Source organism: Parasedimentitalea denitrificans (genome assembly GCF_011813015.1).
Classification (GTDB): Bacteria; Pseudomonadota; Alphaproteobacteria; order Rhodobacterales; family Rhodobacteraceae; genus Parasedimentitalea; species Parasedimentitalea denitrificans.
In genome coordinates, this window is record NZ_QHLQ01000002.1 from 228412 (window position 1) to 284583 (window position 56172).

The 56172-nt window shown below is 56.3% G+C and carries 57 protein-coding genes (2 of these 57 cut by a window edge); 23 read left to right on the forward strand and 34 right to left on the reverse strand.

Annotated elements, in window-relative coordinates; genetic code table 11:
* A protein-coding gene (locus DL239_RS03700; RefSeq protein ID WP_369410532.1) for a pyridoxal phosphate-dependent decarboxylase family protein crosses the window boundary here: on the reverse strand, nucleotides 1-718 show its start. Its footprint begins 719 nt before the window's first position; the window shows 718 of its 1437 coding nt (coding positions 1-718); its start codon is at nucleotides 716-718; its stop codon lies off the left edge, out of view.
* Between the two features lie 201 nt (nucleotides 719-919).
* Here DL239_RS03700 and parE point away from each other — a divergent pair, with 201 nt between their 5' ends.
* Together parE and DL239_RS03710 are read left to right on the forward strand one after the other, a co-directional pair.
* Complete coding sequence (gene parE / locus DL239_RS03705; RefSeq protein WP_167682427.1) at nucleotides 920-2878, forward strand: DNA topoisomerase IV subunit B; 1959 nt, start codon at nucleotides 920-922, stop codon at nucleotides 2876-2878.
* 11 nt (nucleotides 2879-2889) lie between these two features.
* Nucleotides 2890-3699: a trypsin-like peptidase domain-containing protein gene (locus DL239_RS03710; RefSeq protein WP_167682429.1), complete on the forward strand. Its 810-nt coding sequence runs from the start codon at nucleotides 2890-2892 to the stop codon at nucleotides 3697-3699.
* A gap of 540 nt (nucleotides 3700-4239) precedes the next feature.
* On the opposite strand, the gene DL239_RS03715 is transcribed toward DL239_RS03710, so the two are convergent.
* Nucleotides 4240-4752: a hypothetical protein gene (locus DL239_RS03715; RefSeq protein ID WP_167682431.1), complete on the reverse strand. Its 513-nt coding sequence runs from the start codon at nucleotides 4750-4752 to the stop codon at nucleotides 4240-4242.
* Nucleotides 4753-5262: 510 nt separating this feature from the next.
* Between DL239_RS03715 and DL239_RS03720 the strand changes: the two genes are divergently transcribed.
* From DL239_RS03720 to DL239_RS03730, 3 genes are all read left to right on the forward strand, one after another.
* Nucleotides 5263-5943 carry a hypothetical protein gene (locus DL239_RS03720; RefSeq protein ID WP_167682433.1) on the forward strand — a complete coding sequence of 227 codons (681 nt, stop codon included), beginning with the start codon at nucleotides 5263-5265 and terminating at the stop codon, nucleotides 5941-5943.
* A 98-nt stretch (nucleotides 5944-6041) separates the two neighbouring features.
* Nucleotides 6042-6476: a DMT family transporter gene (locus tag DL239_RS03725; RefSeq protein ID WP_167682435.1), complete on the forward strand. Its 435-nt coding sequence runs from the start codon at nucleotides 6042-6044 to the stop codon at nucleotides 6474-6476.
* A gap of 125 nt (nucleotides 6477-6601) precedes the next feature.
* Nucleotides 6602-7465 carry a cobaltochelatase CobT-related protein gene (locus tag DL239_RS03730; RefSeq protein WP_167682437.1) on the forward strand — a complete coding sequence of 288 codons (864 nt, stop codon included), beginning with the start codon at nucleotides 6602-6604 and terminating at the stop codon, nucleotides 7463-7465.
* A gap of 127 nt (nucleotides 7466-7592) precedes the next feature.
* Here the strand turns inward: DL239_RS03730 and DL239_RS03735 are convergent, their stop codons facing one another.
* The 3 genes from DL239_RS03735 to DL239_RS03745 form a co-directional block, all read right to left on the reverse strand.
* Nucleotides 7593-8276, reverse strand: a complete 684-nt coding sequence (locus DL239_RS03735) for an ABC transporter ATP-binding protein (protein ID WP_167682439.1) — start codon at nucleotides 8274-8276, stop codon at nucleotides 7593-7595.
* A complete protein-coding gene (locus DL239_RS03740; RefSeq protein WP_167682441.1) occupies nucleotides 8269-9555 on the reverse strand; it encodes an ABC transporter permease in 1287 nt (428 codons plus the stop codon). The genes DL239_RS03735 and DL239_RS03740 overlap by 8 nt, the downstream gene beginning before the upstream one ends.
* Nucleotides 9556-9761: 206 nt before the next feature.
* Nucleotides 9762-10142: a nuclear transport factor 2 family protein gene (locus DL239_RS03745; RefSeq protein WP_167682443.1), complete on the reverse strand. Its 381-nt coding sequence runs from the start codon at nucleotides 10140-10142 to the stop codon at nucleotides 9762-9764.
* Nucleotides 10143-10207: 65 nt separating this feature from the next.
* Here DL239_RS03745 and ftrA point away from each other — a divergent pair, with 65 nt between their 5' ends.
* Both ftrA and DL239_RS03755 read left to right on the forward strand, forming a co-directional pair.
* Entirely contained in the window at nucleotides 10208-11212 is a 1005-nt protein-coding gene (gene ftrA, locus DL239_RS03750) for a transcriptional regulator FtrA (RefSeq protein ID WP_167682445.1), read from the forward strand.
* Nucleotides 11213-11487: 275 nt separating this feature from the next.
* Nucleotides 11488-12666: an MFS transporter gene (locus DL239_RS03755; protein WP_167682447.1), complete on the forward strand. Its 1179-nt coding sequence runs from the start codon at nucleotides 11488-11490 to the stop codon at nucleotides 12664-12666.
* Between the two features lie 63 nt (nucleotides 12667-12729).
* On the opposite strand, the gene proS is transcribed toward DL239_RS03755, so the two are convergent.
* The 3 genes from proS to DL239_RS03770 all read right to left on the reverse strand — a co-directional run bounded on the left by proS (nucleotide 12730) and on the right by DL239_RS03770 (nucleotide 15042).
* Nucleotides 12730-14085 (reverse strand): proline--tRNA ligase, encoded by a 1356-nt coding sequence (proS, locus tag DL239_RS03760; protein ID WP_167682449.1) that lies wholly within the window; start codon nucleotides 14083-14085, stop codon nucleotides 12730-12732.
* An 85-nt stretch (nucleotides 14086-14170) separates the two neighbouring features.
* Nucleotides 14171-14470: a nitric oxide reductase F protein gene (locus DL239_RS03765; RefSeq protein WP_167682451.1), complete on the reverse strand. Its 300-nt coding sequence runs from the start codon at nucleotides 14468-14470 to the stop codon at nucleotides 14171-14173.
* A gap of 5 nt (nucleotides 14471-14475) precedes the next feature.
* Nucleotides 14476-15042 (reverse strand): cytochrome c oxidase subunit 3, encoded by a 567-nt coding sequence (locus tag DL239_RS03770; protein ID WP_167682453.1) that lies wholly within the window; start codon nucleotides 15040-15042, stop codon nucleotides 14476-14478.
* A 313-nt stretch (nucleotides 15043-15355) separates the two neighbouring features.
* Here DL239_RS03770 and DL239_RS03775 point away from each other — a divergent pair, with 313 nt between their 5' ends.
* From DL239_RS03775 to DL239_RS03790, 4 genes are all read left to right on the forward strand, one after another.
* The gene (locus DL239_RS03775; protein WP_167682455.1) at nucleotides 15356-16720 is read left to right on the forward strand and encodes an FAD-dependent oxidoreductase; all 1365 of its coding nucleotides are present in this window, start codon (nucleotides 15356-15358) and stop codon (nucleotides 16718-16720) included.
* A 159-nt stretch (nucleotides 16721-16879) separates the two neighbouring features.
* On the forward strand, nucleotides 16880-17947 hold the full coding sequence (locus DL239_RS03780) for an AI-2E family transporter (protein ID WP_167682457.1): 1068 nt from the start codon (nucleotides 16880-16882) through the stop codon (nucleotides 17945-17947).
* A 1-nt stretch (nucleotide 17948) separates the two neighbouring features.
* Nucleotides 17949-18656: a P-loop NTPase family protein gene (locus DL239_RS03785; protein WP_167682459.1), complete on the forward strand. Its 708-nt coding sequence runs from the start codon at nucleotides 17949-17951 to the stop codon at nucleotides 18654-18656.
* Nucleotides 18657-18713: 57 nt separating this feature from the next.
* The gene (locus DL239_RS03790; protein ID WP_167682461.1) at nucleotides 18714-20258 is read left to right on the forward strand and encodes a Ppx/GppA family phosphatase; all 1545 of its coding nucleotides are present in this window, start codon (nucleotides 18714-18716) and stop codon (nucleotides 20256-20258) included.
* 2 nt (nucleotides 20259-20260) lie between these two features.
* Here the strand turns inward: DL239_RS03790 and DL239_RS03795 are convergent, their stop codons facing one another.
* From DL239_RS03795 to DL239_RS03815, 5 genes are read right to left on the reverse strand one after another with little or no spacing between them, the layout of a single operon-like run.
* Entirely contained in the window at nucleotides 20261-20623 is a 363-nt protein-coding gene (locus DL239_RS03795; protein ID WP_167682463.1) for a hypothetical protein, read from the reverse strand.
* Between the two features lie 31 nt (nucleotides 20624-20654).
* Nucleotides 20655-21650: an endonuclease/exonuclease/phosphatase family protein gene (locus DL239_RS03800; RefSeq protein ID WP_167682465.1), complete on the reverse strand. Its 996-nt coding sequence runs from the start codon at nucleotides 21648-21650 to the stop codon at nucleotides 20655-20657.
* A complete protein-coding gene (locus DL239_RS03805) occupies nucleotides 21631-22329 on the reverse strand; it encodes a molecular chaperone DjiA (RefSeq protein ID WP_167682467.1) in 699 nt (232 codons plus the stop codon). The genes DL239_RS03800 and DL239_RS03805 overlap by 20 nt, the downstream gene beginning before the upstream one ends.
* A gap of 9 nt (nucleotides 22330-22338) precedes the next feature.
* Nucleotides 22339-22863 (reverse strand): GNAT family N-acetyltransferase, encoded by a 525-nt coding sequence (locus tag DL239_RS03810; RefSeq protein ID WP_167682469.1) that lies wholly within the window; start codon nucleotides 22861-22863, stop codon nucleotides 22339-22341.
* Nucleotides 22860-23462 (reverse strand): VOC family protein, encoded by a 603-nt coding sequence (locus tag DL239_RS03815; protein ID WP_167682471.1) that lies wholly within the window; start codon nucleotides 23460-23462, stop codon nucleotides 22860-22862. Before DL239_RS03815 ends, DL239_RS03810 begins: the two co-directional genes overlap by 4 nt.
* 178 nt (nucleotides 23463-23640) lie before the next feature.
* Between DL239_RS03815 and DL239_RS03820 the strand changes: the two genes are divergently transcribed.
* Nucleotides 23641-24024 (forward strand): cupin domain-containing protein, encoded by a 384-nt coding sequence (locus DL239_RS03820; protein WP_167682473.1) that lies wholly within the window; start codon nucleotides 23641-23643, stop codon nucleotides 24022-24024.
* A gap of 42 nt (nucleotides 24025-24066) precedes the next feature.
* Entirely contained in the window at nucleotides 24067-24528 is a 462-nt protein-coding gene (locus tag DL239_RS03825; protein WP_167682474.1) for a GNAT family N-acetyltransferase, read from the forward strand.
* Between the two features lie 14 nt (nucleotides 24529-24542).
* Here DL239_RS03825 and DL239_RS03830 read toward each other — a convergent pair whose 3' ends face one another.
* Nucleotides 24543-25031: an MAPEG family protein gene (locus DL239_RS03830; RefSeq protein WP_167682477.1), complete on the reverse strand. Its 489-nt coding sequence runs from the start codon at nucleotides 25029-25031 to the stop codon at nucleotides 24543-24545.
* Nucleotides 25032-25130: 99 nt separating this feature from the next.
* On the opposite strand from DL239_RS03830, the gene DL239_RS03835 reads away from it, so the two are divergent.
* Nucleotides 25131-25280: a hypothetical protein gene (locus DL239_RS03835; protein ID WP_167682479.1), complete on the forward strand. Its 150-nt coding sequence runs from the start codon at nucleotides 25131-25133 to the stop codon at nucleotides 25278-25280.
* Between the two features lie 10 nt (nucleotides 25281-25290).
* Here the strand turns inward: DL239_RS03835 and scpA are convergent, their stop codons facing one another.
* Complete coding sequence (gene scpA, locus DL239_RS03840) at nucleotides 25291-27420, reverse strand: methylmalonyl-CoA mutase (RefSeq protein WP_167682481.1); 2130 nt, start codon at nucleotides 27418-27420, stop codon at nucleotides 25291-25293.
* On the reverse strand, nucleotides 27383-28318 hold the full coding sequence (locus DL239_RS03845) for a hypothetical protein (RefSeq protein ID WP_167682483.1): 936 nt from the start codon (nucleotides 28316-28318) through the stop codon (nucleotides 27383-27385). Before DL239_RS03845 ends, scpA begins: the two co-directional genes overlap by 38 nt.
* A gap of 180 nt (nucleotides 28319-28498) precedes the next feature.
* Between DL239_RS03845 and DL239_RS03850 the strand changes: the two genes are divergently transcribed.
* Complete coding sequence (locus tag DL239_RS03850; protein ID WP_167682485.1) at nucleotides 28499-28942, forward strand: DUF4174 domain-containing protein; 444 nt, start codon at nucleotides 28499-28501, stop codon at nucleotides 28940-28942.
* Nucleotides 28943-28946: 4 nt separating this feature from the next.
* Here DL239_RS03850 and DL239_RS03855 read toward each other — a convergent pair whose 3' ends face one another.
* The 6 genes from DL239_RS03855 to DL239_RS03880 form a co-directional block, all read right to left on the reverse strand.
* A complete protein-coding gene (locus DL239_RS03855) occupies nucleotides 28947-29468 on the reverse strand; it encodes a hypothetical protein (protein ID WP_167682487.1) in 522 nt (173 codons plus the stop codon).
* A 410-nt stretch (nucleotides 29469-29878) separates the two neighbouring features.
* Nucleotides 29879-31879, reverse strand: coding sequence for an acetyl-CoA carboxylase biotin carboxylase subunit (locus DL239_RS03865; RefSeq protein WP_167682491.1), 2001 nt, complete (start codon nucleotides 31877-31879; stop codon nucleotides 29879-29881).
* A 162-nt stretch (nucleotides 31880-32041) separates the two neighbouring features.
* On the reverse strand, nucleotides 32042-32389 hold the full coding sequence (locus DL239_RS03870; RefSeq protein ID WP_167682493.1) for a hypothetical protein: 348 nt from the start codon (nucleotides 32387-32389) through the stop codon (nucleotides 32042-32044).
* A gap of 69 nt (nucleotides 32390-32458) precedes the next feature.
* Nucleotides 32459-32593, reverse strand: a complete 135-nt coding sequence (locus DL239_RS21785; protein ID WP_255456222.1) for a hypothetical protein — start codon at nucleotides 32591-32593, stop codon at nucleotides 32459-32461.
* Between the two features lie 214 nt (nucleotides 32594-32807).
* Nucleotides 32808-33287: a DUF6497 family protein gene (locus tag DL239_RS03875; RefSeq protein ID WP_167682494.1), complete on the reverse strand. Its 480-nt coding sequence runs from the start codon at nucleotides 33285-33287 to the stop codon at nucleotides 32808-32810.
* A 99-nt stretch (nucleotides 33288-33386) separates the two neighbouring features.
* Nucleotides 33387-34919, reverse strand: coding sequence for an acyl-CoA carboxylase subunit beta (locus tag DL239_RS03880; protein ID WP_167682496.1), 1533 nt, complete (start codon nucleotides 34917-34919; stop codon nucleotides 33387-33389).
* Nucleotides 34920-35107: 188 nt separating this feature from the next.
* Between DL239_RS03880 and DL239_RS03885 the strand changes: the two genes are divergently transcribed.
* Both DL239_RS03885 and DL239_RS03890 read left to right on the forward strand, forming a co-directional pair.
* On the forward strand, nucleotides 35108-36322 hold the full coding sequence (locus DL239_RS03885; RefSeq protein WP_167682498.1) for a multidrug effflux MFS transporter: 1215 nt from the start codon (nucleotides 35108-35110) through the stop codon (nucleotides 36320-36322).
* Nucleotides 36323-36412: 90 nt separating this feature from the next.
* Nucleotides 36413-37801: a helix-turn-helix domain-containing protein gene (locus tag DL239_RS03890; protein ID WP_167682500.1), complete on the forward strand. Its 1389-nt coding sequence runs from the start codon at nucleotides 36413-36415 to the stop codon at nucleotides 37799-37801.
* Between the two features lie 77 nt (nucleotides 37802-37878).
* Here the strand turns inward: DL239_RS03890 and DL239_RS03895 are convergent, their stop codons facing one another.
* From DL239_RS03895 to betB, 3 genes are all read right to left on the reverse strand, one after another.
* On the reverse strand, nucleotides 37879-38118 hold the full coding sequence (locus DL239_RS03895) for an HP1242/YdcH family protein (RefSeq protein WP_167682502.1): 240 nt from the start codon (nucleotides 38116-38118) through the stop codon (nucleotides 37879-37881).
* Nucleotides 38119-38269: 151 nt separating this feature from the next.
* Nucleotides 38270-39925 (reverse strand): choline dehydrogenase, encoded by a 1656-nt coding sequence (gene betA / locus DL239_RS03900; protein ID WP_167682504.1) that lies wholly within the window; start codon nucleotides 39923-39925, stop codon nucleotides 38270-38272.
* 114 nt (nucleotides 39926-40039) lie between these two features.
* Nucleotides 40040-41497 carry a betaine-aldehyde dehydrogenase gene (betB, locus tag DL239_RS03905; RefSeq protein WP_167682506.1) on the reverse strand — a complete coding sequence of 486 codons (1458 nt, stop codon included), beginning with the start codon at nucleotides 41495-41497 and terminating at the stop codon, nucleotides 40040-40042.
* A 237-nt stretch (nucleotides 41498-41734) separates the two neighbouring features.
* On the opposite strand from betB, the gene betI reads away from it, so the two are divergent.
* Nucleotides 41735-42310, forward strand: a complete 576-nt coding sequence (betI, locus tag DL239_RS03910; RefSeq protein ID WP_167682508.1) for a choline-binding transcriptional repressor BetI — start codon at nucleotides 41735-41737, stop codon at nucleotides 42308-42310.
* A gap of 10 nt (nucleotides 42311-42320) precedes the next feature.
* On the opposite strand, the gene DL239_RS03915 is transcribed toward betI, so the two are convergent.
* From DL239_RS03915 to DL239_RS03925, 3 genes are all read right to left on the reverse strand, one after another.
* Nucleotides 42321-43226 (reverse strand): DMT family transporter, encoded by a 906-nt coding sequence (locus tag DL239_RS03915; protein WP_240931703.1) that lies wholly within the window; start codon nucleotides 43224-43226, stop codon nucleotides 42321-42323.
* Nucleotides 43227-43323: 97 nt separating this feature from the next.
* Nucleotides 43324-44256 carry a pirin family protein gene (locus DL239_RS03920; protein WP_167682510.1) on the reverse strand — a complete coding sequence of 311 codons (933 nt, stop codon included), beginning with the start codon at nucleotides 44254-44256 and terminating at the stop codon, nucleotides 43324-43326.
* 84 nt (nucleotides 44257-44340) lie between these two features.
* Complete coding sequence (locus DL239_RS03925; protein WP_167682512.1) at nucleotides 44341-44946, reverse strand: LysE/ArgO family amino acid transporter; 606 nt, start codon at nucleotides 44944-44946, stop codon at nucleotides 44341-44343.
* Between the two features lie 139 nt (nucleotides 44947-45085).
* Here DL239_RS03925 and DL239_RS03930 point away from each other — a divergent pair, with 139 nt between their 5' ends.
* Genes DL239_RS03930 through DL239_RS21610 form a run of 3 tightly spaced genes read left to right on the forward strand, consistent with a single transcriptional unit; the run spans nucleotide 45086 to nucleotide 47297 of the window.
* Nucleotides 45086-45970 (forward strand): LysR family transcriptional regulator ArgP, encoded by an 885-nt coding sequence (locus DL239_RS03930; protein WP_167682514.1) that lies wholly within the window; start codon nucleotides 45086-45088, stop codon nucleotides 45968-45970.
* Between the two features lie 51 nt (nucleotides 45971-46021).
* On the forward strand, nucleotides 46022-46867 hold the full coding sequence (locus DL239_RS03935; protein WP_167682516.1) for a COG3904 family protein: 846 nt from the start codon (nucleotides 46022-46024) through the stop codon (nucleotides 46865-46867).
* A gap of 52 nt (nucleotides 46868-46919) precedes the next feature.
* Nucleotides 46920-47297, forward strand: coding sequence for a hypothetical protein (locus DL239_RS21610; protein WP_240931704.1), 378 nt, complete (start codon nucleotides 46920-46922; stop codon nucleotides 47295-47297).
* A 78-nt stretch (nucleotides 47298-47375) separates the two neighbouring features.
* On the opposite strand, the gene DL239_RS03945 is transcribed toward DL239_RS21610, so the two are convergent.
* On the reverse strand, nucleotides 47376-48116 hold the full coding sequence (locus DL239_RS03945) for a YebC/PmpR family DNA-binding transcriptional regulator (protein ID WP_167682518.1): 741 nt from the start codon (nucleotides 48114-48116) through the stop codon (nucleotides 47376-47378).
* A 120-nt stretch (nucleotides 48117-48236) separates the two neighbouring features.
* On the opposite strand from DL239_RS03945, the gene DL239_RS03950 reads away from it, so the two are divergent.
* Nucleotides 48237-50009: an SLC13 family permease gene (locus tag DL239_RS03950; protein WP_167682520.1), complete on the forward strand. Its 1773-nt coding sequence runs from the start codon at nucleotides 48237-48239 to the stop codon at nucleotides 50007-50009.
* Between the two features lie 57 nt (nucleotides 50010-50066).
* On the opposite strand, the gene DL239_RS03955 is transcribed toward DL239_RS03950, so the two are convergent.
* The 5 genes from DL239_RS03955 to mgtE all read right to left on the reverse strand — a co-directional run bounded on the left by DL239_RS03955 (nucleotide 50067) and on the right by mgtE (nucleotide 55837).
* Nucleotides 50067-50825, reverse strand: a complete 759-nt coding sequence (locus DL239_RS03955) for a YbaY family lipoprotein (protein WP_167682522.1) — start codon at nucleotides 50823-50825, stop codon at nucleotides 50067-50069.
* A gap of 104 nt (nucleotides 50826-50929) precedes the next feature.
* Complete coding sequence (locus DL239_RS03960; protein WP_167682524.1) at nucleotides 50930-52711, reverse strand: SLC13 family permease; 1782 nt, start codon at nucleotides 52709-52711, stop codon at nucleotides 50930-50932.
* Nucleotides 52712-52796: 85 nt separating this feature from the next.
* Nucleotides 52797-53609, reverse strand: coding sequence for a TIGR00282 family metallophosphoesterase (locus DL239_RS03965; protein WP_167682526.1), 813 nt, complete (start codon nucleotides 53607-53609; stop codon nucleotides 52797-52799).
* A gap of 279 nt (nucleotides 53610-53888) precedes the next feature.
* The gene (locus tag DL239_RS03970) at nucleotides 53889-54452 is read right to left on the reverse strand and encodes a 5-formyltetrahydrofolate cyclo-ligase (protein ID WP_167682528.1); all 564 of its coding nucleotides are present in this window, start codon (nucleotides 54450-54452) and stop codon (nucleotides 53889-53891) included.
* Entirely contained in the window at nucleotides 54449-55837 is a 1389-nt protein-coding gene (gene mgtE, locus DL239_RS03975; protein ID WP_167682530.1) for a magnesium transporter, read from the reverse strand. The genes DL239_RS03970 and mgtE overlap by 4 nt, the downstream gene beginning before the upstream one ends.
* 133 nt (nucleotides 55838-55970) lie before the next feature.
* On the opposite strand from mgtE, the gene guaD reads away from it, so the two are divergent.
* Nucleotides 55971-56172 carry the 5' portion of a guanine deaminase gene (gene guaD, locus DL239_RS03980; protein WP_167682532.1) on the forward strand. 1085 nt of this gene lie beyond the right edge of the window, so the window shows 202 of its 1287 coding nt (coding positions 1-202); it begins with the start codon at nucleotides 55971-55973; its stop codon lies off the right edge, out of view.

Consider the following 56172-nt stretch of genomic DNA (forward strand, 5'->3'; position numbering starts at 1 on the left):
AGCCTGCCATGCCAACCAACAAGAACGGCTTTGCTCCCGCGGCCCGGTCCTGCGCAACCTGCTGCCGCAACGCCGCCAGATCCATCTGGCCATCAACCAACGGCACAAGTCGCAGGTTCTCGAACCCAATCCCCATCAACTCCAGGGCTTTACGGGTGGCATTGTGTATGCCTTCCCCAGCATAAGCCGTCAGCTGTGCCGACCCTTGCCCGAACTTGCGCACCTCAGGCATCACCCGCACACGTGCCGCCTGAAAGGCAATCACCGTCGCTTGAGAGGTCCCCGCCACCAATACGCCACTGCTCCCTTCGGGCATCCCCATCTTTTCACGGGTCCAGTCAATGACCGCGCGTTCCATGTAGTTGGCGCCGTGATCGCGCCCACCAGTGTTGGCGTTGATCACGGCCCCTGCCATGCCTGCTATCAGATCCGAAGCCAGCCCAGTGCCCTGCACCCAGCCCCAAAACCGCGGGTGTATATTGCCGCCATGATAGGGTAGCACCTCATTTGTGATCCGGTTGACCATTTCTGCGGCACCCTGCCCCGTGGCCTGAATAACATAGCCGTCCTTCACCGCCTCAGGCACCTCTTGCCACGGCCGCTCCGCCACCTGTTGAAGTTGGTCAATCGAAGCCTCCAGCATCCGCCGCGCATCTTCCCGGAATTCCACCCAGTTTACGGGGTCCAGTCCACCAATCTCGGGGGTCTTCTCTGCCACGGTTGCCTCCTGTTTTTGCCTATGCCACGATCTACAGGCACACTTGCAGCCTGCCACAGTCGGCCTCCCGATATCCACCCTCCGCAAACGCGCATAATTTCAAGCCGTTGGTTATCCACAGCTATACGCCTCCCCCTTCCCCAACACCGCCACACCTGCCATACTGTCCCCAACCACCACTACCAAAGAGCAGCCCCCCACATGGCCAATGACCTCCTCTCCGACACCGAAACGGAAACCTATGACGCGACTTCGATCGAGGTTCTAGAGGGGCTAGAGCCAGTTCGCCAACGCCCCGGCATGTACATTGGCGGCACGGACGAACGTGCGCTGCATCACTTGGTGGCAGAAATCCTCGACAACTCGATGGACGAAGCGGTCGCAGGCCACGCCAACCGGATCGAGGTCACTCTGCACGCTGACTACTCGGTGACCATCACTGATAACGGCCGGGGCATTCCTATCGACCCGCACCCCAAGTTCCCCGACAAATCCGCGCTCGAGGTGATTCTCTGTACCTTGCACTCAGGCGGCAAGTTCTCGGGCAAAGCCTACCAGACCTCGGGCGGTCTGCACGGTGTGGGGTCCTCGGTAGTGAACGCGCTCTCGGACAACATGGTGGTGCAGGTTGCCAAGAACAAAGAACTGTTTGAACAACGGTTCTCGCGCGGCATCCCACAAGGCTCCGTTGAAAAAGTCGGCGCGGCCCCCAACCGGCGCGGCACCTCAATCTCGTTCCACGCGGACGAGCAGATCTTTGGCCACCACCGCTTCAAACCCAAGCGTCTGTTCACTCTGGTGCGCTCCAAGGCCTATCTCTACTCCGGTGTTGAAATCCGCTGGAAAACCGAAATCGACGATGGCGAAACAGCGGCCAACGCCACCTTCCACTTCCCCGGCGGGTTAAAGGACTACCTGACCGAGGTTCTGGGCAAGTCATCTGTCTATGCCGACGCGCCATTTGCCGGCAAGGTTGAGTTCCGCGAGAAATTCGGCGAGGCAGGCTATGTGGAATGGGCGATCAACTGGACCCCATCACGCGACGGTTTCACCCAGTCCTACTGTAACACCGTCCCCACACCCGAAGGCGGCACCCACGTGGCTGGCTTCTGGTCCGCCATCCTAAAAGGCATCAAGGCCTACGGCGAGTTGGTCGGCAACAAGAAAGCCACCAGCATCAACCGTGACGACCTGATGGCAGGCGGCTGCGCACTGGTGTCCTGCTTTATCGCTGACCCGGCTTTTGTCGGCCAGACCAAGGACCGGCTATCGTCGGAATCCGCCTCCAAAATGGTGGAAAACTCGGTCCGCGACCACTTTGACAACTGGCTGGCCGCCGACACCAAATCGGCCGGCGCTATCCTCGACTTCCTTGTTCTACGGGCCGAAGAACGCCTGCGCCGCCGTCAGGAAAAAGAAACCCAGCGCAAGACAGCCACCAAGAAACTGCGCCTGCCCGGCAAGCTGACCGACTGTACTGCGAAAAACCGCTCTGGCACGGAATTGTTCATCGTGGAGGGCGACTCGGCTGGCGGCTCTGGCAAGGGCGCGCGCAACCGGGTCAATCAGGCACTACTGCCGCTAAAGGGTAAGATCCTCAACGTGTTGGGGGCGGCCTCGAACAAGATCGGCACCAACGCCGAAATCCGAGACCTATGCGAGGCGCTGGGCGTCGGCCTAGGCACCAAGTTCAACCGCGACGATCTGCGTTATGACAAGATCATCATCATGACCGATGCGGACGTCGACGGCGCCCATATCGCCAGCCTACTGATGACCTTTTTCTTCACCCAGATGCGGCCACTGATTGACGGCGGCCACCTCTATCTGGCCTGCCCACCGCTGTTCCGCCTGACCCAGGGTGCGAAACGTGTCTATTGCCTCGACGAAGAAGAGCGCGATGAGTGGCTAGAGAAAGGTCTGGGCGGCAAGGGAAAAATCGACATCTCCCGTTTCAAGGGGCTTGGCGAAATGGACGCCAAGGACCTGAAAGAAACCACCATGGACCCCAAAACCCGCAAACTGATCCGCATCACGATTGATGAGGACGAGCCGGGTGAAACGGATGAACTGGTTGAGCAGTTGATGGGCAAAAAGCCCGAGCTGCGGTTCCAGTATATTCAGGAGAATGCTCGGTTTGTGGAGGAGTTGGATGTTTAAGGAGTTAAGAAATGAATGATATGAATTTACCCCAACTCTCTATTTCACAACAAATTTTATTTTCTACTAAACGCATCGAACCCACCATTAACGGGGTAGCTACCGGCGCGTCAGGAACTGGATTTTTCTTTTCCTTTGTAACTGAAGGTAGGATTGCGCCTTCGATTGTTACCAACAAACACGTCATAGAAGGCGCAAACGGCTGTTTCTTGTTCCTTCACGGGACAGAGAACGGAGCCCCAACAAGTGACGTTATTAAGGTTCTTGTCGACTTCGGGCAGTGCCCTGTTTATGCGCACCCCGACCCCAATGTAGATCTCTGCGCGATATTAATCGGCCCTGTCCTAAACGACTTAAATCAAAATCAAAAAATCTACTACTCGGGCATTGGGTTCAACAACATACCCCAAGATTGGACAGAATTTGATGCTCTAGAGGAAGTGCTGATGGTAGGGTGCCCTAGAGGGATTATGGACGAGGAGAGCAAGCTGCCCATTTTTCGTCGAGGCAACACTGCGACACCCCTTTTCACCGATTATAATGGAAAAGCCGAGTTCATGGTTGATATGGCTTGTTTCCCAGGATCGTCGGGCTCTCCGCTATTTATCCTGAACGAAGGAAGCTACAAAACCAACAATGGGATAACACTCGGAACACGCTTCTACTTCATTGGAATTCTCTATAGCGGTCCAGTGATCCAAAATGACGGATCTATACACTTTAGTCAGAATCCAAAACTCACAGTCGGGACGATGATGCATTTGGGAAATATCATCAAAGCATACGAATTGAGAAAAATTGAGCAATTGTTGCCGAAATAAGCAAAGCAGTCAGCTCCCTTAGAAGACGCTCAAGCAAACTAAACGACGAAGCACAACACACGACTTCAAATAATTCAGGTGATTCACTGTTTCGCTAGAATGTTTCCCCTAGGTAAGGCCCGCCCCTGACCTTGGGGAGGCGTAAAGCGCCTTCCCGGGGGGAAGGTCAGGCGCGGGCCGTGCCACTTTGTGTCCCGTCCCAAACGATATCCTGCTTACGGCGCACTTTGATTTGCACGCTCCGGTGCGATGGGCTCCGCCCGTTCTCACTTCAAACAATCCCCCAGATTGTTTGCCGCTTCGCGGACCAGTTCAAACTCCACGGGGGGAAGGTCAGGCGCGGGCCGTGCGGCTATGCCTTACATCCCAAGAGGATATCCTGCTAACGGCGCACTTTAAATTGAACTGTTGGCGCGCAGGGCTCCGCCCGTCCAAACCTCAAACAGCGCCCCACGCTACTTGTCCCTTCGGGAACCGGTGTGAACTCCACGAGGGTAAGGTCAGGCACGGGCCATATGGCGGCTAATGACGCCGCTGCATCTAAAGCTTCCCAAACGCCACCCCACGCCAGACCCAGCCCTGTGTGGTCACGGCATCCTGCAACGGCGATTTCATCTCTTTGCTATCAAACCGATAGTTATAAATCTCCCCCGGCCGTAGCTCTTCGGTGAACCCATATGCCTTGCCGAATGACACCTCCTTTTTCTGCCCCCGAAACGCCGAGGCGGAAAACGACAGGGTCGGGACCCCAACCCGCCAGCTGATGCTGTAATCCTCATCCACCGCCCGCACCTCGTGCTTGTCCTCGTCCAGCCGCATCTTGATCCGCGCCGCCCGCTCCAGCCCCGCCTTGGCGAACACCTCTACCCACTTGGCATCAACAATCTGCCACTCGGCCACAAAATCGCAACTGCCGTCCGAACACTTGCTGACGCTATAGGGCGCACTCTCGCGGTTGACGGCCAGAATGGCGGCCTCAACTTCGGCTGCTGACGCAGGCGCAACACCTGCCTTCGGTTTTTTGGTTCCCGATAACCAGTCAAATAGTCCCATAATCATCCCCTAAAATAATCCCCCCCATCAAAGCAGCTTACGCCCCATATGGCAAAACCCTTCCCCTTGGCGACAAACCAAGACGCAGTCCCCAAGTTTCTCGTTGCCCAAATACTCCCGCCGGAGGCATCTACCCTTTCCCCTTTGCGGAACCGTTGCGATCCCTTCAGTTCGCCGCACGCCTTGCTTGGCTGCCCTTAACCCATCCCTGCGATACCTCTCCCGTCGCGACACACCGGCCAGGACTGACACCCCCGGCCACAGGACCAAGGGCTCCCTTAAAAAAGGGGCGTTTTTGACAGCTTTCAACACGCGGGTGGAACTCCCGTCCGCTTCCGCATGGGCGGCGCCGTCCTTTTTACTGACAGGTTTCTTACCGAAACCCTCCAGCCAAACACATTTGCATCCACGACGGGTCTCCCCATCGAGGTCCATCGGCCTGCGCAAAAATCGTGCCCACCCACCACCATTGTGCTGTTCAGCCCCGAAAGGCCCGGCTAACCTGAGATAATGTTTTTGCGTGCATTTCTGATCCTGCTGCTTGTTTCAGCCTGCGGCCGCCCCCTGACCGACAGCGAACGGGCCTTTGCCAATCAAATTCAGGGCGACACCCTGAACCTTGACCGGGTCCGACTGGTCCGGGGTGCACCGGTCGCCGCCGTCACCTTTCGCCAGAAACCGCGCCCCCGACTGTCATGCCGCGAACGCATCCTGCCTCCGGTCAAAGACGAAATCGTCACCGCCTCACCCGCCGCCGTCGCGCTGTTCAACCGAATTTTCTTTACCAGGGACTGGTATATCGAGGATTATCTGCCCGAATACCCAGATAAGATATTCCTGATCGAGGCAATGTTGCTGGCACATGAACTAACCCACGCCTGGCAATGGCAGAACCGCAAGGTCACTGGCTACAACCCCCTGCGCGCCGCCGCTGAGCACGGCACTCGCACCGATCCCTATCTGTTTGACTTAACCGCCGAGGCAGACTTTCTCAGCTTCGGCTATGAGCAGCAAGGATCGATCATCGAAGAATACGTCTGCTGCCGTGCACTGGCCCCCAAGGCGCCGCGAACCCGTCGCCTGCACGATATGATCAGTGGGGCAATGCCGGTGTCAGACCTGCCGCAAAGTCGCGAGACAGACGTCTACCTGCCGTGGAAGGGCGTTGAGCTAAACCGGATCTGCGACTAGGGCACATCAGCTCATGCCTTCTGGGCGACGCTGACATAACTTGCACATCCCCATGTAATCCCGCAGACATTCTCACAGGACCAACGTGGAGACTGCCAATGACCAACTACGCCCTGATCATGTTAGCCGCAGGCTTTGGCATTCCAATTCTGGCGGCCCTGAACGCCGGACTAGGACAGTATGTCGGATCACCCATGGCCGCAGGCGTTGTGCTGTTTGCGGTCGCCTTCTCGGCCGCACTGCTGGTTTATGTATTGGTCGGGCCGCAAACCCTGTCTCAGGTCTCCAGCGCGCCTAGGCATCTGCTTCTCGCTGGACTGCTGGTTGCTTTCTACGTCTTATCGATAACCCATGTCGCTCCACACTTCGGAGTGGGCAATGCGGTGTTCTTTGTACTGCTAGGCCAGTTGTTCAGCGCCGCTGCCATTGATCACTTTGGCCTGTTCGGAGCACAGGTCAGCCCCCTGACCCTGACCCGGGCTGCTGGGGTTTCGGTGATGGCGCTGGGGGTATGGATTACCCAGATGGCATAACATAGTCTACCGCCCCAAAACTCTCGGGGGAAACTTCTATCAAACATCGGAATTCCCTCCATCAAGTTTTCATTGATGCCACACTCTTTTAGTCTTCTTATGAAGCGCTCAACAGGGAGAGCATCGTGAAACATCCTTTGGTCGACTTGCGGACTGACCCGGTGTACAAGATTTACACAACTGCCAACGACGTAGATACCACAAGTAAGTCTCTCTGGGCGGAAATGACCCCACAACAGAATGTGGCCTTGAACCGCCAGTGGCACGCTTACGAAGACGTTGTTTGTGAAATGCGCATGATGGCGAGCTGGGGATGGAAGGCCACCGCGGATTCTGTGCTGGCAAATTCAGCTTTCGACCCATCCCGAACAGCTGTGTCTATTGTGATCGCTCAGTCCGGACCACTGTGCTCTCAAAAGGCTACTGTGACTTATTTCCTGGTGGAACTGATATCAATTTTTCTGGACCTGATCGGGGTTCAATATGACATTCTTGGCTTCACCACAGTCGACCGGAATGGCGGAAAATCGCGCCAACAATGGGTGAACGCTGGGTGCCCAGAGAACCCTGGACGCCTCAGCGACATTAAGCGCATCGTGTTTCAAGAGGCGTCATCAGACAAATCTGGCACTTCATTTGACAGCCAGGTTATCCTCAGAGGTGAAACGTTCAATGATAGCATCGACGGAGAGGCGCTGTTTTGGGCGGCTGAGCGACTGAAAGATTTGAGCGCCGACACGAACCTAGTCCTGATGATCTCTGATGGGGAGCCAACGGACACAACATCCCTTCAGGAAAACCACCCGGACTTTCTCCTGTCACATTTGAAAGCCGTCATCCGGGATTTGCAGACCACCCCGGGGTTCTTTGTCGCGGGGATTGGAATTGATCGTGACGTAAGCGACCTATACGAAACCAACCTGAAAATATGCGAACTGGATCAGATACCAGAGGACACACTCCCGTTTTTGACCGGCTTGTTTTCTTAAAGCTCCACTGCAGCAGGGAAAAAGACACGACAAGTCGCCCGTGCATCGCGATGAGACGGGTAGGCTCCGGTCAAGAAAGTGAAATGTTGCGCAACGATCTCATCAATTTTGCAGACGGCCCAATCGATTAAACCGGTACCAACACGCCGTTCTCCAGCTTGACCATACGGTCCATCCGCGCAGCCAGTTCCAAGTTGTGGGTGGCAATCAGCGCAGACATTCCAGTGCCTCGTACCAGTTCTATCAAGGCGTTAAATACCGTATCCGAAGTGCCGGGATCCAGGTTTCCTGTCGGCTCATCCGCCAGCAGAACCCGCGGGCTGTTGGCCATAGCGCGACAGAACGCGACCCTTTGCTGCTCGCCCCCTGACAACTCGGCAGGACGATGCCGGGCACGGGTCTCCAGACCAACCCGCGAGAGCAGGTTGTGGGCCCGTGCCATCGCCTCTGATTGGCTAACACCATTGGCCAGTTGCGGCAGCGCGATGTTTTCGGCGGCGGTGAATTCTGGCAGCAGGTGATGGAACTGGTAGATGAACCCCACATCGCGGCGGCGGGTGGTGGTGCGGCGGCGGTCGCTTTTGCCGGTGAGTTCAGCCCCGGCAACCCTCACATTGCCATCGTTCGGGGTGTCCAGCAGGCCAGCGATATGCAGCAGAGTGGATTTACCTGCGCCCGAGGGCGCAACCAATGCCACCACCTCGCCCGCCTGAAGATGCAAATCCACGCCGCGCAGCACATCCACCTGCCCTGGCTTGCCCCTATTATAGGATTTCACGATCCCGTTCAGTTCCAACATCAGATCACTCATAGCGCAGGGCCTCAACTGGGTTCATCCGGGCCGCGCGTCGTGCCGGAAAGACTGTGATCAACCAGCTTAGTGCCAGGCTAAGACCCGCAGCCGAGGCGACATCACCAAAGGTCACCACAGCTGAGGGAAAGAAAAAGCCGCTAGCCTCTAGGTCGCGCACGCCGCTGCCGGTGATCCAGTCAACCAACCCGTAGACGCTGTCGATATTGGCCGCAAAAATCACCCCCAGCACCACACCAACCAGCGTGCCTGCCGTCCCAACTGAGGCACCGCACAGAAAGAACACCCGCAGGATTGATCCCTGACTTAGCCCCATGGTGCGCAGGATACCGATATCGCGGCCCTTGTTTTTGACCAACATAATCAGGCCGGACACGATGTTTAGCGCAGCGATCAGCACCAGGATCGACAGCACGATAAAGATCGCGTTGTCCTGCATTTTCAACGCCTGAATCATGCCTCCGGCGCGGTCCTGCCAGGTGGTGATATAGGCCCGATCACCGCTGTTACGCAGCAAGGGCAGCACCATTTCACTGGCCTGTTCCGGCTTGGTCAGGCGAAGATCGACCTGATCTACTGCCCCTTCGCGGTTAAAGAAACTCTGCGCTTCGGCCAGTGGCAAGTACAGGCGGCTTTGGTCGACAAACCCTTGGCCTGATGAGAAGATATATGTCACCTCGTAGGCATTTACTCTTGGCGAAGTGCCCATAGGAGTTTTGACCCCATTTGGTGAGATCAGTTTGATCCGGTCGCCAACAGTGACCCCCAATTGCCGCGCCATCATTGCGCCAATTGCGACGCCTTTTTCAAAGTTGGCAAGATCGCCAATTGCACCGTCAGAAGCGGCGATCATCGGGTAGTTATGCAGATCCTGTGTACCGATACCAAAAACATCCACCGGTACATTGCGGCCCCGATAGCTACCCATCACCTGACCGCGGATCAGCGGAGAGGCCAGTGTGACCTCTGGTAGGGCAGAAATCCGATCAACCAGCGCGTCATAGTCACGGATCAAGTGGTCCACCGGTATCTCTGCACTGAAATCACGACGATAGTGGATTTCGGCATGGGCGTTGGCCCCCAGCATGGTCTGGATAATGTCTGACCGCAGCCCCTCGCGCACTGCCAGTGTCGCCACCAGCGCAAATACGGCCAGCGAGATGCCGATTAGGCTGATCCAGGTCATTGCCGAAACACCACCGTCGGCGCGGCGGGCGCGCAGGTAGCGCCAGGCGATCATCCATTCAAATCGTGCAAAGGGTAGTGGTGTGCTGGCCATTGTGGCTCCTGCCCGGATTTTTTTGCCAAAATGGTCGCTTAGCAGGTTGGGGTCAAGCCACCGACTGATCCTGCGCGGTATTCCCCTGCCCAAAGGACAGGCCTGCGTCAGACGCGACTTCTGCGAGGTACCCTTTTATTCAGTTCACCGAATAAAGACCCAGACGCTAAAAGCGAACTGGGCCTAAAAACATCAGAACAGAGCTGTTACGCGACAACACGCTCCAAAAACCAGATCTTGGACACGATCTTCCAACCATCAGCCCCTTTTACAAATCCAAGATGGTCCTGATAGATTTTCTGCCGCGCGCGAATGCGGATTTTGACCGTGGCGCATTTTGGCGACAGCCAGTCGATCATCAGGATTTCGCTTTCCGGGGCCTGGCCAAGATTGGCCGGAGAGTTTGGCTCGTTCAGTCCCACATCCCGAATGAACGGAGCGATGGGTTCGGCAAAAATCTCGCCACTTTCGGCGTCAAACAGGCTTGAGCTCTCATGAAACACTGCGTTCAACCTGTCTGGGTCACAGTGATAGAGCCCATCGAAGTATGTCTGTACGGCGGCAAATAGATCTGCGTCTTGAACCATGTTTAGCTTCCTTATACTGATGTGACACAATTCAACTAAGCAGTGAAATAATGCCACATCAGATCATGCCAAAGCTCGTTCAAAAAGCGCCAAACTCCGGGGTAAAGCCGCATACGCCACCGCGTGTTGTGGCCTTGATCTATGATGGGTTGTGCACGTTCGAATATGGTATCGTAGCCGAGATTTTCGGGCTGAGCCGCCCCGAACTGGGCGGTGATCTGTTCCAGTTTTCCTCGGTCGCGAGCGAGGGCAAACAGAACGCGGCTGCGGGTGGGTTGATCGTTCAGGCCACCGGAACCGAGCAGGATTTGACGGCGGCGGATATCATTGTGGTGCCGGGCTGGCGGGGCAAAGACGCCCCTGTTCCGACTAAGACATGCAAGCTGATCCGACAGGCCCATGCCCGTGGTGCTGTGCTGTTTTCGATCTGCTCGGGCATCTATGTGTTGGCGGCTGCCGGTGTGCTGAGTGAACGAAACGCCACCACACACTGGCGCTATATTGATGATTTTGCGCGGAAATACCCCGATGTCACCCTGCGACCAAACGAGCTATACGTGGACGAAGGCAACATCATCACATCGGCCGGCAGTTCGGCCGGGATAGACGCCTCAGTCCACATTGTGCGCAACTATTATGGAGCGGAGGTGGCCAATTCAGTGGCCCGACGGTTGGTGATGCATGGCCACCGCCACGGCGGACAGGCGCAGTTCATTGAACAGCCCGTAGCCAAGCCTGACGGGTCACATCGTCTGTCAGATATGATGGATCAGGTCCGCAGCTCGCTGGATGCCCCTCACCGCATTGCAAGCATGGCTCAATTGGCCGGCATGTCACCCCGTACATTTCAACGTCAGTTTCAAAACCATTCTGGCCAATCCGCCATGCAATGGCTAGCGCGTGAGCGCGTGGCTCGGGCCTGCCAACTGTTGGAAACTACCGCTCAATCGGTAGATGTGATCAGTCAGACGGTAGGCTTCGAGAGCCCCGATAGGCTGCGCTACCACTTTCGCAGTTTTCTGGATGTCTCACCCGTAGATTACAGGAAGAGCTTTCGGAGATCCGCGTAAACACCGAGCTCATTTCTTTACTCAACCGGCTATTTCACCCGCCAACTCTTCGATGCTGTAGGTCATCTTGGATCATTCTGGATAACCGAAAATCGATCCAAGCGGGCATTGAACCGCATTTCTTTCGAGCCTTCATAGCGCGTCAATTCAAGCCCAACGTGCAGATTGGCATGCTGAAATTCGCAGAAAGTGGCCATTTCAAACGATCCATTTTTAATGCACCGTCCTCTCATCTGGCGATAACCATATGGCGCCCGATTTATTTGAGGTCTGACATGTCACGATTTACTTTGCTGTTATTATTCTATCTTGCAGCCTTTTTACAGGCTGGGGCCTATGGGCTGACTTTCTTGCTGCCACGCCTATTCAAAGGGTTTGGAGCCAATGAGGTCGTTGTTGGCCAGATGTTATTTCTGACCACGTTGGCGACCCTGGCTACTGTCTATTTTGCAGGCCATATGGCGGACCGGTTTGGCCGCATGAAGATGCTGAGCATTGCCTGTTGCGCAATTTCTGCGGCCCTCGCACTTTATGGAGGCTCCAGTTCTGTAGGGCCAGTGCTGATTTCGGCCAGTTTGCTCTTGGGGTTCGGCTGGGGGATTACTTACGCCTTGGCACCCATAGTTCTAACCAAATTGGTCGAAGGGCATGAGCGGATCAGGTACTTTGCCCTACTCTCTGTTGCGATTATGGCTGGCTTTGGTTTGTCACCGGTTTTTGCCGCCCTATTGGAGGCAGGCGGAATCGCCGTTAGCGGAGCCTTTTACGCCACGGCTGCCTTGTGCCTGATCTCTGCTGTTCTGTTTTGGATATTGATTAAACCGGCGCGTGGTCACGCATTGAAATCTGGACCCGAAGGGCGGTCATCACTGACGGTTGCACATATTGTTCGGATTATTAATTCGCCAGCCCGGCTACCGGTCATCATGGTCTGTATCGGGGCCAGTGTGTTTGCAGGCATGAACAATTTCCAGACCGTTATGGCAGACGAGCGTGGGCTGGATTATGCGAACTACTTCTTAATTTACACCGTCACCGTAGTCCTGTTTCGCGTTGTTCTGGCGCGGTTCAAGGGCGGTACGTCGCCTTATGTCACAATTGCGATGTTGCAATTTGTCATGTGTGGCAGCGTTGTGCTGTTTCTCTATTCCGGGGACCATGGGGTGTTGTACGGACTCGTCGCCTTTCTGTTTGGGATTGGCTACGGCGTGTCTTATCCCATACTGGCCGCAATGGCCGCCAGTGATGCCGAGGACGACATCGTACCGCAAACTTTACAACTGTTTGCCCTGACTTATTTCATTGGCATTTTTGGGTTTCCATTGATCGCTGGATGGCTGATTGTCGCCTTTGGATCCGCGACCCTGTTGTGGGTCACCGCGCTCTTGGCCGGGGTTGAGGCAACAATGGCCTTGCTCAGGGGGCAAAGGACAAGAGCCCGCGCCATCATTTGAGAGATGGTGCAAAGAAGAGGGCGGCCACTTTGGACCGCCCTTTGAAAGATTTGCAATTCCCGTTTAGAACCCGCGGCTGGTCATGTGAGGTGCGTAGATCTCGGCGACCTTTTTCACTGCCTCTTCCGGGCTCAGCTCGACGCTTTCGCCGGTGCGGCGCGAGGTGAGTTCGACCACTCCGTTCTTCAAGCCGCGTGGGCCAACAGTGATACGCCAAGGCAGGCCGATCAGGTCCATAGTGGCAAACTTGCCGCCAGCGCGTTCTTTGCGGTCGTCATACAGCGGCTCCAGACCCGCAGCGGTCATTGCTGCATAGATCTGGTTACAGGCGGCATCAGCCTCGTCGTCGCCCTGTTTCAGGTTGACGATACCACAGTGGAACGGGGTCACGCCTTCGGGCCAGATGATGCCCTTGTCGTCGTGGCTGGCCTCGATGATTGCACCCAGCAGACGCGATACACCGATCCCGTGGGACCCCATGTGAACAGGCGTTGGTTTACCATCTGGGCCCTGAACCTTGGCGCCCATGGCGTCGGAATACTTGGTGCCGAAATAGAAGATCTGGCCCACTTCGATACCACGCGCGGTGCGGCGGCGTTCTTCTGGGATCTCGTTGAACAGCGCCTCTTCGTGGGTTTCGTCTGTACGGGCGTATTTGGTGGTGAACTCTTCCAGCACACCCTGACACTGCTCGACGCTGTCATAGTCGATCTCACGATCACCAAAGCTCAGGTCGGTGACATCGCTGTCATAGAAAACTTCGGATTCGCCAGTATCAGCCAACACCAGGAATTCATGGGTGTAGTCGCCGCCAATCGGGCCACCATCAGCACGCATTGGGATCGCCTGCAGGCCCATGCGCTCATACGAACGCAGGTAGCTGACCAAGTGACGGTTATAGGCGTGCAGCGCGTCCTCTTTGGAGAGGTCGAAGTTGTAGCCATCTTTCATATAGAATTCACGGCCACGCATCACGCCGAAACGCGGGCGTACTTCGTCGCGGAACTTCCACTGGATGTGGTACAGGGTCAGCGGCAGGTCTTTGTAGCTGTTGACGTGGCTGCGGAAGATGTCGGTGATCAGCTCTTCGTTGGTGGGACCATAGAGCATGTCGCGGCCATGACGGTCGCTGATCCGAAGCATTTCCTTGCCGTAATCGTCATAACGACCGGACTCTTTCCACAGGTCGGCAGACTGCAGCGTTGGCATCAGCATCGGAATGTGCCCAGCGCGCATCTGTTCGCCATGCACGATGGTTTCGATCTTTTTCAGAACCTTGAAGCCCAGCGGCAGCCAGGAATAGATCCCAGCCGAGGATTGCTTGATCATCCCGGCACGCAGCATCAGCCGGTGGCTGACGATCTGCGCCTCGGAAGGCGTCTCTTTCAGGACGGGAAGAAAATAACGGGACAGGCGCATGACGGTCTCAATCTAAATAAGGTTCCAAAGCGGTCTAAGCTATCACCGCGCCGCAAGCAATCGGGCATTGTCAGTGGCGGCAGGATCAGATCAAATAGAGCCCCGCGACGATCAATGCCCAAAGGACCAGCACCGAAATACCCCCGTTGAGCCAGCCGGGCGCTGCCGCCAACCCCAGGTAACGCGCAAGGATCACCCGTGCCTTTAGCAGCGCCAGCCCTAGCACCATCAGGCCCGTGACCTTGGTCAGCAGATCTGAGGCCGAGCCAAGCCCGGTGAACAAGGCCGAGGTCAGGCTTAGAGCCAACAGCACAATCCAAGCCAGGCTCAGCGGGTCACGCAGCCCGCGGGACAATTGATGATACGCAAATCCTTTTTCTGACATCCTACTCATCCCAACAGATAGACAATTGGAAACAGCAACACCCAGACCAGATCCACCATGTGCCAGAACGCGGCTGCCGCCTCGATATTGTCGGGGTCATCGCGCCAAGCCACCAGCAACAACAGAACCACCCCCACCACCACATGGGCGGCGTGAAACCCGGTCAGCCCGTAGTAGAACATAAAAAACGGGTGCGTCTCAAATGTGATGCCCTGCGCCGCCTTATGGGCGTATTCCACGCCCTTTATCCAAAGGAACAGAACCCCCAGCAGCGCCGCGGCAATCAGCGCAAGTTGCGGACGCAACCCTATACCCGCCCGACGCCAGTGCAGCGCTTTTGCTGCAAGATAGCCGCTGGTCAGCAGCACCAGCGTATTCAACGCCGCCCCAGTGCGGAACAGCTGATCCTGAGCTTCGGCAAATCCTACCGGATCTGTTAGGCGCATGGCCATAAACGCCAGCAATCCGGCGCCAAAGACCAAAAGCTCGCTGACAATCAGCACCCACATTATCAGGTCACCCGGCAGGGTTTCCAGACCAGTCCGGGGTTGTTCAGAATGTGCAGAACTCATGGTGCCGTCCCTAGCCTGCAACAAGGCGGGCTCTGGGTACGGCAAAGGATACATTTCGCATGCCTACGGCCCCTTTTCGCGCAGTTGTTCTTGCCCCACCTATAATCCCCCAGCGGTGGCGGCTTCTTTGTCCTAGGACAAGCTCACACAGACGCTGACCAGACCGCCGCTGTGCCATTTACCCGGATCGATCCGCTTCTCCACTCGGCCCGAAATCTTACGTCGTTTTTCACCCGTCCTGACGCTTTCAGTCTAGAACGAGTATTCAAATTTTTAGAATGGTAAACAAACAATTTGCGAGAAAGAACAGCCTATGTCCCAGACCATTACAGAACCTTCCCGCGAGATCCCGGTGATTCACCAGACCGAAGTGTTGGTCATTGGCTCTGGTCCAGGAGGCTTGGCTGCGGCACTGGCAGCTGCGCGGGCTAGCGTGCAGGTGGCCTTACTCGACCGGTTTGGCTGTTTTGGCGGCAATATCACCACAGTCGGGGTCGAAGGTTTTGCCTGGTATCGCCACGAACAAACCGTCGAGGCAGGCGGCATTGGTTGGGAATTCGAAGAGCGCGCCAAGGCGATGGGGGCGGCTGTACCAGAGAGCCAGTCCTTATCCTATGAGCTAGACAGCGAAGGCTTTAAACTGGTGGCGGACAAGCTGGTGGAAGAGGCCGGAATTCACCCGATGCTGCACCGCCAATTTGTTGCCCCGATCCGCGAAGGCGACACTGTCACCGGGGTGATCGTCGAATCCAAGGCCGGGCGTGAAGCCATTCTGGCCAAGCGAGTGATTGATGCGACTGGTGATGCAGACATAGCCCACATGATGGGCGCGCCCTGCATCAAAACTCCGGTCGAGGAAATGCAGGCGGCATCAGTGATGTTCCACATAGCTGGCGTCGACAAACAGAAATTCATGGATGGGGTAAAGGCGGACCCGCAGACCTATGCCGATTGGTCCACTGGCGAGTGGCAGGTGGAAACAGATGGCAAAGAGGACGAGATGTTCTCTCCCTTTTTGGCCAAACCCTTTGGTCAGGCGATCCGTGACGGTGTGATCCCTGCGCATCTGAACACCATCGGTGGCACCTGGGGCGCAGTACATGACAGTGGCGAGATGACCTATATGAACCTGGTGCATCTGGCCGGGATTGATGGCACCGACCCAAACAGCATGACCCAAGGAGAGATCGAGGGACGCAAACAGGCGATGTTGGCGATTGAAGCGCTCAAGGCCTACACGCCGGGGTGTGAGACTGCGCGGTTGCGTAATTTTGGCATGACCCTTGGCATCCGCGACACCCGCAAGATCGACGCCATGCATAACATCACCGAGGACGAGACCCGCAATCAAGGCCGGTTTGACGATACCATCGGTATCTATCCCGAGTTCATCGACGGCTATGGCATCCTGATTTTGCCTACCACCGGACGCTACATGCAGATCCCATACCGCTGTATGCTCCCGAAGGGCGTGAAGAACCTGCTGGTCACCGGCCGCGCTATTGGTGGTGACAAGGTGGCCCATGCCGCCACCCGCAACATGGCCTGCTGCGCGGTGGCTGGTCAGGGGGCCGGCATTGCGGCGGCCCACTCCATTCGCAGTGATACTCCGCTGGATCAGGTGGATATCCACGCCGTTCAGGTTGAATTGAAACGGCAGGGGGTCCGCATCACCTAATGAGTTGTTCGCGCGACTTTACTGTTTCTATCCACAGCAAAGATGCAGCTATCCCTGTCTTACCCACTAGGGATTGCCCCCTACCCCTTGCAAGCGCGTTCACCTTCGGTGAAGACTGGCAACAGAATTTGGGCACAGACCAGAGCGGACATTAAAACCATGGCATTACCGGCGAAAAAGCAGATGGGTTACTGGGGCATATCGGCCCTGGTCTTTGTGGTGGTGCTTTGGGCCTTGGGGGATGTGTTGCTGCCGTTTGTGCTGGGCGGTGCAGTGGCTTATCTGATCGATCCAATTGCAGACCGGCTAGAGCGCATGGGGCTAACCCGCGCAGGTGCCACCGCAGTAATCACGGTGGGGTCGGTGCTGGTATTCCTGCTGCTTTTGCTGGTCGTGATACCAACTCTGATTTTCCAATTAATCGAACTGGTACAGGTTCTGCCCGAACTGTTCCGTGATGCGCGCGCCTTTGCCTTTGAGCGCTTCCCATCGCTGTTTGACGAGAAAAGCCAGATGCACCAAGCCATTACCACCCTGTTTGACTCTCTCAAAAGCCATTGGGTGGGCGTGCTGGAAACGGTGCTTGGCTCGGCTGTTTCCTTGCTGAACGTAGTGATCCTGATTGTTATCGTGCCGGTTGTGTCGATCTACCTTTTGCTGGACTGGGACCAGATGACAGCTCGCATTGGTGAGTTGCTGCCACGTGACCACGCCAAGGTCATCAGCCGACTGGCGGGTGAAATCGACGCCGTGCTGGCCTCGTTCATTCGCGGCATGGGGACTGTCTGCTTTATTCTGGGCACCTATTATGCTGTGGCGCTGATGCTGGTGGGGCTGAACTTTGGTCTGGCGGTAGGGTTCATTGCTGGGCTGGTGACGTTCATTCCTTACCTTGGCGCGCTGATTGGTGGTGCATTGGCAATTGGGCTGGCGTTGTTCCAGTTCTGGGGTGATTGGTATTCGATCGGCGCAGTCGCCGTCATCTTTGCTATTGGGCAGGTAATCGAGGGCAACGTGCTGACGCCCAAACTGGTCGGCAACTCGGTTGGCTTGCACCCTGTTTGGCTGTTGCTGGCCCTGTCAGTGTTCGGCTCGCTGTTTGGCTTTGTCGGGATGCTGGTCGCAGTGCCTATGGCCGCCGCGCTGGGAGTGATTGCACGTTTCTTTACCGAACAGTATCTGGACAGTCGACTATACCAAGGCCAAGACCACCAGGACGCCGAGTAACATGCCACGACAACTCAGCTTTAATCTCCCCGCCAAACCGGCGCTGGGACGCGATGACTTCTTTGTCGCGCCGTCCAATGCGATGGCTGTGGCGATGCTGGATAGCAGTTTTATCTGGCCCAGCGGAAAACTGGTACTTAGCGGCCCGCGTGGTGCTGGCAAGACCCATTTGGTTCATGTTTGGGCCAGCCAATCCGGAGCCAAAATCATTGCAGCTACAGACCTGACCGAAGACCGGGTGCCTGATCTGGCCCAGGGTCCGGTTGCTGTCGAAGATGTCCCGATGATTGCCCGCAAGCCCGAAGCGCAAGCTGCTTTGTTTCACCTGCACAACATGGTGCTGGCAAATGGCCACTCACTAATGCTGACGGGTCAGGCCGCGCCAAATCTATGGGCCTTGTCATTGCCAGACCTGCAAAGCCGGGTGCAAGCCGCAACACATGTCGCACTTGAGGCCCCGGATGATGCACTATTGACCGTGGTGCTGGCAAAACTGTTCGATGACCGACAAATCATGCCGAAACCGGATGTTATCCCCTATTTGGTCGCCCGAATGGACCGCTCATTTGAGGCCGCCGCAAAGATAGTTGCGCAGATGGACGAAATATCGCTGTCAGAGGGGCGCACCCTGTCGCGACCACTGGCGGTGCGACTATTAGCGCAGAACCAATATGAAATGTCGCTCGAATCCGAACCAAAGGAAGATTGACCGAAGCCTGTCGATCCCGCATCCTGCGCTTACGCCTACGACGACCTGGGGACCAAAATGAACGTGAAACCCGAACCTGCCACGGCTGAGTGGGGCCCGTTTGAGCGGCCACTGTTTGAAGATCCGGGTGCGCGCGCCTTGTCTCGGGTTGGTGTCGTCGATGTGGGGTCGAACTCCGTTCGACTGGTGGTGTTTGACGGTGCGGCGCGTAGTCCCGCCTATTTTTACAACGAAAAAATCATGTGTGCCCTTGGTGCTGGTCTGTCCGAGTCCGGTGTCCTGAATCCCAAAGGCCGCAAACGCGCGCTGGCCGCGCTGCACCGGTTTCAAAAGCTGGCCACTGGAATGGGCCTGCCGCCGCTGAGCGTAGTGGCCACGGCAGCGGTGCGCGATGCCAGCGATGGGCCGGATTTCTGTGCCGAAGTGCTGCGCGAAACCGGGTTGAAGATCTGGGTCATTGACGGTCGCGAAGAGGCCCGCCTGTCGACACAAGGCGTTTTGCTGGGCTGGCCCGGTTCCTATGGCCTTGTCTGTGACATCGGTGGTTCGTCAATGGAACTGGCCGAGCTGCAGGATGGTCGGGTTGGCAAACGTGTCACCTCTTCACTTGGACCACTAAAACTGCGGGAACTGCCGGGTGGGCGGAAGGGGCGCAAGGCGCACATCAAACAGGTCATCACCGACTTGAGCAATCAAATGGGCCCACAACAGGATCGCCTGTTTCTGGTCGGCGGCAGCTGGCGCGCGATTGCGCGCATCGATATGGAACGTCGCGGCTATCCTTTGAAGGTTCTGCACGAATACCGAATGACGGCACAAAGCGTCCGTGACACATTGAAATACATCGAAAAGAACGACATCGAAGAGCTTCGTCAGGCTTGTGGGTTGTCGTTGGCGAGGATGTCATTGGTGCCCTATGCGGTAGATGTACTGACAAGGCTGGTGCGCACATTCAAACCCCGCGACATTGCAGTGTCGAGCTATGGTATCCGCGAAGGGCTGTTGTACGAGCAAATGCCGCAACGGTTGCGTAATCGCGATCCGCTGATTGAATCCTGCCGCTTTGCCGAGGCCAAGGACGCGCGCATGCCTGGATTTGGCAAAACGCTCTATCAATTTGTTTCGCCACTGTTCAAATCCGGCCCGGATTCGACCAAACGTTTAATCAAGGCTGCGTGTCTGTTGCACGACGTCAGCTGGCGCGCCCATCCCGACTATCGGGCCGAGGTTTGTTTTGACAATGCCACCCGTGCCAATCTGGGCGGGCTGAAACACTCTGAGCGTATTTTTCTAGGCCTTGCCTTGTTGCACCGATATCGCAACAAACGTCAGGGATCACAGTACAAGCAGCTGTTCAAACTGCTAGACGAAAAAGGTCAAAATCAGGCTGAGATCTTGGGTAAAGCCATGCGTTTTGGGGCCATGTTGATGGTTTCAAACGACGGAGACATCGGCGTGTTGAAATGGCAACCGCGCAAGAAACAGCTACGCCTGACCCTGCCCAAGTCTGTTGAACCGCTGTTCAGTGAAGTGGCCAAGGCCCGTCTTCAATCGCTTGTCCAATCACTGGATGCGACAGTGACGGTGGTTGTCAAAGACTGACCCTATATGTCTGTCTGGCCATCAGCCTTTGGCATTTCCTGTTCGGCTTCAGTGGGTTTCTTGCGGATGATGATGTCGCCGTTGGGCAGGACTTCGGGCATCTCATAGCTACTCCAATCATCAACCTCGGCCGCGATCTTGGCCAAGGCTGGTCCCATTTCGAGCATAAACCCATGCATGGCGGGCCCAATTTCGTCGGCCAGCTGCTGCAGGTCATCCAATGCCGGGGCCATTTCATCTCGTAGCCCTTCAAAGAACAGTTCCAAGCCCTGTTCCATCAGGCTGGGCCCCTGATCTGCTTCCTGAGCAAAGGTGGGAGTGGCGATCAGCGCGGCGAAAGTCAGCGGTAAGACAATGTGTTTCATGGTGTTAATATAGTCCCTCTGCACAATTGTTTTAGGTCAGGTCGATATCCAAACTGACCGGGAAATGATCGGAGGCCGCCAATAGTGCCTCGCGTAGTTCTACATCAGCGTAACATCTTGCGTCCTCAAACGGGTGCCAGATACGCCAGCTGGGCGCGTGCTGCATCAGATCGGGTGACACCATGACATAGTCAAGTAGCGCCCGAAAATAGCGTTTTGTCGTCGCGTTATAAAACCGCGATGTGCTGGGCATATCTGCCGTACGCGGTTGTAAAAGATGGCTCGCAAAAGGATCGTGCATTTCGCTGCCCATAATAATTTCAACTGAGGATCGGCCAAACAGCCGTTCATATTCATCCAGCCCCGGTCCATCATTCAGGTCACCCATGACGATCAGATCCTGCCCCTCGCGCAGATGATGTTCTACCCGTCGGCGCAGCCAGATCGCCTGCGCCAGTTGTTTGCGCCGGTTGGCAATGGAGATCCGTATCACTGCATCCCTGTTGTGGGCGCCATGCGGGGCCTTGGATTTCAGGTGCGCACCAATCAGCCGTAGCGTCCTTCCGTTGGTGGTGGTCACAGCCAGTTCCAGCGGAGGTTTGGAAAACCGCACGTGGTCCATCTTGGCATCAATGTCCAAATCCAGTTTGAGTACATCGTCAAAACGCGGAGCGTCCTCGTTTTGCAGAGGATCATGATGCGCCTGTAGCACGTCCGGATCATACATCAGCGCGATTTCCTGCTGGGTTTCATTGGCAAACCCCATGACAACTGATCGCGCTCTGATCCCCACTCTTTCTGCAAAATGCTCTAACGCCCTGACGGTGCCCTGAGATTTCCCGGAATTCGGTGCTTCGATCACCATCACCGCATCAGCATCAAGCATCTGAAACACATGCGCCAGAGCATGGCCCTGTGTATAGCGGTCAATCCCATGCCGCCCCGAGGGCTGTTGATCTAGGATGAAATGGTCCTGTTCATCGAACAGGTTAGCAAACCATTCGACGTTATAACTGACGAGCCGCATATTTCGCACATCCGTTGATCTCGTCCCAGGCGCGGTTGATGTCGATCATCCGCTTTTCAGCCAATCGAACCGCCTCTTCCGGGACACCGCGGGCGATCATTGCATCCGGGTGGGTTTCGCGCACCAATTGCCGCCAATGCTTGCGGATTTCATCGCGTGGCATATCCGGGTGAACGCCTAGTATCGTAAATGGATCCTGTTTTGCATCGGGAACAAATCGCGCCCGCAAAGCCCGGAACTGTGTGATGTCGAGGCCAAAGATCTGCGACACCTCACGCAGAAACTCGTTTTCATTGGGGTGATAGAACCCATCGGCCATGGCGATGTGAAACAGCCCCTCCATCAGGTCACTAAGGGTCGTCTGGTCGCCTGCAAACATCGCCTGAATCTGGCGTGCATATTCGCGGTAGCCCGCCACATCGGTGCGCGCCATGTTGAACACCCGCGCCGCACCTGCCTCGTCATTCTGAGCGATCTGAAATACCTCGCGGAACGCCATCACCTCATCTTTGGTGACTTGCCCATCCGCCTTGGCCATCTTGGCCCCCAGTGCGATCACAGCAATGGCAAAACCGACAGACTTTTCCGGCGCTTGGCGCAGATGCTCAAAGACCTGTGACAGGCCTTCTCCCTTGGCCAGTGCTGCCAGAGCGTCAGATATGCGGGTCCACAGTGACATGGGTTCAGCCTACTCGTGTTCGGTGACGTTGTCAGGGTGTGGATTTCCCCCCTGCGACACAATTTTCTGCATCAGAATAGTATCCAACCACTGGCCGTTCTTATGGCCAACCTCTGGCAGTCGGCCTACTTCGGCAAAGCCCAAGGCCGCATGGAACCCAACACCACCCGGATTGGCACTGCTGACCCCAGCCACCAATACATGCAATCCAGCCCGCACCGCCCGCTGTTCCAAGGCCAGATACAGCGCCCGACCAATACCGCGCCCATGAGCTGCGGGGGACAGGTGGATGGTGTGTTCAGCAGTGAAGCGATAGCCAGAGCCGGACCGGAAATCACCATAGTAAGCATGCCCCACCACTTGGCCGTCCACTTCGGCCACCAGATAGTCGTCGCCTTTTTCGGCAATGGTTTCATGTATCTGAGCAGGCGTTTTTGGGGTACTTGCAAAGGTAATCAATGTGTCACGGATGACCCAATTCACAATCTCGCAGATGGCCTCGGCGTCTGCAGATGTGGCGGCGCGTATGATCACGTCAGTACTCGCCGACCATTGGGGGTCTCAAACGTAGCTTCAAAGCCAATCTCACCTGGCTCATAAAGCACCCGGTCATCGTGCAGAGGCAAAACAGCCCGTAAAGCGGCCGCCTTTGGATGTGAAACGATCAGATATTTCAATTCGCAGCCCTGTTGCGTCAACAAGGGGGCTGGATGGTCGCTGTGCCACTCGATCAAAGCCGGAAAACTATTGTCATAGGGCAAGATACCATCGGCGGGCACTGCCATGTCCCAGCGCAGATCCCCACGGGTCAGCGCCACTGGCTCCCCTACTCCGTCAGGGAGCTGCGCCAGATCTTCTGCCATATCAGAACAGCGGCAGATCCAGTTGCTGATACGGGGTGCGCCTGCAAACCTGTCCAGATCAAACCAGCGTGGGGTCCGTTGCGGCTTGGCGTCGGGATCAATTGCAATTGCCTCTAGGTACAGACCATCTGCTAGGCCCAACAGGTAATTGTGAGTGCCAAACATCGCATGCTGGCCGCCCATCTGCATGGGCACACCCAGTGCGTCCTCTACATGGGCCTTTGCCGCCTCCAGGCTTTCGCCTGCTACCGCCAGATGATCCAATTCCATCGCATGCTCCTGTTGCTGGTGCCACCTTATCCGCGTCTTGGATAGGAACAAGACCAAACAAAGATCAATGACGGTTGGACTGTTCAGCCCCGTTTGGTTGCTTAATAATGCAGCGCTTGACACTCCCACCGTCGCGGCTTGATGTTGCATGGCCAGACACAACCCCGTTAGGAGCTCCATGCCAGGCCCGATCAAAATCACCCGACTATTTGCCGACAGCACCGGAGAAAGCCATTTTGAAGACATAGAGATTGATATGGCGTCGGTGCAATACGCCCCGCCCGCACCCGCGGTAGACATGTCTGAACCCACTGCGACCAGTCAGATGTATTGGTTTCGCTTTCCAAAGGACTGGGAAGACGCTGCACACCCATCACCACGACGGCAAATCTTTGTCGTTTTAGAGGGCGCGGTAGAAGGCTGGACCAGCAAGGGCGAAACACGGGTCTTCAAACCCGGTGACCGGCTATTGATGGAAGACACAACTGGCAAAGGCCACGGAGCTAGACCTATTGACGGCGAGGCAGTCGCGATGGTGATTGTACTGGCCCAAGAAGACTGACCACAGGTACTCAGAGTAATTTTTCGATCTGGAATTCTAATAATGAACATTACCATTCGCAGAGCCCAGCCGAGCGAGGCTGAAATTTTGACCGATATCTCGCTGCGATCGAAACAGTCAGCGGGCTATGATGATGACTTTATGTCGGCCTGTCGGGACGAGTTGACAATTAGCCCAGAAGACATTGAACGCAAACACTATTGGGTTGCTGAAACGATGCATGTCTGTGCAGTTATTGGGCTGGATGTTGAGCAAGGCAAAGACACTGCCGAGGTGTCGTCCTTCTTTATTGATCCAGCTTACAAGCGGCAGGGAATTGGCCGGATCATGTGGCAGGAAATTGTGGAGAAGGCACAGAGCCTTGGACTGAAATCCATCACCCTAGCGTCGGAACCAGCGGCGGTTCCTTTTTACACTGCAATGGGCCTGACAGTTATTGGACAGGTGCTATCCGGGTCTATTGCGGGACGAGTGCTACCATTGATGATGCTGAAACTCGCCTGACTGGGAAAGCTATTCTACACCCAAACCCAAATCGACCAGATCGCAGCCACCAGTGTTGGGTAGAACGTCCCTGCAAACCCCAGCGCACGCATCGGCGGTGACACCAAGTAGCCAATCCAGAACAGCACGCGCATGGCGGCAAACCCCAACCCCAGCGATATCGCCACAGCGCCCCCAAGTGAAACGGCAGCAAGCGGCCAGATGGCCAGTGCCAGAACCAGTTGTTCAACCGAGTTGGTCAATACTCGTTGGGCAATTTCATTCGGTGATCCAATCGCAAAGGGCTCTCCATCAATGATATTATCATCAAAGAATCGCCGTTGTGCCAGAAAGCCTATCACCGCAGCGAGGAACAGGCCGGGCGCAACAAAGGCAAAGGGCAAGGCCACCGGGGTTGGGATGTACTTGACCCCCAACCATTGTGGTCCACCAACTAGTACAACGCCCCAAAGCGCGCCAAGAACCATGCCAATCAGGATTTTTGCTCGTTTTCTCTGCAACATAGCTGAACTATTCCATCCATCTAAGCCCACTGCAAGCAAGGAAAACACAACCGCCTGAGCAATTTGATGCACTGGCAGGTCTCCCGCCCGGCGTAGGATATGTCACAGACACATCAGCGCCCGTTGGGCATGGCATCGCGCATTGGCGCGATGCAGCAGGCCGCCCCAATGGGGCGGCCTGCTAGGCCCAAGGCTGCCAAGGGGACATTGCCCATAGGGCAAGGGCACCTGCAGGCGCGGGAGCCCTGACTTTGCCGGTTTAAGTACGAGCGTCCCGGATCAGTTGCAGAATGTTCTGGGCAGCTTCGGGGATGTTGGTCCCGGGGCCAAAGATCGCTTTGACGCCGTTTTCGTACAGGAAGTCATAATCCTGCTGCGGGATCACGCCGCCGCAGATGACCAGGATATCTTCGGCGCCCTGATCCTTGAGCGCCTGAACCAGTTGTGGAGCAAGCGTCTTGTGACCCGCGGCCTGTGACGAGATGCCGATGACATGCACGTCATTGTCTACCGCATCCTGTGCGGCCTCGGCCGGGGTTTGAAACAGTGGACCTACATCCACATCGAAACCAATATCGGCAAACGCGGTGGCAATGACCTTGGCGCCACGGTCGTGACCGTCTTGCCCCATCTTGACCACAAGGAGGCGTGGGCGGCGGCCCTCTTCCTCAGCAAAGTCTTCGATGTCTTTCTGAATGGCCGCAAAGCCTTCGTCGCCTTCGTATGCTGCGCCGTAGACACCCGCCAGAGTTTTCACCTCGGCACGGTGACGTCCGAATTCTTTTTCCATCGCCATGCTGATCTCTCCAACTGTGGCCCGCGCGCGGGCGGCCTCGACAGCGGCGGTTAACAGGTTGCCGCCTTCCTTGGCACAAGCGGTCAACGCATCCAGCGCGGCCTGGCAGGCAGCTTCGTCACGAGTTCCGCGGATCTGCTCCAGACGTGCCACCTGGCTTTCACGTACTGCAACGTTATCGACATCTAGAATGTCGATTGGGTCTTGCTCATCCAGTTTGTACTTGTTGACGCCAACAACCACCTCGTCGCCGCGATCGACCATGGCCTGACGGCGGGCGGCACTTTCCTCGATGCGCAGTTTTGGCATACCACTGGCCACGGCCTCGGTCATGCCGCCCATTTCCTCGACTTCCTGGATCAACTCCCAAGCCTTGTCGGCCAGCTCAGCAGTCAGGCTTTCGACGTAATAGGAACCCGCCAGCGGATCGACCACATTGGTGATACCGGTTTCCTCTTGCAGGATCAGCTGGGTGTTGCGGGCAATCCGGGCCGAGAAATCGGTGGGCAGGGCAATCGCCTCGTCCAGCGCGTTGGTGTGTAGCGACTGGGTGCCGCCAAGGGCTGCCGCCATCGCCTCGTATGCGGTGCGGACCACGTTGTTATAGGGGTCCTGTTCCTGCAAGCTGACACCGGATGTCTGGCAGTGGGTGCGCAGCATTTTGGAGCGTTCGGATTTTGCGCCGAATTCGGTCATGATGCGGTGCCACAGCAGACGCGCGGCGCGCAGTTTAGCGGCCTCCATGAAGAAGTTCATGCCAATAGCAAAGAAGAAGGACAGACGACCGGCGAACTTGTCGACATCCATGCCGGCCTCAATCGCGGCGCGCACGTATTCGCGGCCATCGGCCAAGGTATAGGCGAGTTCCTGTACAAGGTTCGCCCCGGCCTCTTGCATATGGTAGCCGGATATCGAAATCGAGTTGAACTTGGGCATCTCGTTCGAGGTGTATTCGATAATGTCCGAGATGATCCGCATCGAGGGTTCAGGCGGATAGATATAGGTGTTGCGGACCATGAACTCTTTCAGAATGTCGTTCTGAATGGTGCCCGCCAGCAGCGCCTTGTCGTGGCCCTGTTCCACGCCTGCGACGATGAAACTGGCCAGAATCGGGATTACCGCACCGTTCATGGTCATCGAGACTGAGACCTTATCCAGCGGGATGCCGTCGAACAGAATCTTCATGTCCTCGACGCTGTCAATGGCCACGCCAGCCTTGCCCACATCGCCCACCACGCGGGGGTGGTCACTGTCGTAGCCACGGTGCGTCGCAAGGTCAAACGCAACTGAAACGCCTTGCTGACCGGCGGCCAGGTTGCGGCGGTAAAAAGCGTTGGATTCTTCGGCGGTAGAGAACCCGGCATATTGCCGGATGGTCCAGGGGCGGCCTGCGTACATTGTCGCCTTCACCCCACGGGTGAAAGGGCCTACTCCGGGCACAGAGCCCATGTGAGGCAGCTCTGCGGTGTCGTCTTCAGTATAAAGCGGCTTAACCTCGATCCCTTCGAGAGTTTGCCAGTTCAGATCGTCAACAGGACGTCCGCGCAGCTCTTTTTCAGCCAGCGCCCGCCACTCGGTCTGTTTGGTCGTCATTGGGATTTCCTCTTGTCAGGTCAGTGCGGGCCGGGTTCATGCCCTGCCCTGATTTTTCTGGATCTTGTTTCAATTGGACCAGCCCGTCGCCACCTGCCGCCAACCACATCAGATCATCGACATAGGTCTCACGAAGGGCCGCGATCTGGGCCGTATTAAAGGGTTGCCAGCGCCCTTCGCCCTTGGGCAGGTCATCGGCAACTGACATCGGCAACTGGCGACGCAAATCCCCCAGATGCGGTGTGGCGTTCAGGCGAATGCGGGAATGAGTGCGGGGCATTTTTTGGTCGAACATCGCGCCCAACTGAACCTCGGGGCGGCCACCATAGGTTTCAAACGGCATCGCCCAGATGCGCGCACCGGGGATGGCGCAGGCCACATCAGTCAGCACGTCACGCCAGCTGCGCTGACTAACCGCCAGACGTTGCAGCATCTCGGCGCTGGGGATCAGGTTGCCACGCGCCACGTTATCGCCCAGGGCCGAGGCCCAATAGCTCTCAAGGCTGCGAATATTGACCATCACATCACTGATCTGGCCATCAAAAGCCTGAGCAAACCGAGCCATGCGCTCGCCTGCCCCGTTGTATAATCCCCCCTTACGCAGATTGTTGCGCAGGGTGCCCATCATGTTTTCATCACTGACAATCAGGTGATCCATCCCGCTTGCAATGCTGCCCGACAGGTGCATTTGCACCCGCCCGACGGCACGGCGTTGTGGATTTCGACCGGTCGAAGCCCTAGGCCCCGGCACGATACCGTTGAATAGCCCACTACGGGTGCGTCGTGGCCCCCAGAACCCGATTTTTCGGGTATTCAGTTCGTCCGTGTTCAGGCGCATATATTCTTGAAAGCTGGTAGTGGCGCAGCGATGTGCGCCGATATGCAAAAACACGTTCATTGACTTGCCTGATCTTGGGACACCAGCCACACGCGGCGGCCGGTTTGTAGGAAACTGCAAGATCATACCCCGCAACCCCTGACAGACCGCTTAACAATAAGAGGTTTTTTAGGGTCTGAGGTCATTTCCCCCATCGCATTCCGCGCAAACGTGCATATATTCATAGGAACAGGAGATATTATGAAACCATTCCTAGCCCTTGTTCTGGCAGCATTTCTTCCAGCACCTTTGATCGCACAGGACGCCACCGGCGAAACTGGGGCTCCGGCATTGATCCAACCCAATGACAGCGACCTTAGTGAGTATCTATGGAAGAACCGCCCGGTCGTGGTTTTTGCAGACAGCCCGGATGATCCACGGTTCCATGAACAAATCGAGCGGCTGTCGCAAGGCGCTGAGGCGCTGTTTGATCGCGATGTGGTGGTTCTGGTCGATACTGATCCTGCTGCCAACTCGATGTTGCGGCAGAAATTGCGGCCACGGGGGTTTATGCTTGTTCTGGTTGGCAAGGACGGAGGAGTGAAGCTGCGCAAACCGTCACCCTGGACCGTGCGTGAGCTAAGCCGCACTATCGACAAGTTCCCATCGCGCCTGCGCGAGGTAGAGGAACGGCGCGGCAGCTGAGCCATCACACCGTTCCCCGCGCGTAATAAATTTTCGAATTCCTGCGATCCAGCACCGCCATAACGTTGCCGTCTGGATCAAACATCAGAACCGAGTCGGGATCCAGCAGGGCCCGCAAATAGGCCTCTTTAATCTGATCAGTCATGCAGTTCTTGCCCGCAATGCCCGACGACAACACACCAATGCCCTGTGGAAGGTCTCTGGTCATGATCTGTTCTGACACCGCGTTCGGCGACAGGCCTTTGACATCAAAAGCCACTGCATCGCCTTCTTTCAACAAGGTCATGCCGGTCGCGATTGAGCGGGCCTTGGAGATCAGTGACGTTACCCGAACGCCATCAACTTTGAACACACCGGCAGTGCAGTCCATCGTGGATTTGAAATAGGTGGTATCGCCGAGGCTGACCCAGTCGCCAACCCGCGCGCGCACTTCGTCTTCGCTATCCATGGCACAGCCTGCCAGAGCGGTCAGTGCCAGACCGACAATAGCGGGCAAGAGGCTGATACGCTTATACAGTTTGGACATTGCTGCCCTCCTTTAGGGCAATGGGCGCGAAGTATAGAAGCGCTAGACCGCTTCCCAGCACTGTCGCCACCCATGACAAAACCAGAAGACCTTCGCCGAAGTTTAGTGATTTATGCAGCCAAGACAGGACCGGTTCGCTTGCTAGAACTAGTACAGCATAGATCGCTATTAATATTTTCCAGTTCAGGTTGCGCCCCAGCACAATCATACAGGCTGTGAAAAATGTAGGAGCGGCGGCTGTAAGCCCTCCACATGTTGCTAAGAAAACAAAATAGTGACCCGTAAAAAAGATACGATATAAAAAGTGCGGCACCAACCAGCTAAGCAGGATCACTCCAGCGATCCCTGCTACCAAAGCAGCAAGGAGACAAGCTGTCGTCAACGCTATCCGGCGGGCTGGGGCCATTGTTTTATTCGAACTCCATGATCACTTCGTCCACCGCAAGGCTGTCACCAGCCGCGGCGTTGATCTTGGAAACAGTGCCCTTTTTCTCGGCCTTCAGGATGTTTTCCATCTTCATCGCCTCGACAGTGCACAGGGCCTGCCCCTCTTGGACCTCGTCGCCGACCTGTACCGCAACATTGACGATCAGACCGGGCATTGGGCACAGCAACAGTTTTGATGTATCCGGCGCCACCTTTTCAGGCATCAGCTTGGCTAGTTCCGCCTGACGTGGAGTACGTACGTGCACCTTCATGTCAGCCCCGCGTGAGCGGATGCGGAAGCCGCCGGGAATCTTGCCAACCTTCAGCACCAGTGTTTCGCCGTCGACCTCAAGCTCAGCCAATTGATTACCCGGGGTCCAATCACTGGTGACGCGTTTGTGGGTACCATCAGCAAATTCAATGGTGGATCCGTCACGATCGGCATCGATGGTCATCGCATAGTCTTCACCCTGCAGCGAGACCACCCAATCAACGCCAATCCGGCGTTCATGGTTGTCCATACGGCCCGACACGCGGGTGCGGCGGATTTCGGCGACACGGTGCATGGCGGCACAGGCGGCAGCAATCTTGCGCAGCGCGTCGGCGGGCAGCTCAACGCCTTCGAACCCGTCGGGATACTGCTCTTCGATGAACGCAGTCGTCATTTCACCGGCCATAAAGATCGGGTGATCCATCACCGCCGACAGGAACGGCAGGTTGTGTCCGATACCTTCGACCTCAAACCCGTCCAGCGCGTTGCGCATGGCCTCGATAGCCTCGGCACGGGTTGGCGCCCAGGTACAGAGCTTGGCGATCATCGGGTCGTAATACATCGAGATCTCGCCGCCTTCAAAAACGCCGGTGTCATTGCGCACGATATGGCCCTCTTCGACCACCTCGGCTGGTGGACGATAGCGGGTCAGTCGACCTATGGACGGCAGAAAGCCCCGATATGGATCTTCGGCATAGAGACGGTTTTCAATGGCCCAGCCGTTCAGTTTCACATCTTCCTGTTTGATGGTCAGTTCTTCACCGTTGGCGACGCGGATCATCTGTTCGACCAGATCAACGCCTGTGATCAGCTCGGTCACCGGGTGTTCCACCTGCAGGCGGGTATTCATTTCCAGGAAGTAGAAGTTTTTGTCGCCATCAACGATGAACTCCACAGTCCCGGCAGATGTGTAGTCCACCGCCTGCGCCAGTGCGACGGCCTGTTCGCCCATTGCCCTGCGGGTGGCTTCGTCCAGGAAGGGGCTTGGTGCTTCTTCGACAACTTTCTGCTGACGGCGCTGGATCGAGCATTCACGCTCGCCCAGATAAATGCCGTTGCCGTGGCTGTCACATAGAACCTGAATCTCGATGTGACGCGGTTGGGTGACGAATTTTTCAATGAAAATCCGGTCATCGCCAAAGGAATTGGCGGCTTCGTTCTTGGACGATTGGAAACCCTCGCGAGCCTCCTCATCGTTCCAGGCAATCCGCATGCCCTTGCCGCCACCACCGGCTGAAGCCTTGAGCATCACAGGATAGCCGATTTCGTTCGAGATCTTTACCGCCTCGTCGGCGTCCTCGATCAGGCCCATGTGGCCGGGAACCGTGGAAACACCAGCCTCTTGGGCGATTTTCTTGGAGGTGATCTTGTCCCCCATCTTTTCAATCGCACCAACAGGAGGGCCGACAAAAGCGACACCTTCGGCTGCCAGCGCGCTGGCGAATTTGGAGTTTTCCGACAGGAAGCCATAGCCTGGATGCACGGCCTGCGCGCCGGTCTGGCGGATGGCGTCCATCACCTTGTCGATGACGATATAGGATTGGTTGGCCGGGGGTGGGCCGATATGAACCGCCTCGTCTGCCATTTCCACATGCAATGCGTTGCGGTCGGCATCCGAATAGATGGCAACGGTCTGGATACCCATCTTGCGCGCGGATTTGATAACGCGGCAGGCAATCTCGCCCCGGTTGGCGATCAGGATCTTGTTAAACATGGGCAGTCCTTTGTCTTCTGGATGTCGAAACAGCACAGATCTGCGCAGGCTGCACAGCTGGGCGAATTGTTTGTATTTCGGTGCCGGGCATAATGGGCCCGGCAAATAGGGGTGTCAGATCACCAAGGTGACGGCGCGGAGTGGTCTGCAGCCCCATCCCGATCACTCCCCAAACACGTCCGGAAACGACAGTTGGCAGACGCGCAGGTCAAGGACCAGCAACGCCTCATAGCTTTCCGGATCAAAGGGGTCTTCGGCAGGGATCACCTCACGCTCGAACAGCCAGCTGATGCGGCCAGCATCAAGATTGCCGCGTTCAAAGGGCTGATCGCCAAACTGTACCCACAGGGCTTTGATAAACCCAGCATCCGCGCGGCGGTCTGCCGGGCGTCGGTCATGGTACCGTTCGCGTCGTGATATCGCCGTGACCCCTTTGGGGTTCGGGCGTCGAATTGTGAATTGGAAATCTGTGCCCGGCAATCGGCCGGGGAATCCGCGGTGTTTTAACATGGTAGCGCCTTTCGCCCGGCGCTGCGCGGAGATTTGGGGACCGACCGCAGGGCCGGGCCCCAATTTTTGTTATTTGTACTTGCCGGTGTAGACTGGCTCTTCCGAAATAGGCTCAACCACGACAAATTCTTCTTCTTGCTGCGAGCAAGCAGCAACGGCAGCCAGCAGGCCAGCCAAAGCGAACAGTTTGATGCTCTTGGACATTTCTGTCTCCTGTGTGAAAAATTGAAACCGGCTTTACGGTATGCCGCGACCGGTTTCGACCTCATATAAAGAGCTGCGAAATTGCAGCTCGCGTAAATGATAGCCGACAATTTAGCCAGATTACATCCAAATCGAGGCAAGGCTAAGGCATGTGGCCGCAAAGCCGCAGCAATCCGCCGAGATATGCCTGGTATCGCAAGATATTGAGGAGACATCAGAACTCCTCCCAGATGCAGCGCGTATCATCGGGGCGATACGTTTCAAAGAACTGGGTGGCGGCTGGATCTTGCGCCCCAAACTCAACAGGGCGGTCCATCAGAGAAATCACCACCCGAGCCGGTGCTATCTGATGATAAGTTAGGTAAGGCATCGCCAGTTCATCACATAGATGGTCCATGTCCGGCCCGGCCTGGTCATAGCTGATGCTGCCAGAATCATGGGTGATCGCCGGTGCGATAAAACGGAACCGCGCCCAGAGCTCGCCCGGGGCCTCGTCCAGCAGCACCTCGGTCAAAGTGACAGCCTGCCCAGACGGCACCGGAAATGGCTCATCAGCAGCCAAAGGCGTGGTTTGCAGTATCAAGGTAAACAGACATCCGCAGCTTCGACCCCCAAACAAATGGGCTCCTCCGGCCGAAGCTGCTGGCGCTGCGCCATTGGCGCGCGCTGTTCTATGTCGGTTGGAGCGGATCATGGTGTGAAACTACTGCACATGTCAATTGTTTTAAGGCCAGGTCCCGCCAAAGAGTATTCATGCCTCCGGCGGGAGTATTTCAGCAAAAAGAAACCACGGTTAAAGTGGAATATTATCGTGTTTCTTCCACGGGTTCTTTAGCGACTTGCCGCGGAGCGAGGCAAAGGCGCGGCTGACGCGACGGCGGGTAGACTTGGGCTGGATCACTTCGTCGATAAAGCCACGTTCAGCCGCGACAAAGGGATTGGCAAAGCGGTCTTCGTAGTCAGCCGTGTGTTGGGCGATCTTTTCGGCGTCTTTCAGGTCAGCGCGGTGGATGATTTCGGTAGCGCCCTTGGCGCCCATTACTGCGATCTCGGCCGTGGGCCAAGCATAGTTGAAATCACCGCGCAGGTGTTTAGACGACATCACGTCGTAGGCGCCGCCATAGGCCTTGCGGGTGATCACGGTCACCTTTGGCACGGTTGCTTCGCCATAGGCAAACAGCAGCTTAGCGCCGTGTTTAATGACACCACCGTATTCTTGCGAGGTGCCGGGCAGGAAGCCGGGAACATCGACCAGTGTCAGGATTGGGATTTCAAAACAATCGCAGAAGCGGACAAAACGTGCTGCCTTGCGTGAACTGTCGATATCGAGACAGCCGGCCAGCACCATAGGTTGGTTGGCAACCACGCCCACAGTTTGACCTTCTAGACGGATGAACCCGGTCAGGATGTTCTTGGCAAAATCCTCTTGGATTTCATAGAAATCACCCTCGTCCGCCAGTTTGTGGATCAGCTCTTTCATGTCGTAGGGCGTGTTGGGGTTGTCGGGGATCAGGGTATCAAGGCTGTCTTCGATCCGGCCGGGTTCGTCAAAGAAGGGACGTACCGGGGGTTTTTCTTTGTTGTTGAGCGGCAGGAAGTCGACAAGACGGCGGACCTCGGCCAGCGCCTCGACGTCGTTCTCAAACGCGCCATCGGCAACGCTGGACTTCTTGGTATGGGTAGACGCACCGCCCAGCTCCTCGGCTGTGACCGTTTCGTTGGTCACGGTTTTCACCACATCAGGGCCAGTGACAAACATGTAGGAGGTGTCTTTGACCATGAAGATAAAGTCAGTCATGGCAGGGGAATACACCGCGCCGCCGGCACATGGGCCCATGATGACAGAGATCTGCGGCACCACACCCGAGGCCATCACGTTGCGCTGGAATACCTCGGCATAACCGGCCAGTGAGGCGACGCCTTCCTGGATGCGGGCTCCGCCGGAATCGTTGATGCCAATGACCGGCGCGCCATTCTGCATCGCCATATCCATGATCTTGCAGATCTTTTGCGCATGGGTTTCAGACAGCGAGCCACCGAAGACAGTGAAGTCCTGAGAGTACACATAAACCATTCGGCCATTGATAGTACCCCAGCCGGTGACGACACCGTCCCCGGCTGGGCGCTGCGCTTCCATTCCAAAGTCAGTGCAGCGGTGGGCGACAAACATGTCAAACTCTTCAAAACTATCTTCGTCCAACAGCAACTCGATACGCTCGCGTGCGGTCAGCTTGCCACGACCGTGCTGTGCGTCGATGCGGCGTTGCCCGCCGCCCAACCGCGCGTCCTGACGGCGGTTTTCCAACTCAGCAAGGATATCTTTCATGGCCCGTGTCCTCTAATGATTTAGCGCGACCATATATTGCGTTTTCGATGGACCCAAGGCAATTATCGCAAATTTGCAAAGTTACTACAAGAAGGCGACAGCAAACTGCAAATATGCTAATAGGCATACTTAGGTTTTATCACGCAGAGCAATGGACAACAGTGCCCTTGTGACCTAAGCCAGATCACATGCAGAGTTCTTCGCGCCAGTTTTTTAAACGCACCAGCCCACCTCATATCTCAACGCTGATCCTGCTGGCAGGCATTTCAGCGCTAGGCATGAATGTGTTTCTGCCCTCGCTACCGGGCATGGCAGTGTACTTTGATGTCGACTATCGCCTGATGCAGCTGTCGGTGGCGCTGTATCTGGCCGTCAACGCAGTGGTGCAGATTATCGTCGGGCCGATCTCTGACAAAGTGGGGCGTCGGCCTGTCATCTTGGCCGGGATCGTCTTTTTCCTGCTGGCAACACTCGGCTGCATCATGGCGCCGACGGCGGAGATCTTTTTGCTGTTTCGCATGGCCCAGGCCGTTGTTGCAGTGGCGATGGTGCTAAGCCGCGCTGCGGTTCGGGATTTGTACGACGCAGACCAAGCCGCTAGCATGATCGGCTATGTCACCATGGGCATGGCAGTTGTCCCAATGATAGGGCCAGCCATAGGCGGCGCGTTGGATCAGGCATTCGGCTGGACGGCTAACTTCTGGCTCCTGTTCGGCATGGGCCTTGTCATTCTGGCATTCACCTATTTCGACTTTGGCGAAACCGCCCACAAAAGCGGCAAGACGCTGGTGGCGCAGTTCCGGGAATACCCTGAGTTGCTACGCTCCCCCCGTTTTTGGGGCTACTCGCTGGCGTCTGGGTTGTCGTCAGGCTCGTTCTTTGCCTACCTCGGCGGCGCGCCGTTTGTCGGCACCGAGATCTATGGGTTGAGCACGGCACAACTGGGCCTCTACTTCTCGGCCCCTGCCGTAGGGTACTTTGCCGGGAACTTCCTCTCGGGCCGCTATTCGATGCGGATCGGTATCAATCGCATGGTGTTCTGGGGCTGCTGGATCAACGGGATTGGCGTCGCATTGTCGCTGGCGATGGCTTTTGCCGACCTTGATACCGTTTATACCTTCTTTGGCTTCATGACTTTTGTCGGCGTTGGCAATGGCATGGCGATCCCCAATTCAACCGCTGGCGCATTGTCGGTCCGTCCACATCTGGCGGGAACCGCCTCGGGATTAAGCGGCGCATTGATGCTGGGCCTTGGTGCCGCACTCAGCGCCTTTGCCGGTTGGGTATTGGGGGCGGGTTCAACAGCGGTGCCACTGCTGGTGATCATGCTTGTCACTGCAGTACTCGGGATTACTTCAATCATGATGGTCATTTCCCGCGAAAGGCAGCTGGCTGTTCAATAACAAGCGACTGCTGCGACGCCCTGCCACTTGCGGGCTCGACTTTGCAATTCTACAGTTCACGGAACTTAGATTTGCAAAGGCACCTTCTTAATGGCCCCTCAAAAACTATATGCTGGCGCCAAGCTGCGTGAAATGCGGATCCGGCTGACGCTGACGCAAAAGGAATTTGCCGCCAAGCTGGGGGTTTCCCTGCCCTATCTGAACCAGATGGAAAATAACAATCGCCCGGTTAGCACAACTGTGGTGCTGGCCTTGGCGCAAGAGTTTGGTTTGGATGTAACCGAGCTAAGCTCAGGCGATAGCGAGAGGCTGGTCAGTGATATGCGTGAGGCGCTGGCGGATCCGGTGTTTGGTGATGACGCGCCGCCGCTGGCGGATTTACGACTGACTGCATCCAACGCCCCTGCCCTTGCCCGCGCATTTCTGGGGCTGCACCGGGCATACCGCCAGACCCATGAGCGGCTAGCCTCGCTGGATGAAGCATTGGGGCGCGAGGATTCGCGTGTTCAGGCTAGCCCCTGGGAAGAGGTGCGCGACTTTTTTCACTACTGCGACAACTACATTGACGCAGTGGACCGGGCCGCCGAACATTTCACCAGCGATGGCGACAGCCGAAAGGCCGCAAACGCGGTACTCAAGAACCTGGGAATTTCCGTGGTGGTCAGCAAAATTGACACTCTGCGTCACTACGACAGCAGCAGCCGAATTTTACACCTGTCAAACCGGGCTGCCCCGCAAACTCAGGTTTTCCAGATGCTGCTGCAGATTGCCCTGTTGCGCCAGAACGATCTGCTAGAGGCTACGTTGGATTTTGCCCGCTTCAACAGCGACGAGGCCCGTGCGATCGCCAAGATTGGTCTGGCCAACTATTTCGCCGGGGCAGCACTAATGCCCTATGGTCGATTTTTGACCGCAGCACAGGAATACCGCCACGATCTTGAGCTTCTCGCCACACACTTTGGCGCCTCGATCGAACAGGTCGCGCACCGGCTGTCGACCCTGCAACGCCCAGGTGCCAAGGGAATTCCGTTCTTTTTTGTCCGGGTGGATCAGGCAGGAACGATTACCAAACGCCACTCGGCCACGCGGCTACAATTTGCCCGTTTTGGAGGTGCCTGCCCACTGTGGAATGTGCACCGTGCCTTTGAAACGCCGGGACGTTTTCTGCGGCAGTTGGCCGAAACGCCAGATGGCGTCCGGTATATTTCGCTGGCACTGGATGTGTCCAAGCCCGGTGGTTCGTTTGGGTCTCCGGTACAGCGCTATGCCATCGCACTAGGGTGCGAGGTGCGTCATGCCGACAAAATTGTCTATGCGGACAACATGGGCGTTAGCAACGAAAGCGCATACGAGCCGATTGGAATTTCCTGCCGTATTTGCGAACGCCAACAGTGCCACCAACGATCAGTCCCACCGCTAGAGCGGCGACTGACCATCAACACCAACACGCGCAGCGTATTACCCTATGAAATAAGCTAAGGAGAGTGCTGGAATAGCCGAAAATCGAATTTTCCGGCCTATTTTCTAAGTTGAAAATGCCCTGCCGCTGTCAGCGGTTATGCCTTTGATAAAATGCCCCAGATCTCATCCTTCAGGGCTGCACGTGTTTTGCGCAGATCCACCTCTGCCAGATCGGCAACAGGCTCTACCTTGGTTTCAGCCCGATGCACGGCGCGGTTCACCTCGTGATACTCATCCGCCAACTTGGCGAAGTGCGCATCAGACTGCTTTAACGCACTGATTACGGATACTTTATCCGGGAATTCTTCGGCCAGTTCATGGGGTGTATTTTTCATCCGCTCGCTCCTTATTTTCGGCTCGACATCAGGCTAGACCACCGGCTGGCCGCCCACTTTGACCGGGATCAAACAAAATTGAGGACGATGGAAAATCGACGGGGAAACTGCCAAAAACGTGACGGTCACCTCGCGATTTCAGCATTCAGGATTAGCGCTGCGACTGCTGCCAATCAGGGTGGTACCACGGCTCTGCGTTAGAGGCCGGCAACTGGCGGTTCAGAATGTGGTCAGCCGCCTTTTCCCCTGTCATGATCGAGGGACCATTCAGGTTGCCATTGGTGATCCTCGGGAAGATAGAACTGTCGGCTACCCGCAGCCCATCAACGCCAATAACCCGGCATTCTGGATCCACAACCGAGGTTATATCATCAGCTGCCCCCATGCGGCAGGTTCCGCAGGGATGGAACGCGCTTTCGGCGTGCTCTCGGATGAAACTGTCCAGCTCATCGTCACTCTGCAAATCTATGCCCGGCTGGATCTCGTGTTTGACAAATGGCTTGAACGCCTCTTGGCCAAAGATTTCACGGGTCAGGCGAATGCATTTGCGGAAATCCACCCAGTCCTGTTCGGTGGACATGTAATTGAACTGAATGTTCGGCGCGTCTTTGGGGTCTGCGCTGGCCAGAGTTACCGCCCCGCGCGAGGGTGAGCGCATCGGGCCAACATGGGCCTGGAACCCGTGGCCCTCAGCAGCGGCCTGACCATCGTAGCGCACTGCCATCGGTAGGAAATGGTACTGGATATCCGGGTAGTCGATACCTTTGTGTGAGCGGATAAAGGCGGCGGATTCGAACTGGTTCGACGCTCCTAGCCCTGTCTTGGTGAACAGCCACTGCGCACCAATCATCGCCTTGCTGAACAGGTTCCAGTGCTTAAACAGGGTAATCGGCTGTGAACAGGCCATCTGCAGGTACAGCTCCAAATGGTCCTGCAGGTTTTGCCCGACGCCGGGGCGATCTGCCACCATGTCAATTCCGTGTTCTGCAAGATGTTGGGCCGGACCAATCCCCGACAGCATCAGGATTTTGGGAGAGTTCAGCGAGCTGGCCGAGACAATCACCTCGCGGTTGGCGCGGATCACTTCGATCTTGCCACCCTTCTCAACCTCAACGCCGACAGCCCGGCCTTCTTCGATCACCACACGGCGTACAAAGGCACGGGTCAGGGAACAGTTTTCGCGCTGCAGTGCGGGACGCATGTAGGCGTTGGCCGCTGACCAGCGACGGCCCTTGTAAACGGTCTGCTCCATCGGGCCAAAGCCCTCTTGCTGGTGTCCATTGTAGTCGTCGGTAACTGGATAGCCCGCCTGACGGCCTGCCTCGACAAAGGCGCTGTGCAGCGGGTTATTGCGGGGACCACGAGAGATGTGCAGTGGGCCATCATCGCCGCGCCAATCTGCATCGCCACCCTGACCATTACCGTGCCAGGTCTCCATCCGTTTGAAATAGGGCAGCACGTCGGCATAGCCCCACCCCTGCGCCCCGCTTTCGGCCCAGTGGTCAAAGTCACCAGCGTGCCCGCGCACATAGACCATTCCATTGATTGAGGACGAACCGCCAACCACTTTGCCACGTGGTGTAACCAGCTGACGGCCACCCAGATGCGGTTCGGGTTGCGATTTATAGCCCCAGTCATAGAGGCTCATGTTCATCGGATAGCTCAGCGCGGCGGGCATCTGGATCAGCGGCCCGGCATCGGTTCCACCATGTTCGATCACCTGCACCTGATGCCCTGCCTCGCTCAGCCGATAGGCCAAGGCACACCCGGCCGATCCGGCCCCTACGATTACATAATCTGCATTCATCTCATTTTGCCTCGATCTTTCCGCGGGTCATCCAAGCAAGGGGACAGCCCCTTGCCGTTCTGGTCGCCCCTTTGGGCGACGGGGCGGGTGGGTGGGCGTTGCCCAAAGGGGGGATCAGAACGGCGCCTCAACGTCGCCCATTCGCACATAAACCGACTTGACCTGGCTATAGTGCTTGATCGCCTCTTTCGAATTCTCGCGCCCTACGCCTGATGCCTTGACGCCACCAAATGGCGCCTCAACCGGTGCGTCATTGTACGAATTGATAAAGCAGCTGCCCGCCTCCATCGCACCAATAACCCGGTGCGCACGACTTAGATCACTGGTGAAAACACCGGCTGCCAAACCGAATTCGGTATCGTTGGCACGGGCGATGACATCGTCCTCGTCGTCAAAATCCAGCACCGCCATTACCGGGCCAAAGATCTCTTCGCGGGCGATGACCATGCCATCGTTGACGTCGGCAAACACGGTGGGTTGGATGTACCACCCTTCGCGATCCAGTGCATTGCCACCATAGACCACACGGGCGCCTTCATCCTTACCCTTGGCAATATAGCTGAGCGCGATATCCAGTTGGTTTTCACTGACCATCGGGCCAAATGTCGTTGCCCCATCCATCGGGTCACCAATCACCGCAGTGTCCAGCCGTTCGGCGAGACGCGCCAGGAATGCTTCTTTGATTCCTGACTGCACGAACACCCGAGTGCCGTTCGAACAAACCTGCCCCGAGGAATAGAAGTTGGCCAGAATGGCACCGCCGACGGCGTTTTCCAGATCCGCGTCGTCAAAGATAATCAGTGGCGACTTGCCGCCAAGCTCCATAGTGACATGCTTCATACCAGCGGCGGCGGCGGCATAGACCTTTTTACCTGTCGGTGCCGATCCGGTTAGCGAGACCTTGTCAACGCGCGGATCTGTGACCAATGCACCGCCTACCTCGCCGCGCCCCTGAATGACGTTGAAAACACCCGCAGGCAATCCAGCCTCGATAAAGATTTCCGCCACTTTCAACGCACAGAGCGGCGTAACTTCGGAGGGCTTGAACACCATTGAATTGCCGCAAGCCAGCGCCGGTGCGGCTTTCCAGCAAGCAATCTGCGTCGGATAGTTCCAGGCGCCAATGCCGACGCAAAGACCCAGTGGTTCACGCACTGTGTAGACCCAATCCTGCCCCATGGGGATATGCTCGCCGGTCAGGGACCCAGCCAGCCCACCAAAATACTCCAGCGCATCGGCCCCTGATGTGGCATCCACATACAGGGTTTCTGACATTGGCTTGCCAGTGTCGTAGGTTTCCAGAACCGAGAGCTCATGATTGCGGTCGCGCATGATGTCGGCCGCGCGGCGCAACACCCGGCCACGTTCAGTCCCGGTCATCGCGGCCCAGATCTTTTGCCCAGCCTTGGCCGAGGCCAGCGCCATTTCAATAATGTCAGCGGTTGCGTCGTGCACAGTGGCGATCTGCTCGCCCGTGGCCGCATAGATCACTGGAATTTCGGTGCCTGATGAATCTTCGATGTAGGCGCCATTGATGAAATGGCTGGCAGTGGGTTGAACAGTTGCAGTCAATTTCTGTGTCTCCGACGGGATAGATTGGCCAGCCAATGTGACCGTTTTTAGGGCCGCATGCGCCAACCCAGCATTTTCATGGCTGTGTCTATGCTGCAGAACTGCCCATTGGGGCGTTTCTTAGTGTCATAACACCGATTTCAGAACGAGCAATCAATTTCTGGTACGACCATTCAAGTTTCAAACACGGCAAGATGAGTTGTTGCACCCGCTGTACAACTGACGCAATTATGCAGCATGAGCAGGAAACGCATCCGAGACATCCGCAACGAAGAGCTGATAGAGGCCACTATTGTGGCAGTGCATCGGCACGGTTACGGCGTTGTGACCATGGCAGATATTGCCCGCGAAGCCGGAGCATCTGCAGCCTCTATCAACTATTACTTCGGGTCCAAAGAAGGCCTGATGGAAGCGACAATGCGCCACCTGTTGTGCAAACTTCGGGCGGCGATGATTGCTGGCTATAGCAAGGCGTCTACGCCAACTGACCGGTTGTATGTGGTGATGGATGCCAATTTTTCGGACCAATTGTTCACAGTTGAGCAATGCAGCATCTGGATGCAGTTCTGGGCCAGCGCCCCCTACTCACCGCATTTGGCGCGCTTGCACCGGGTCAACCGATCCCGTGTGCGCAGCCACTTTCGCGCCGAGCTGCGACGTCTTTTGCCTGCTGATGGCGTAGAGACAGCCCGCCAGGCCCTGCAAAACTATATGGATGGCGCCTGGTTGCAGGCTGCGTTGGCCGAAGACCAATTAGATGCAGAGCAAGCCAGGTTAGCCGCCCGCCGTGTTGTGGATCTGGTTCTGTCGTAACGTCCTGCGGTCAGACTTTTACGGCTGTATCCGTCGGCGTGATAGCGCGTCGTTTCAGAACAGATTCCCGCCAAGTGATAAAGCTCACCGCGGCCAGAATAACTCCGCCACCGCAGACCACCCAGATGTCCACCGGCTCGGCAAAGACCAGCGCGCCAAGCGCAGTGGCCCAGACCAGCTGCAGGAAGGTCACCGGTTGCGTGACCGTCATAGGCGCTGAGGCAAAGGCCATGGTCATCGCGTAGTGGCCCCCTGTAGCAAAACAGGCGACACCAAACAAAATAGCCAGCTCAATCAATGTTGGCGTGACCCAGACTACCACCGCAAATGGGGTCAGCCCCACCGTCACCCAGATCGACAACATCGCCACAACAACGGTCGGATTGGTGCCATCAACAGTAAACTTTGCCAGCAGATATGAGGCGCCAAAGGCCATGGCGGTAAACAGCATTGCGATGTGCCCCGGCGATACCTCACGAAATCCGGGGCGCAGGATGATCAGGGCACCAATCAAAGCAGCCAAGATCGCGCCAACCCGACGCAGCGCCAGGCGCTCACCCAGAAACAGGGCGGCCCCTAGGGTCACATAGACTGGCGACAGGTAATTCATCGCCGTGACCTCGGCCAACGGGATTTGGGTCATGGCAAAGAACCACAGGATCACGGCACCGGAATGGACCACACCACGGGCAGCAAACAGCCCCCACATACGCGCGCTGACATGGGTGCGACGCATCGATCCAAGCATAGGAAGTAGGAACACCAAGCCGAGCAAGTATCGCAGAAACGCCATCTCGGCAGCTGGTAGGCGATCCCCGAGGAATTTAACCAGTGCCGTCACCGCAACAAAACACATGCCGGTGATCAACATCCAAATGACACCCCTTAGGGGCTGGTTCTGCGAATTCTGTTCCATGGATAGGACCCAACACCCATTAGCTGGCAGGCACAACCCTTCACATGACAACAAATTTCAAACATCTTTGTTAGACCGCCCGGCAAAACCAGTCCCCCTATGGAAGTGGTATGAATTCCTGATCATCCCCGGGCGGCAGTTGAAACCTCCCTTGTTCCCAGTCCCCGGCCGCCCAAGCCGCCTTGGCCTCTTCGATTTTGTCCTTGGATGAGGCGACAAAATTCCACCAGATATGACGAGGGCCATTCATCGTTTCACCGCCCAGCGCCATCAGCCGCGCGCCGTGAGGACCAGCAGTCACGGTAATTGCATCACCTGGACGAAACACCATCATACGGCCTGATTCAAATGTGTCTCCGGCAATCTCAACCGAGCCTTGAGTAATATAGAGCCCCCGATCTTCGTGATCGTCAGGCAATGGCAGTTTTGCCCCCGGCTGCAACACCACATCCGCATAAAAGGTTTCCGAATACATCGTCACCGGTGCCTTTTCACCCCAGGCGTTGCCGAGGATCAGTCGAACCTCTTTGCCTTCACCTTCCAGCAGTGGCAGCGCGGTTTTGCTATGGTGTTCAAAACTGGCACCGGTCTCTTCGTGGCTTTCCGGAAGGGCAATCCAGGTTTGAATGCCAAACAGCTTACTTTCGCCACGGCGCGTCGCTTCGGACGTACGTTCCGAATGGGTTACCCCCTGTCCGGCCACCATCCAGTTCACTTCGCCGGGATAGATCATCTGGTGGGTACCCAGACTGTCGCGGTGTTCAAACTCGCCGTCATACAGATAGGTCACAGTGCCTAATCCGATATGCGGATGAGGACGCACATCGATCCCCTGCCCGGTCAGGAATTCGGCCGGACCCGCCTGATCGAAAAAGATAAACGGACCAACCATCTGGCGGCGAGGTGCGGGCAACGCCCTGCGTACCTCAAAGCCACCCAGATCGCGCGCACGCGGGATGATCACGGTTTCGATGGCGTCCAGATTGCCCGCATCGGGGGTTTGTGGTTCTAGGCTTGGGTTCCAACTCATCTTGGCACTCCTGCGTTGCTATACCTGAAATGTAGCAACACAAGTCGGCACAACCAGTCCCCTAGCCTGCACACAGCCTGTGCACTACATCAGCAGAAGCTTGACGGCGATGGCCCACATGGTCAGCCCCACCAACACATCCAGCACCTGCCAAGCACGCGGGCGGGCAAACAGGGGGGCCAGAGCCGCTGCGCCATATCCCAGTGAAAAGAAAAACGTGAAGCTGGCCAGCGCAGCGCCAATGCCAAACCACAGCGGCTGCGGGTACTGCGCTGAGATGGCCCCCAGCAAAACAACCGTATCCAGATACACATGCGGGTTTAGCCAGGTCAGCGCCAAAACAGTTGCTAGGATCGGCAGCAAGGCCGCCCCTACCCCGTTGCCTGAATTAGCGTCCATGCTTTCCCCGCCGCGCCAAGCCGCCAGCAAACTACGGGCGCCATACCAGATCAGGAATGCCGCCCCACCCCAACGCATGGCCTGTTCAAACCACGGCCACAAAAGGGTCAGGGATCCGAACCCCATGACACCAGCGGTGATCAGTATCGCATCCGAAGTGGCGCAGGTCAGGCAGATCCAGAATACATGCTGACGACGCAACCCTTGGCGCAGCACAAATGCATTCTGCGACCCGATCGCCATGATCAGGCTGAACCCTAGAAGAAATCCGGCAAATAAACTGGGGGGCATTGGTCTTCCTTTTGTCTGCTCTGGCTTGATTAAGCCAGCCCCGATGCGTAATCAAATTAAAGATACTCACCCCACTTAAGTATTACTAATGCCCCGCCCTGTTAGGCGAGCCACGTATAAGCAACCGCAAGGATCAACGATGCAATTCCCCCCTCATCATCTTGCGGCTCTGTCACAGGTCTTACGACTTGGCAGTTTTGATGCGGCAGCGTCGGCGCTACTGGTGACACCTTCGGCTATTTCACAGCGTATCAAGGCGCTAGAGGATCAGGTGGGCAGTGCGTTGGTTCGGCGCGGACCACCCTGCACGGGAACAGAGGCTGGGATGCGGATTGCCAAACATGCCGAGGACATCGGGTTGCTAGAGGCACAGCTCACGCGTGAATTGGCGCTGGACGCTGACCAAACCCACGCCCGCCTGAAGGTTGCGGTCAATGCAGATAGTCTAGCGACTTGGTTCATTGAGGCGATGGCCTCGGTTGATGGCGTTCTGTTTGATCTGGTTATCGACGATCAGGACCACAGCGCCGACTGGCTGAAACGAGGCGAGGTTTCTGCTGCGATTACCGCCAATGACAAGGCAGTAACCGGTTGCGACACCCATGCGCTGGGGGCGTTTCAATATGTGGCCTGTGCCAGCCCAGCCTATATGCAGCGCTGGTTTCCCGAGGGCGTCACTACAAAAGCGGCGGCGCAGGCGCCCTGTCTTGTGTTTAACGCCAAGGACGCGTTGCAGCGCAGATGGTTAGAGGTGAATGTTGGGCCAGGTCTGTCACCACCCGCGCATTTTCTGCCTTCGACACAGGGTTTTGTAGATGCCGCCGTTGCAGGGATAGGATGGGGCATGAACCCGCTGGAATTTGTACGCCCGTTTATCCAGAAAGGGAAACTGGTCCCCCTGCTGCCAGACACAGAACTGCAAATCCCGTTGACCTGGCAAGTCAGTCGGGTGATGGCGCCTGCGTTGACCGATGTGACCCGCGCCGTGCTGACCGCTGGGCGGCGGCACCTAGTTCAATTGTGACATCCATCGAACTGGCTTGATTTGGCGCGCCCGTTCGCTCAGGCTGTAGTGATGATCAATCGCGCCCCCGTGGCTTTGCCCCAAAGTTTCTGGCTGCACCTTGTGTTGCCTCGCGCTGTTATTCTACTGGCCCTTGTTACAATCAGCAGCACGGTGCGTGTGCCTGTTGGGTTTCTGTATGTGTTGCTAGTGGCGGATATCTTGTTCTTCATCCGGCAGTTCTTACGGTTTCAGGCCAATGCGGACAACCACCTTCAGAGTATGGGGGGAATGACGTTAATCTGGGCCGGTTATCTGGTGACGCTTGTCGCAGGTTTTGCATCGATTTCGCTGTGGTGGGGGGCCTTTTTGTTTTCGTCCCAACCTGAGACACCTGAGTTGTTCACTGACCAGATGGATCGGCTCCATGCTGCCGAGTATGAGTTGAGCCTGTCTGACGACCTACTATCCCTGACTTTCAACGGTACTATCACCTTTGGCCTGACAAAACGCGCCACTGAACTGATCGCTGAAAACCCGCAATTAGTCGGTGTTCGTTTGACGAGTAACGGAGGGCATATCTATGAGGCACGCGGATTTGCCAATCTGATCCGGGAGCACGGCCTGAACACCATGGTCCGAGGCGACTGCAGTTCTGCCTGCACCCTAGTTTTTGTCGCTGGCGCGCATCGTAGTATGACACCTGACGCGCGCCTAGGTTTTCATAGTTACGCGCTGGAATTCGGCTCGACCCTTCCGAATCTGGATCTGGAAAAAGAACAGAACAAGGACCGTGATTTCTTCCGCGGTCAGGGAATAAATGAAGCGTTTTTGATCCAAATGTTCGACGAACCTAACACAGAGCTGTGGTATCCCAGTCGCGAAGAAGCGTTAAAGGCAGGGTTGTTGACCCAATAGGGGACGCCCATATGATCCGAAATAATGAAGATAAAACTTGAACTTGGTGACATTGAGCCACGCATTTTCTATGCAAATTTTCAAGTACCATATAGCGGAAACAGCTAGGATAGCTGCGAAGCTGTTTGCCAACGTTTTTACAACGTTTTCATTTAAGCCCGGCCTAATTTCGAAAGCTTTTGGTTGTAACCGCCATGCAAACCTATATCCGCAGTGGACGTGGGGTACGAAAATTATGTTTGATGGAATTTATGACGAAGAAACAGCTTTGCGGCGCAGATTGCTGTTCAGGCTATTACGCGGTTTCAATTTCGACGAACCGCAATATCGGGGTGAGGCAATTTCGGAGCCTGTCCCGAAAGCATTGATCACAACTGATTATCTGCGGTATGACCGTGGACCAACCGTTTCCAATCACTGCCAGCTCTAAAATATTCTTGGGCTGCACCAAAGAAACAAACAAGGCCCGCTAATCCAGCGGGCCTTTTTCATTTGAAAGAGGAGCATTTTACAGCTGCTCCATAACCTCGTCCGAGGCCTCAAAGTTGGTAGTGACTCGCTGGATGTCATCGTCGTCTTCCAGTGCATCCACCAGCTTCATCAGTTTTTCCATGGCAACCAGATCCATCTCGGTGGTGGTGGTTGGCTTCCACACGAGCTTGGTGCTTTCGGATTCACCCAATGCGGCCTCTAGTGCGTTTGACACGTCATTCAGGTCGGTGTCTTCGCAATAGATGATGTGACCCTCTTCCGAGCTCTCGACATCTTCGGCGCCGGCTTCGATAGCGGCCTCAAAAACGGCATCGGCATCACCGACAGACGCGCCATAGGTCACTTCGCCTTTCCGGTCGAACATGAACCCAACCGAGCCGGTTTCACCAAGATTTCCGCCATTCTTAGAGAACGTGGAGCGCACAGTGGATGCGGTGCGGTTGCGGTTATCAGTCATGGCTTCGACGATGACGGCCACACCATTCGGGCCATAGCCCTCATAGCGGATTTCTTCGTAATCGTCGCCTTCACCTGCAACCGACTTCTTAATCGCGCGGTCAATCACATCCTTGGGGACGGATTGCGACTTGGCTTCTTTGACAGCCATACGCAGACGTGGGTTTTTCTCTGGATCCGGATCGCCCATTTTGGCGGCCACGGTGATTTCCTTGGAGAGTTTCGAGAACAGTTTTGAGCGAACCGCATCCTGACGACCTTTACGGTGCTGGATGTTTGCCCATTTTGAGTGGCCTGCCATGGTCCATCCCTATGCTGGTTATACCTTTGGCGCACATATAGCCCCGTCTGGTGGCAGCTTTCAAGCACTGGCCGCGCGATCGGTGCTTGTTCCGTTCCCTACAGCGATTAAAGTACGCTTATGACATTTGACCAAATCACATTATTTTCGCTTTTTGCCACCGTCTTTGCCCTGCTGGTTTGGGGGAGGTATCGCTATGATCTTGTCGCCTTTGCCGCGCTGATGGCAGGCGTCGTTTTAGGCGTGGTGCCCACCAAAGATGCATTTTCCGGGTTTGGCCACCCGGCCACGCTGGTGGTGGCACTGGTGCTGATTGTTTCAGCCGGGCTGGTGCGATCAGGGGCAGTGTTCCTGATCACCCGCACCTTGGTCGATGCCTCGCGCGGGCTGGGCAGTCATATTGCACTGATGGGCGGCATCGGGGCCGTTCTGTCGGCATTCATGAACAACGTGGCTGCGCTGGCATTGTTGATGCCAGTGGACATCCAGACCGCCCGCAAGGCGGGGCGCGCGCCGGGGCTCAGCCTGATGCCGCTGAGTTTTGCCACCATTCTGGGGGGCATGGTGACACTGATTGGCACGCCCCCGAATATCATCATCGCCTCGATCCGGGCCGAAACGCTGGGCGAGCCGTTTCACATGTTCGATTTTGCGCCGGTTGGCGGCGTGGCGGCGATAACCGGGCTGGCCTTTGTGGCGTTGATCGGCTGGCGGTTCATCCCAACCCGAGACGATGCCGGAACCTCAGAGTCGCAACTGGCACAATACATCGCCGAGCTGACAGTACCCGAAGGCTCGCCCCATATTGGTAAACGGTTGAGAGACCTAAACGATGAGGCTGAAAAGGCAGATGCCGCCATACTGGGGCTGATCCGTGATGGTCGCCGTCGCTATGGTCTGGCTGCTGGTTCGGTTTTGCGATCGGGTGATGCAATCCTGCTGGAGGCCACCCCCGAAGCGCTGGACGAGTTCCGCACCGCACTCTCATTAGATTTTTCCGATCAGGCGCGTCAGGAAAAATTGACTGCCGAGGGCGACGGGTTGGAAGTGGTCGAAGTAGTAGTGCCTGAAACCGCACGTATTGCTGGACGGTCCGCGCAATCCATGGGGCTGGCCTGGCGGCAAAGCACAGTACTGCTGGGACTGTCACGTCAGGGCCGCCAATTGACCAAGCATATCCGCCAGACTGATATCGAAACCGGAGACATCTTGCTGCTGCTTTGCCCACGCGACCGAGCAACAGATGTGACCGAATGGTTGGGATGCCTACCGCTTGCCACCCGTGGGCTGGCAGTAACGGCCAATGATAAAACCTGGTTAGCCATTGCCATGTTTGGAGCTGCCGTGTTGGCCGCCTCGGTTGGATTGTTGTACCTACCTGTGGCACTGGGTCTGGTGGTGGTGGGATATGTGCTGACCAAGATCCTGCCCGTGGCCGAGATTTATGACCATATCGAGTGGCCAGTGGTGGTGCTACTGGGATCGATGATCCCATTGGGCGCAGCACTGGAAAGTTCAGGCGGCACAACGTTGATTGCAGATGCCCTGTTACGTCTGACGCAGGGACTGCCTGCCTGGGCCATTCTGACAGTGTTGATGGTGGTCACCATGACGCTGTCGGATGTGTTGAACAACACCGCCACTACCATTGTGGCCGCACCAGTGGGCATTCAGATGGCCAATACACTGGGGGTTTCGGCTGATCCGTTTCTGATGGCTGTGGCTGTTGCCGCCTCGGCTGCGTTTCTGACCCCGATCGGACATAAGAACAACACCCTGATCTTAGGTCCCGGCGGCTATCAGTTTGGAGATTATTGGCGCATTGGCCTGCCGCTAGAGGTATTGATCGTGGCCACCTCGATCCCGGCGATTTTGGTGTTCTGGCCAATGTAGCCCGCTGGCTCATTTTCCTGCTGGCCCTGCGATAACGCCGGGCCAGCAAGTATTAGACTACTTCGCCAGTTTCAAACCCATCAACACAGTTCCATCTTCGGCCAGCATTTTCATCAACGGCCCCTGACGGGCGATGGTCTTAATCTGTGGAAGTGCAGTCAGAAAATCCTGTTCCTGTTGGTCCAGCCCTGGCACACAGGCCATCATCGTCCCAGCCATGTTGTGCGGGAAATTGATCTGGTTACCGTTCAACTCAACCTGACCTTTGAATCGGTTACAGCCGACAGAGGCCGCGAATTGCCCATCACTTCCAAAAGCAAATCCCGGATCACGTCCCTTTTCAACTTTGGCACCGTTCATCTCAACCAAGGTCCAATTGGTGTTTTCCAGTTGCATATCCGCCTGCCCCGATGCTTTGATTACAACGGGTTTCACAATCATATCGGCAGTTTCGCCTGCCCCGCGTGTCAGCACTGGATAAGAGGTATCGGTGATGAACAATAATTGACCGTCCAACGTGATCCGCGCGGAAACCGAATAGCTGTGATTGTAGATGATATCGCTGTCGGCAAAGCGAAGCGAATAATCCGTGGGGACTGCCGACAAGTCATAATCCTCAGCTGCCACCAATTTTGACGGAGCATCGGCCAGAGACACATCGCGCAGCTCGACCAGAAGCTTGCCCCCCGGAGGTACAGCAATACGCTGCAAATAGGTAACGCTGCCTTCTACTGTACCTGCTTTTGCCATTGAAACGCCTGCGATTGCGGTGGAGGCCGCAAGGACCAGTGTCATGAAACCTGTTCTAAAATTCATCTTCAGTGCCTCGTAAAAAATCTCGAACTCAAATCATCTAAGAATTGTATCACGGATTACATCACGGCTCGTTGGCGATCGGCAAAATTACGCCGTCTGACAGCCTAGTACAGCGGCCAGAACACTGGGATCAGCGCCGAGGCCAGCAGTCCGACAGTCAGGTTCAGCGGAATGCCTACACGCATAAAGTCTGTGAATTTATAACCGCCTGGCCCGTAGACCATCATGTTGGTTTGATATCCAATTGGCGTCGCGAAGGAAGCCGAGGCCGCGACCATCACCGCAATCACTAAGGGCCGTGGATCCACACCCATTGCCTGGGCCAGGCTGATCGCTATTGGTGTCACTACCACCGCCACCGCATTGTTCGATACCAGCTCCGTCAGGACCGAGGTCAACAGGTAAATGGCCCAAACGACTAGAAATGGTGGCAGCATTCCAAGTCCGGGTGCGATAGCCTCTACGAGCAGGCTAACAGCGCCCGAACTTTGTAGCGCAGCTCCAATGGCCAGCATGGCAAAAATCAAGGCTAGTAATCGCCCATCTACAAACGAAAACGCTTCTTCGGCATCGATACAGCGGGTAAAGAAGATGGCTGCCATGGCCACGACTGCCAACAGCAGAATCGGAGCCACGCCAAGAGCGGCAAGTATGACAATACCAGCGATGGCGGCGAGTGCGATGGGCGCGTGGCTACGACGATAGGCGCGAGCTGACGGCTTGGTCACGTCGACCATGTCCATATCAGCAGCCAGCCGCTGGATATCATCAGTTCCGCCTTCGAGAAGCAAAGTATCGCCGACACGCACAACCAGATCGTCGAGTTGCTGGCCAATATTCTGATTGCGCCGGTGTACCGCCAATACATAAACACCGTAGCGACGGCGCAAACGCATAGCACCCAGAGAGCGGCCGATCATACGGCACCCCGGAGTGATCAGAACTTCTACAGTCGACGTTTCTACCGCCGAGACCTGATCAACCCGACGCAATTCCTTGTTGCGCTGCAGGCTAAGCAGCTCGGCCATTTGGGTGCGAAGGACAACCCGGTCACCGACCTTTAGTTCCACTCCCTTAAGATCTCGTCGCAGTGAAACATCACCACGGATTACATCAATCAACCGCACACCTGCCCGTTTGAACAGTTGAACCCCCATTACCTCACGGCCCACCAGGTTGCTTTCGGGTGGGATCACCGCCTCGGTAAAGAACTTCATCGAGTGCTTACTAGAAAGCATCGTCGCCATAGACGACCGATCCGGTAGCAGACGTGGTGCGATAAAACGTAAGTAAATCCCCCCCCAGGCTACCAGGAAGATTGCCAGCGGTGTGATCTCAAAAATGGAAAAAGGATCTAGCCCGTTCGAGCGTGCTACACCATCCACCAGAAGGTTGGTCGAGGTGCCGATAAGGGTCAGCGTGCCGCCCAAGATAGCTGCATAACTAAGCGGGATCAGCATCTTACTGGCTGAAACACCCAGTTTTCTGGCTAATTGCACAAAGACCGGGATCATCACCACAACAACAGGCGTGTTGTTTACAAAAGCAGAGGCGACCACGACAAACAACATCAGCGCGCCAATCGCCATGGCGGGCCGCGCATCGGCTTGGGCTTCGGCAAGATCCGTGAACCACTGCAGAGCGCCAGTGCGGACCAGTGCCCCCATAACAATGAACATCGCAACAATGGTCCACGGCGCCGGATTGGATAGAACGTTCAGTGCATCTTCATAGGGCAGTACACCCAGCGCCAGCAAAGTTGCAGCGCCGCCAATTGCCACGACTTCGGCCGGATAGGCCTCGCGCATGAACAGGATGAACATCACAAAGACAACAACAAGGGTCGCAATTGCGCCACCGGTGTCCGAAAAAGCCAATAAATTCATGCCACCGCCTGTCATCTTCTATGCTCGGTATTCTGACCGGCTTTGATAAATGGTGCAAGCGCAGCTGTAGGAATGATGTGGTGGGTTACGGAGCAGAATCTTGCAGCAGCCCACCCGATCGGATCATACGGATCTCTTTTGTTACCCCGGTACGGTCATCCGTCGAGATAAACACCCCGGACAGAGTTGCCTCACCCGTTGCCGGCGTAAAACGGCTTTTGGGCATACCGGTGATAAACCGACGCATAGGTTCGGCTTTTTCCATGCCGATCACCGAGTTGTAATCACCGCACATTCCCGCATCGGTCAGGTAGCCAGTACCCCCCTCAAGGATCTGGGCATCGCCCGTCGGTACATGGGTATGGGTTCCGACCACAAGTGAGGCTTTGCCATTGCAGAAATGCCCCATCGCCATCTTCTCGGATGTGGCTTCGCAGTGCATGTCTACAATCACAGCCTGGGCCAACCCGCCGCGTGGATGCGCCTTTAGCACGGTTTCGACAGCTGAAAACGGATCATCAAAGGCGCGTTTCATGAACACCTGCCCCAGCGCCTGCAATACCAGAACTTTGCGCCCACCAGGGGCATTGAACAAACGGTATCCTTTGCCCGGCGCGCCCTTAGCATAGTTCAGCGGACGGATGATGCGCGGTTCTTTCTCGATAAACTGCAGCATATCCTTTTGGTCAAAAGCATGATCACCCAGGGTCAGGCAGTCGACACCAGCGTCCAGCAAGACCTTGGCGTGATCGCCGCTTAGCCCCATGCCATTGCTGGCGTTTTCGCCATTGACCACAACAAAGTCCAGCCGCCATTCGTCACGCAAACGCGGCAGGTTCTCTTTGATGGCCTTGCGCCCAGCGCGGCCCATCACATCGCCTAAAAACAGAATTCTCATGCTCCCGTCCTTAGGCCGATGCAGGGGGCAAGGACAACCCCCAACCGCACTGCCGGATGTAGCTTTGGGGTCAAGCGTCGCACAGCGACCGCGCATCGCGCGGCCTGCCCTTGACGCCGAAGATGCAGACAAAATCCTCGCATTTGCTCCCTAAGGGGCAAGCCTGCCCCTTAGGGGCTTCTCAGCAAACTTCCTTTTCGCCGTGCCTTAGCACGGCGCTACGCCCAACGGGCGGCAGACCTTCCGCAAGGGAGGTCAACGACAGGCGGGAGCCCCTGCTCAACCTGTGAACTGCAAGACACGGCTTTCTGTGATCAGCATGTCCAACGGCTGGTCAGTCGCCTCTAGTGGCAGGTCTTCCGCCTGTTGCGCGTCAAAGGCAAATCCGATGGCTAATGTGGGTCGCTTGGCGCGCAGGCCTTCTAGTGTGCGGTCATAAAAGCCACCACCATAACCCAGCCGCCCACCACTGGCATCAAAGGCCACCAATGGCACGATCAGGATTTCCGGCTCAAAAAAGTCGTCTACTTCCGGAACTTTTGCTCCAAACGGACCATCCCGCAGCACACCATCTGGCAGCCAACGGCTAAATTTCAAAGGCAATCCATCGCCTTGGATCACTGGCACACCGACCATACCGTGCGCCGTTGCCTCTGCCATTGCAGGTAGTGGGTCGATCTCGGTGCGGATCGGCATGTACCCCGACAGCTGTACACCACGATAGCCGGCCAGTACTTCGGACAGATGCCCAGCGACACCAGGCTTGTGCATCGCATACGCCTGCTTGCGGCGGGCAAATGCCGCCTTGCGCGCCTGAGATTTGATGGCTGTTAGATCCGTCATAGCAATACCTTTGAGGCCAAGCCCAAGAAGATGAAAAAACCCATGACATCTGTCGTGGTTGTCACAAAAGTGCCTGAGGCTAGCGCGGGGTCAATACCCATTTTGTCCAGCGTCACCGGCACCACAGTCCCAGCAAAGCCAGCGATGATCATGTTGAACACCAATGCAGTGCCTATGACTGCTCCCAGCATGGGTGAGCTGAACCACAACATCCCGACGACGCCCAGAACAGCGGCGAAACACAGCCCGTTCAGCATCCCAACCAGCAACTCTCGGCGGATCACCCGCCAGACGTTGGCGCCGGTCAAATCCTTAGTTGCCAGCGCACGCACCGCAACCGTCAGCGACTGAGTGCCAGCATTACCGCCCATCGAGGCTACGATAGGCATCAGAATTGCCAGCGACACCAGTTCGGCAATGGTGGCTTCGAACTGCGAGATCACCAGCGACGCACAGATCGCAGTGAACAGGTTCACCCCCAACCAGGGCAGTCGCTTTTTCGAGGTATCGGCAACACTGTCCGACAGGGCACTTTCCCCGACCCCAGCAAGCCGCAGAATGTCCTCTTCGTGTTCTTCATCCAATACCACCATGGCGTCATCAATGGTGATGACACCCACCAATCGGTCGTCACCATCCACAACAGGAGCTGAAATCAGGTGGTACTGGTTAAAGGCATAGGCGACCTCTTCCTCATCCTGATCGGCAGGGATGACCTCGAACACCTCTTCTTGCAGATCAACCAACAGCACTTCGCGGCGAGCACCCATCAGTTTACCCAGGGTGACATTGCCAATCGGCTTCATCCGCGGATCAACAAGGATGACGTGATAGAACTGCTCGGGCAGATCATCGGATTCACGCAAAAAATCGATGGTCTGGCCCACGTTCCAATGCTCGGGTGCCATCACCACTTCGCGCTGCATTAGGCGCCCTGCGGAATTTTCAGGGTAGGACAGTGACTGCTCGACCGCGACCCGGTCTGCGTCTTCCAGCACATCTAGGATGGCTTCCTGTTGCGGTTCTTCCAGATCTTCGACCAGATCAACCACATCGTCGGTTTCCAGATCCCTGACCGCTTCGGCCAAAACCTGCGGGTTGAGGATGGGGATCACGTCTTCACGAACGGATTCTTCCAGCTCGGTCAGGATCTCACCGTCGAACTCGCGTCCGTACAGGTGGATCAACCGCTCCCGGTCGTTTGAATTGATCTGCTCCAACAAGTCGGCGATGTCAGCCGCGTGTAGCGGTTCCATTAGCCTCGTCAGCTGCTCTTTGTCCTCGGTATCGACAGCATAAAGGATTGCCGCAACCGCACTGCGGTCCAGTTCATATCCATCGTCGCGGGTTAGATCACCGCTGCTTTGGTCGCTACCTGGGGTCATGGGCTGCCTCCGCCTGTTTGGATGCAAAGTAGAAGAAGCTGCTACCGGAAAACAATGACAATGACGTAATTTACCACAACGGCTGCTGCGGCTATCCTGTAGGACACAGTCTGGCAAGGAAAGGACACGCGATATGAGCACCGAGATTATCCTGAAGGGGAAGGTTCTATCCTTCTTGCGTTCTCCCTTTGATGAGGGTGCGCCACAGGATGCGGTGCAAGTGTCTGAAGCCGTTGCCATTCGGGATGGGGTGATCGCAGGCACTGGATCGCTGCAGGACATGCAGACCCTGTTGCCAATGGCACAACTGGTCGATCACGGCGACAAACTGATCA

What these genes read in the sequence shown, in the direction of transcription:
- parE (WP_167682427.1), top strand. Translation starts at nt 920, where the DNA reads ATGGCCAATGACCTCCTCTCCGACACCGAAACGGAAACCTATGACGCG.
- DL239_RS03710 (WP_167682429.1), top strand. Translation starts at nt 2,890, where the DNA reads ATGAATGATATGAATTTACCCCAACTCTCTATTTCACAACAAATTTTA.
- DL239_RS03715 (WP_167682431.1), bottom strand. Translation starts at nt 4,752, where the DNA reads ATGGGACTATTTGACTGGTTATCGGGAACCAAAAAACCGAAGGCAGGT.
- DL239_RS03720 (WP_167682433.1), top strand. Translation starts at nt 5,263, where the DNA reads ATGTTTTTGCGTGCATTTCTGATCCTGCTGCTTGTTTCAGCCTGCGGC.
- DL239_RS03725 (WP_167682435.1), top strand. Translation starts at nt 6,042, where the DNA reads ATGACCAACTACGCCCTGATCATGTTAGCCGCAGGCTTTGGCATTCCA.
- DL239_RS03735 (WP_167682439.1), bottom strand. Translation starts at nt 8,276, where the DNA reads ATGAGTGATCTGATGTTGGAACTGAACGGGATCGTGAAATCCTATAAT.
- DL239_RS03740 (WP_167682441.1), bottom strand. Translation starts at nt 9,555, where the DNA reads ATGGCCAGCACACCACTACCCTTTGCACGATTTGAATGGATGATCGCC.
- DL239_RS03745 (WP_167682443.1), bottom strand. Translation starts at nt 10,142, where the DNA reads ATGGTTCAAGACGCAGATCTATTTGCCGCCGTACAGACATACTTCGAT.
- ftrA (WP_167682445.1), top strand. Translation starts at nt 10,208, where the DNA reads ATGCCAAAGCTCGTTCAAAAAGCGCCAAACTCCGGGGTAAAGCCGCAT.
- DL239_RS03755 (WP_167682447.1), top strand. Translation starts at nt 11,488, where the DNA reads ATGTCACGATTTACTTTGCTGTTATTATTCTATCTTGCAGCCTTTTTA.
- proS (WP_167682449.1), bottom strand. Translation starts at nt 14,085, where the DNA reads ATGCGCCTGTCCCGTTATTTTCTTCCCGTCCTGAAAGAGACGCCTTCC.
- DL239_RS03765 (WP_167682451.1), bottom strand. Translation starts at nt 14,470, where the DNA reads ATGTCAGAAAAAGGATTTGCGTATCATCAATTGTCCCGCGGGCTGCGT.
- DL239_RS03770 (WP_167682453.1), bottom strand. Translation starts at nt 15,042, where the DNA reads ATGAGTTCTGCACATTCTGAACAACCCCGGACTGGTCTGGAAACCCTG.
- DL239_RS03775 (WP_167682455.1), top strand. Translation starts at nt 15,356, where the DNA reads ATGTCCCAGACCATTACAGAACCTTCCCGCGAGATCCCGGTGATTCAC.
- DL239_RS03780 (WP_167682457.1), top strand. Translation starts at nt 16,880, where the DNA reads ATGGCATTACCGGCGAAAAAGCAGATGGGTTACTGGGGCATATCGGCC.
- DL239_RS03785 (WP_167682459.1), top strand. Translation starts at nt 17,949, where the DNA reads ATGCCACGACAACTCAGCTTTAATCTCCCCGCCAAACCGGCGCTGGGA.
- DL239_RS03790 (WP_167682461.1), top strand. Translation starts at nt 18,714, where the DNA reads ATGAACGTGAAACCCGAACCTGCCACGGCTGAGTGGGGCCCGTTTGAG.
- DL239_RS03795 (WP_167682463.1), bottom strand. Translation starts at nt 20,623, where the DNA reads ATGAAACACATTGTCTTACCGCTGACTTTCGCCGCGCTGATCGCCACT.
- DL239_RS03800 (WP_167682465.1), bottom strand. Translation starts at nt 21,650, where the DNA reads ATGCGGCTCGTCAGTTATAACGTCGAATGGTTTGCTAACCTGTTCGAT.
- DL239_RS03805 (WP_167682467.1), bottom strand. Translation starts at nt 22,329, where the DNA reads ATGTCACTGTGGACCCGCATATCTGACGCTCTGGCAGCACTGGCCAAG.
- DL239_RS03815 (WP_167682471.1), bottom strand. Translation starts at nt 23,462, where the DNA reads ATGGAATTGGATCATCTGGCGGTAGCAGGCGAAAGCCTGGAGGCGGCA.
- DL239_RS03820 (WP_167682473.1), top strand. Translation starts at nt 23,641, where the DNA reads ATGCCAGGCCCGATCAAAATCACCCGACTATTTGCCGACAGCACCGGA.
- DL239_RS03825 (WP_167682474.1), top strand. Translation starts at nt 24,067, where the DNA reads ATGAACATTACCATTCGCAGAGCCCAGCCGAGCGAGGCTGAAATTTTG.
- DL239_RS03830 (WP_167682477.1), bottom strand. Translation starts at nt 25,031, where the DNA reads ATGTTGCAGAGAAAACGAGCAAAAATCCTGATTGGCATGGTTCTTGGC.
- DL239_RS03835 (WP_167682479.1), top strand. Translation starts at nt 25,131, where the DNA reads ATGTCACAGACACATCAGCGCCCGTTGGGCATGGCATCGCGCATTGGC.
- scpA (WP_167682481.1), bottom strand. Translation starts at nt 27,420, where the DNA reads ATGACGACCAAACAGACCGAGTGGCGGGCGCTGGCTGAAAAAGAGCTG.
- DL239_RS03845 (WP_167682483.1), bottom strand. Translation starts at nt 28,318, where the DNA reads ATGAACGTGTTTTTGCATATCGGCGCACATCGCTGCGCCACTACCAGC.
- DL239_RS03850 (WP_167682485.1), top strand. Translation starts at nt 28,499, where the DNA reads ATGAAACCATTCCTAGCCCTTGTTCTGGCAGCATTTCTTCCAGCACCT.
- DL239_RS03855 (WP_167682487.1), bottom strand. Translation starts at nt 29,468, where the DNA reads ATGTCCAAACTGTATAAGCGTATCAGCCTCTTGCCCGCTATTGTCGGT.
- DL239_RS03865 (WP_167682491.1), bottom strand. Translation starts at nt 31,879, where the DNA reads ATGTTTAACAAGATCCTGATCGCCAACCGGGGCGAGATTGCCTGCCGC.
- DL239_RS03870 (WP_167682493.1), bottom strand. Translation starts at nt 32,389, where the DNA reads ATGTTAAAACACCGCGGATTCCCCGGCCGATTGCCGGGCACAGATTTC.
- DL239_RS21785 (WP_255456222.1), bottom strand. Translation starts at nt 32,593, where the DNA reads ATGTCCAAGAGCATCAAACTGTTCGCTTTGGCTGGCCTGCTGGCTGCC.
- DL239_RS03875 (WP_167682494.1), bottom strand. Translation starts at nt 33,287, where the DNA reads ATGATCCGCTCCAACCGACATAGAACAGCGCGCGCCAATGGCGCAGCG.
- DL239_RS03880 (WP_167682496.1), bottom strand. Translation starts at nt 34,919, where the DNA reads ATGAAAGATATCCTTGCTGAGTTGGAAAACCGCCGTCAGGACGCGCGG.
- DL239_RS03885 (WP_167682498.1), top strand. Translation starts at nt 35,108, where the DNA reads ATGCAGAGTTCTTCGCGCCAGTTTTTTAAACGCACCAGCCCACCTCAT.
- DL239_RS03890 (WP_167682500.1), top strand. Translation starts at nt 36,413, where the DNA reads ATGGCCCCTCAAAAACTATATGCTGGCGCCAAGCTGCGTGAAATGCGG.
- DL239_RS03895 (WP_167682502.1), bottom strand. Translation starts at nt 38,118, where the DNA reads ATGAAAAATACACCCCATGAACTGGCCGAAGAATTCCCGGATAAAGTA.
- betA (WP_167682504.1), bottom strand. Translation starts at nt 39,925, where the DNA reads ATGAATGCAGATTATGTAATCGTAGGGGCCGGATCGGCCGGGTGTGCC.
- betI (WP_167682508.1), top strand. Translation starts at nt 41,735, where the DNA reads ATGAGCAGGAAACGCATCCGAGACATCCGCAACGAAGAGCTGATAGAG.
- DL239_RS03915 (WP_240931703.1), bottom strand. Translation starts at nt 43,226, where the DNA reads ATGGAACAGAATTCGCAGAACCAGCCCCTAAGGGGTGTCATTTGGATG.
- DL239_RS03920 (WP_167682510.1), bottom strand. Translation starts at nt 44,256, where the DNA reads ATGAGTTGGAACCCAAGCCTAGAACCACAAACCCCCGATGCGGGCAAT.
- DL239_RS03925 (WP_167682512.1), bottom strand. Translation starts at nt 44,946, where the DNA reads ATGCCCCCCAGTTTATTTGCCGGATTTCTTCTAGGGTTCAGCCTGATC.
- DL239_RS03930 (WP_167682514.1), top strand. Translation starts at nt 45,086, where the DNA reads ATGCAATTCCCCCCTCATCATCTTGCGGCTCTGTCACAGGTCTTACGA.
- DL239_RS03935 (WP_167682516.1), top strand. Translation starts at nt 46,022, where the DNA reads ATGATCAATCGCGCCCCCGTGGCTTTGCCCCAAAGTTTCTGGCTGCAC.
- DL239_RS03945 (WP_167682518.1), bottom strand. Translation starts at nt 48,116, where the DNA reads ATGGCAGGCCACTCAAAATGGGCAAACATCCAGCACCGTAAAGGTCGT.
- DL239_RS03950 (WP_167682520.1), top strand. Translation starts at nt 48,237, where the DNA reads ATGACATTTGACCAAATCACATTATTTTCGCTTTTTGCCACCGTCTTT.
- DL239_RS03955 (WP_167682522.1), bottom strand. Translation starts at nt 50,825, where the DNA reads ATGAATTTTAGAACAGGTTTCATGACACTGGTCCTTGCGGCCTCCACC.
- DL239_RS03960 (WP_167682524.1), bottom strand. Translation starts at nt 52,711, where the DNA reads ATGAATTTATTGGCTTTTTCGGACACCGGTGGCGCAATTGCGACCCTT.
- DL239_RS03965 (WP_167682526.1), bottom strand. Translation starts at nt 53,609, where the DNA reads ATGAGAATTCTGTTTTTAGGCGATGTGATGGGCCGCGCTGGGCGCAAG.
- DL239_RS03970 (WP_167682528.1), bottom strand. Translation starts at nt 54,452, where the DNA reads ATGACGGATCTAACAGCCATCAAATCTCAGGCGCGCAAGGCGGCATTT.
- mgtE (WP_167682530.1), bottom strand. Translation starts at nt 55,837, where the DNA reads ATGACCCCAGGTAGCGACCAAAGCAGCGGTGATCTAACCCGCGACGAT.